The 40,462-nt window shown below is 72.8% G+C and carries 30 protein-coding genes and 1 pseudogene; 20 read left to right on the top strand and 11 right to left on the bottom strand.

What is annotated here, in order from left to right:
• Positions 1–95: 95 nt before the first annotated feature.
• From ABZU75_RS26500 to ABZU75_RS26490, 3 genes are all read right to left on the bottom strand, one after another.
• Positions 96–608, bottom strand: coding sequence for a hypothetical protein (locus tag ABZU75_RS26500; protein WP_355559465.1), 513 nt, complete (start codon positions 606–608; stop codon positions 96–98).
• A gap of 659 nt (positions 609–1,267) precedes the next feature.
• On the bottom strand, positions 1,268–1,411 hold the full coding sequence (locus ABZU75_RS26495) for a hypothetical protein (RefSeq protein ID WP_355559463.1): 144 nt from the start codon (positions 1,409–1,411) through the stop codon (positions 1,268–1,270).
• Positions 1,412–1,476: 65 nt separating this feature from the next.
• Entirely contained in the window at positions 1,477–2,745 is a 1,269-nt protein-coding gene (locus tag ABZU75_RS26490; protein WP_355559460.1) for a transposase, read from the bottom strand.
• 95 nt (positions 2,746–2,840) lie between these two features.
• Here ABZU75_RS26490 and tnpA point away from each other — a divergent pair.
• Positions 2,841–3,196, top strand: a pseudogene (gene tnpA, locus ABZU75_RS26485) (IS200/IS605 family transposase).
• A 589-nt stretch (positions 3,197–3,785) separates the two neighbouring features.
• Here tnpA and ABZU75_RS26480 read toward each other — a convergent pair.
• Together ABZU75_RS26480 and ABZU75_RS26475 are read right to left on the bottom strand one after the other, a co-directional pair.
• The gene (locus tag ABZU75_RS26480) at positions 3,786–4,394 is read right to left on the bottom strand and encodes a TetR/AcrR family transcriptional regulator (protein WP_355559457.1); all 609 of its coding nucleotides are present in this window, start codon (positions 4,392–4,394) and stop codon (positions 3,786–3,788) included.
• Positions 4,395–4,503: 109 nt separating this feature from the next.
• The gene (locus ABZU75_RS26475) at positions 4,504–5,319 is read right to left on the bottom strand and encodes an SAM-dependent methyltransferase (protein ID WP_355559454.1); all 816 of its coding nucleotides are present in this window, start codon (positions 5,317–5,319) and stop codon (positions 4,504–4,506) included.
• Positions 5,320–5,634: 315 nt separating this feature from the next.
• Here ABZU75_RS26475 and ABZU75_RS26470 point away from each other — a divergent pair, with 315 nt between their 5' ends.
• Positions 5,635–6,459, top strand: coding sequence for a helix-turn-helix transcriptional regulator (locus ABZU75_RS26470; RefSeq protein WP_355559452.1), 825 nt, complete (start codon positions 5,635–5,637; stop codon positions 6,457–6,459).
• Between the two features lie 20 nt (positions 6,460–6,479).
• Here the strand turns inward: ABZU75_RS26470 and ABZU75_RS26465 are convergent, their stop codons facing one another.
• Complete coding sequence (locus tag ABZU75_RS26465; RefSeq protein ID WP_355559449.1) at positions 6,480–7,487, bottom strand: zinc-dependent alcohol dehydrogenase family protein; 1,008 nt, start codon at positions 7,485–7,487, stop codon at positions 6,480–6,482.
• 11 nt (positions 7,488–7,498) lie between these two features.
• Positions 7,499–8,173, bottom strand: coding sequence for a pyridoxamine 5'-phosphate oxidase family protein (locus tag ABZU75_RS26460; protein ID WP_355559446.1), 675 nt, complete (start codon positions 8,171–8,173; stop codon positions 7,499–7,501).
• Between the two features lie 295 nt (positions 8,174–8,468).
• Here ABZU75_RS26460 and ABZU75_RS26455 point away from each other — a divergent pair, with 295 nt between their 5' ends.
• From ABZU75_RS26455 to ABZU75_RS26445, 3 genes are read left to right on the top strand one after another with little or no spacing between them, the layout of a single operon-like run.
• Positions 8,469–9,854, top strand: a complete 1,386-nt coding sequence (locus tag ABZU75_RS26455) for a cytochrome ubiquinol oxidase subunit I (protein WP_355559443.1) — start codon at positions 8,469–8,471, stop codon at positions 9,852–9,854.
• Between the two features lie 21 nt (positions 9,855–9,875).
• Positions 9,876–10,871, top strand: a complete 996-nt coding sequence (cydB, locus tag ABZU75_RS26450; protein ID WP_355559441.1) for a cytochrome d ubiquinol oxidase subunit II — start codon at positions 9,876–9,878, stop codon at positions 10,869–10,871.
• Between the two features lie 32 nt (positions 10,872–10,903).
• Entirely contained in the window at positions 10,904–11,671 is a 768-nt protein-coding gene (locus tag ABZU75_RS26445) for a sugar phosphate isomerase/epimerase family protein (protein ID WP_355559438.1), read from the top strand.
• 2 nt (positions 11,672–11,673) lie between these two features.
• Here ABZU75_RS26445 and ABZU75_RS26440 read toward each other — a convergent pair whose 3' ends face one another.
• The 3 genes from ABZU75_RS26440 to ABZU75_RS26430 all read right to left on the bottom strand — a co-directional run bounded on the left by ABZU75_RS26440 (position 11,674) and on the right by ABZU75_RS26430 (position 13,363).
• On the bottom strand, positions 11,674–12,252 hold the full coding sequence (locus ABZU75_RS26440; protein ID WP_355559436.1) for an HAD-IA family hydrolase: 579 nt from the start codon (positions 12,250–12,252) through the stop codon (positions 11,674–11,676).
• Positions 12,253–12,379: 127 nt separating this feature from the next.
• Complete coding sequence (locus ABZU75_RS26435; protein WP_355559433.1) at positions 12,380–12,934, bottom strand: hypothetical protein; 555 nt, start codon at positions 12,932–12,934, stop codon at positions 12,380–12,382.
• A 6-nt stretch (positions 12,935–12,940) separates the two neighbouring features.
• Positions 12,941–13,363: a hypothetical protein gene (locus ABZU75_RS26430; RefSeq protein WP_355559471.1), complete on the bottom strand. Its 423-nt coding sequence runs from the start codon at positions 13,361–13,363 to the stop codon at positions 12,941–12,943.
• A gap of 383 nt (positions 13,364–13,746) precedes the next feature.
• On the opposite strand from ABZU75_RS26430, the gene ABZU75_RS26425 reads away from it, so the two are divergent.
• From ABZU75_RS26425 to ABZU75_RS26365, 13 genes are all read left to right on the top strand, one after another.
• A complete protein-coding gene (locus ABZU75_RS26425; protein WP_355559430.1) occupies positions 13,747–14,361 on the top strand; it encodes an RICIN domain-containing protein in 615 nt (204 codons plus the stop codon).
• A gap of 154 nt (positions 14,362–14,515) precedes the next feature.
• Positions 14,516–15,136 carry a helix-turn-helix domain-containing protein gene (locus ABZU75_RS26420; RefSeq protein WP_350923805.1) on the top strand — a complete coding sequence of 207 codons (621 nt, stop codon included), beginning with the start codon at positions 14,516–14,518 and terminating at the stop codon, positions 15,134–15,136.
• Between the two features lie 45 nt (positions 15,137–15,181).
• Complete coding sequence (locus ABZU75_RS26415) at positions 15,182–15,892, top strand: SRPBCC domain-containing protein (protein ID WP_355559427.1); 711 nt, start codon at positions 15,182–15,184, stop codon at positions 15,890–15,892.
• A gap of 265 nt (positions 15,893–16,157) precedes the next feature.
• The gene (locus ABZU75_RS26410; protein ID WP_355559423.1) at positions 16,158–17,036 is read left to right on the top strand and encodes a DUF4132 domain-containing protein; all 879 of its coding nucleotides are present in this window, start codon (positions 16,158–16,160) and stop codon (positions 17,034–17,036) included.
• On the top strand, positions 17,033–22,024 hold the full coding sequence (locus ABZU75_RS26405) for a DNA-binding protein (protein WP_355559421.1): 4,992 nt from the start codon (positions 17,033–17,035) through the stop codon (positions 22,022–22,024). The genes ABZU75_RS26410 and ABZU75_RS26405 overlap by 4 nt, the downstream gene beginning before the upstream one ends.
• A gap of 139 nt (positions 22,025–22,163) precedes the next feature.
• Positions 22,164–23,351, top strand: a complete 1,188-nt coding sequence (locus ABZU75_RS26400; protein ID WP_355559419.1) for an AAA family ATPase — start codon at positions 22,164–22,166, stop codon at positions 23,349–23,351.
• Entirely contained in the window at positions 23,348–27,028 is a 3,681-nt protein-coding gene (locus tag ABZU75_RS26395; protein WP_355559415.1) for a DUF5682 family protein, read from the top strand. The genes ABZU75_RS26400 and ABZU75_RS26395 overlap by 4 nt, the downstream gene beginning before the upstream one ends.
• Positions 27,025–29,028: a hypothetical protein gene (locus tag ABZU75_RS26390; protein ID WP_355559412.1), complete on the top strand. Its 2,004-nt coding sequence runs from the start codon at positions 27,025–27,027 to the stop codon at positions 29,026–29,028. Before ABZU75_RS26395 ends, ABZU75_RS26390 begins: the two co-directional genes overlap by 4 nt.
• 122 nt (positions 29,029–29,150) lie before the next feature.
• A complete protein-coding gene (locus ABZU75_RS26385) occupies positions 29,151–29,579 on the top strand; it encodes a nitroreductase family deazaflavin-dependent oxidoreductase (protein ID WP_350923819.1) in 429 nt (142 codons plus the stop codon).
• A gap of 358 nt (positions 29,580–29,937) precedes the next feature.
• The gene (locus tag ABZU75_RS26380) at positions 29,938–31,329 is read left to right on the top strand and encodes a helix-turn-helix transcriptional regulator (RefSeq protein ID WP_355559409.1); all 1,392 of its coding nucleotides are present in this window, start codon (positions 29,938–29,940) and stop codon (positions 31,327–31,329) included.
• A 176-nt stretch (positions 31,330–31,505) separates the two neighbouring features.
• On the top strand, positions 31,506–32,525 hold the full coding sequence (locus tag ABZU75_RS26375; RefSeq protein WP_355559407.1) for an iron chelate uptake ABC transporter family permease subunit: 1,020 nt from the start codon (positions 31,506–31,508) through the stop codon (positions 32,523–32,525).
• 2 nt (positions 32,526–32,527) lie between these two features.
• Positions 32,528–33,550 carry an iron chelate uptake ABC transporter family permease subunit gene (locus tag ABZU75_RS26370; RefSeq protein WP_355559468.1) on the top strand — a complete coding sequence of 341 codons (1,023 nt, stop codon included), beginning with the start codon at positions 32,528–32,530 and terminating at the stop codon, positions 33,548–33,550.
• A gap of 86 nt (positions 33,551–33,636) precedes the next feature.
• Positions 33,637–37,038, top strand: coding sequence for an amino acid adenylation domain-containing protein (locus ABZU75_RS26365; RefSeq protein WP_355559404.1), 3,402 nt, complete (start codon positions 33,637–33,639; stop codon positions 37,036–37,038).
• A 26-nt stretch (positions 37,039–37,064) separates the two neighbouring features.
• On the opposite strand, the gene entS is transcribed toward ABZU75_RS26365, so the two are convergent.
• Positions 37,065–38,306 carry an enterobactin transporter EntS gene (entS, locus tag ABZU75_RS26360; protein ID WP_355559401.1) on the bottom strand — a complete coding sequence of 414 codons (1,242 nt, stop codon included), beginning with the start codon at positions 38,304–38,306 and terminating at the stop codon, positions 37,065–37,067.
• Between the two features lie 78 nt (positions 38,307–38,384).
• Between entS and panD the strand changes: the two genes are divergently transcribed.
• Entirely contained in the window at positions 38,385–38,792 is a 408-nt protein-coding gene (panD, locus tag ABZU75_RS26355; protein ID WP_355559398.1) for an aspartate 1-decarboxylase, read from the top strand.
• 3 nt (positions 38,793–38,795) lie between these two features.
• Positions 38,796–40,370, top strand: coding sequence for an AMP-binding protein (locus tag ABZU75_RS26350; RefSeq protein ID WP_355559395.1), 1,575 nt, complete (start codon positions 38,796–38,798; stop codon positions 40,368–40,370).
• Positions 40,371–40,462 lie beyond the last annotated feature (92 nt).

The raw sequence follows: 40,462 nt of genomic DNA, 5'->3' as shown, positions 1-40,462 counted from the left end.
GCCGGGCCGCCCGCTCGGCGGGAAGGCGGCCCGGTCGCCCTTCGGTGACGCTGCGGGCGTCGCGATGGCGGTCGGGCGGGCGGGACCTCGGGGGATCAGGCTGGGAAGTCGCCCGGAGAGACGCCGCGGGTACGGGCGTTGCCTCCCCTGGTGGGGGTGAGGGTGAGGGTCCAGATGGTCGAGCTGGTGGAGGTCGTGACGAACCTCAGCCGGTCGTCGAAGCGCTGGTAGGAGGGGTTGCGGGTGAACCTGCCGGTGGAGGTGCTGAACCTGTAGCCGGAGGTGTAGAAGATGGTGTAGGTGCCGTCCCTGACCACCCTGACGGTGGCGGTGGACCGGGCGCGGACGTAGACGCTGAGCGCCTTGGACCTGCCGCGGACCAGGGTGATGACGGCGTCCGTCCGGTTGCCGTTCTTGACCTTCAGGGTGCCCTCCCCGCGGCTGTAGCGGGAGTAGAGGATCTTTCCGTTACTCGGCCGTGCCGCAGCCTCCGTGACGGAGACCGTGACGGTCTCCGCGGTCGAGGCGGCCGCAGGGGTGGCGGCGGTGTAGCCGATCAGCAAAGCGGATGTGAGGATCGCTCCCGCGAGGGGGCGTAGATTGACCATTGCGCAAATATGACCAATCCTCGGTGGCAGGTCAAAGTCATTTGTGTCTGCCGCGACTTTTCAGCTGTTTTGCGAAGATATCGGAACCTTTGGCGAGCAAGAGAGCGCTTGAGGTGCCCGTACCGCATGCCCTGGCGGTGATCGCGGGGAGGTGAAATCCTGGATCGTTCCAGACGGGTGTCGTTTTTCGCGGGCTGCCAGGCGCCTCCTGCGCCGATCCCGTACTCGGGGCGGCCGATGGGAGAGAGGACGGCCAGGTCACCGGGCCGTGACGCGCACCCCGCGGCCGGTCACCTGGGCGTGTACCAGAGAGTGACCTTCTCCAGCTCCGTGGCGGGGCCACGTCCACGATCCCTGGACCGCTGTTCCTCCCCAGGCCCTCGTAGATCGTCAGCAGGATCCTCGTCCTGTTCCCGCCCCGGTGGGGGAGGGTCTTCAGTGACGTGTCGATGGTCCTGACCTGGTTGTCCTGGCCTCCCGCCGGATCCACGACCCGGACCAGATCGAATTCCCCGGCCAGGAACTTGTCGTCCGGGTTGGCGGCGGCGCGTGCCCCGCCCGGGGCGACCGCAGCGGTCGGGAACGTCCCCACCGCGCAGCGGGCCACGCTCGCCGATGACCGGGGCGAGGCTGGGGCCGTCGACGTACTCGCCGACGATCTACGGCCTGTCGCCGTCCACCCCGCTGTGCGGAACCTGCGCGGTGCAGAAGGCGGGCATCTTCCGCAGCGGCTCCATCGCCTCCCTGAACCGCTCGCGGTCCACGTCCGCGGGCAGTGGCCGCACGACCACCCGGTCTTCCAAGGGGGCCGTGGCAAGTTGAACTCCTCCCCGGCCTGGGGGCCGGAGGCTCTCCCGTCGCGTCGCGGTTAAGCGGCGCGCGGGGGTTGACGCTTCGCAGACCGGGTAACCCCGAGGTCTCCACGTCCTGACACCGGCGTTCCGACGGCGTTCTTGATATTGATCGCGGCGTTGGTGTCGGCGTGGCCGACCCACCCGCAATCAGGGTTGCGGCACGCGAACTTTGTTCCGTCGCGATTAGTGGCCTCGCGGTGGCCGCACCGGTGGCACGTCTGCGAGGTGCCCGCGGCGGGAACCTTGACGACCTGTCCGCCCCGGCCGGCGCTCTTGTATTCGAGCAGGGTGACGGTCCGGCCCCACGCCTCGCCGCTGATCGACCGGTTCAGCCCCGCCTTCTGGGCGACGTTCCTGCCCGGGGCTTCGATCGTGCCCTTGGCCGAGCGGACCATGTTCGCGATGGACAGGTTCTCCACCTTGATCACAGCGAAGGTGCCGGCGAGTTCGGTGGTGGTTCGGTGCTGCCAGTCGACGGCTCGGCGCTTGGCTTTCGCGCGCAGCCGGGCGATCTGGTCGTAGGTGCGCCGCTCCCGCCCCGAGGGGCGGGTCTTCTTCGGCCGGGCTGTGCGCCGGCGGGCCGACGTCTTCTCCAGCCGGCGCAGGTGTTCTTTCTCGCCGCCGGTGAGCCAGGGGCGGTGTTCGCGCATGGTGCCGTCCGACAGGGCCAAGGCGACGGTGATTCCCCGGTCGATCCCTACCGTGTGGCCTGGGTGCACGGCCGACCTCGGCGCGATGAGGGTTTGGGTGCGGAACACGATCTGCCAGCCGTGGGCATCCTTGACCAGGCGGGCTCCGGTGATCCGCCCGGCAGGTCCGCCCCTGGTGAGGCCGGGCAGGTCCTTGGTCCACCGAAACCGCACCCGCCCGACCTTGGGCAGATTGACCGCGCCCCAGCGCCGGTTGACCCGCTTGATCTGCAAATCGCGGGCCTGGGGGACGTCCACGGCCAACCGGGTCCGCAGGCGGCCCTTGAACGTGGGCCGTGTGGCGAGATGGTCGGGGTTGAGGAAATTCGCCCACGCCTGCCGATACGTTTTCAGCACCGCCTGCGCGGCCTGGGCGGGCAGTTGTCCCATCCAGTCGATCTCGCGGCGAGCCTGCCGGATCGCCGCGTCGCAGTCCTTCAACGTCGCGAACCGGCCCTGGCGGAAGGTGAAGTACTCATGCAGCAGGTTCCACGGCACGCGGGCGGTGTGCGCCTGACCATCCAGCACGGCCACCTGCTCTGCGCCGAGGTCGAGACGCGCCACGTGCGCCCGGGTCTGCTTCACTGACTCCACACCGTGATCGTATCGTTTGGTTTATGTCACCGTGATGGAATCCAAACCCCGATGTCCGGACAGGATGCCATGTCGTCTGCAACCTTCATGCGCATTTGGTGTTCGTCACCAAGTATCGGCGGGGGTGTTCACGAACGAGATGCCGGTCCGCTGCGAGGAGATCATGCGGGATGTTTGCGCCGGCTTCGAGGTTGAACTGCGTGAGTTCAACGGCGACCACGACCACGTCCACCTGCTGGTCCACTACCCGCCGAAGGTCGCCCCCTCCAAGCTCGTCAACTCACTGAAGGGTGTCTGGGCGCGGATGCTGCGCAAGGAATACAGCGCTCACGTCCGCCGGTACCCGTGGGGCGGGCATTTGTGGTCCTGCTCCTCCTTCGCCGCGAGCGTGGGCGGCGCACCGCTTGCGGTCCTCAAGCACTACATCGAACAGCAGAAGCGACCCGTGTGAGCTGACCTGCTCACGGGCACCGAAGGCCAGGGCACGCCCGCGCGGGCCTTCGCCCCCGGCGTGAACGACGCTGTTGCCCAATTGCCGCCGGTCGACGTCCGGCATCGTTATCCGGTACCGGACGCGCAGGTCGCGGAGATTGAAAACGAATTGGGCAACGGAGTCGTGAACGCCGGAGCACTGGCCCGCGGTTCGGTAGACGTTCTCCCTCAGTCGCCCCGTTATCCGGTACTCGTCCACACGTTCGGGATCCCCCACCTGGATGGGGCCGACGTCAGGCATGGTCTGGCTTCCTCTCCGGGGCATCTACGTTGAGATCACTAATTATGAGGATTCAACAGTACGAAGTGGAAAGCCGGTAATAAGAGATTGGATCTTCTTTGGATGCCGTTCCCGTGCGCCCGGTCACTCAGGCATATCCTGCCTGCATATCGCCTTTCTAGTGCTACTCATCGAAATATCCTCCCCTGGAGAGGATATTTATTGATGTAGGGCCTATTTGGGTATTATTCGCCCAGGCGTAGCCTTTTCGGACATATCCTGCCTTCGGTGGCTGCCGCCCCGGCGGGCGGGGCCGTAGGGGCCCGCCCTAGGGTGCCTGCCGCTCCCGTGCTTTCCCGGTGGCGCGCCAGGGGGCGAGAACCGCGTCGAGTTCGCGGCGGAGCCAGGTCTCCAGCGGCGCCTCGCGATGGATCGCCCAGGTGACCAGTGCGCCGTTGTAGGTCGACTGCACGGAGCGGGCCAGCTGTGCGAGGTCGGTGGGCAGGAGCTCGCCGGCCTCCGTGGCCCTGACGAGCAGGTCGTGGATCTCCTCACGCATGGCGCGGGCGTGCGCCCGCGCCTGGGCGTGGAACTCGGGGTCGCTGAGATCCTGGTGGAGGACGGCGAGGTGGTTGGAGAAGGCCACGGGGTCGGAGACCGGCCCGGCCAGGTCCGTCAGGTTGTCCAGCAGCGTCTCAAGGATCCCGTTCCGGGGGCCCGCCGCGCGCAGCCGCCGGCGGACGTACTCGGTGTCGCCCTGGTGAAGGCCCAGCAGCAGCGCGCGCTTGGAACCGAAGCGCTGCACCAGGGTGGCGGGCGAGAGCCCCGCCTCCTTGGCGACGGCCGCCAGGGTGAGCCTGGCGGGACCGACCCGGCTGACGACCCCCGCGACCGCGGCGAAGATCGCCTCGTCGCTGACGGTTCGCGGGCGTGGCATGGATCGATGCTAGCAACGGGGGTGGGCCGGCGATCACCTCCGCCCGAGCCGGACGCCGTTCCAGGCTCCGGGGGGGGCCGGGAGCGGCGCCTGGCCCACGGCATCCGGCCTACGGCTTGCGGCCGACGGCGCCGTACTGGGCGATCCGGGTGGGCTCGCCGCCGACGCCGGCCAGCTCGGGACGCCAGAGCGAGCACGAGACCAGGCCGGGTTCGAGCAGTTCCAGGCCGTCGAGGAAGGCGGCGATCTCCTGGCCGTTGCGGGCGACGATCGGGGGCTTGGCGTGCTCGTTCCAGAAACGCATCGCCTCGACGTTGCCCTCGCCGCCGAGTTCCAGGGTCGGGTGGGTGAGCACCAGATGGCTGCCGGAGGGCACGGCGTCCATGAGCCGGCGCACCACCGACCGGGCCTCCGCGGTGTCGAGGACGAAGTTCAGGATGCCCAGGAGCATGACCGCCACCGGACGGCCGAAATCCAGTGTCTTCGCCGCGGCCCGCAGTATCGTCTCGGGGTCGCGGGCGTCGGCGTCGACGTAGTCGGTGGCGCCCTCCGGCGTGCCGGACAGCAGCGCGCGGGCGTGCACGAGTACGAGGGGGTCGTTGTCGACGTACACGACGCGCGCCCGCGGGTTCACCCGCTGCGCCACCTGGTGGGTGTTGTCCACGGTGGGCAGCCCGGTGCCGATGTCGAGGAACTGCCGGATCCCCACCTCGCCGGTCAGATGGCGGACCACCCGCCCCAGGAACGCCCGGTCGGCGCGGGCCACATGGACGATGTTCGGGAACATCGCGAAAACACGGTCACCGACCTCACGGTCGGCGGAATAGTGGTCCTTGCCGCCCAGCCAGTAGTTCCAGACCCTGGCGTTGTGGGCGACATGCGGGTTGAGCTCGTTGGATCCGGAGGGGGGTCGCTCGCCGTCCACGCGTTCTCCTTGGAGTCGGATCGGGGCCGGGCCGGTTTCCGGGAGCCGTAAGGACCCGGCGTGCGCTCCGGCCGGCTGACTCGCCGGATCGCCGAGGCTGCCACGATCTTGCCATTACGTGTGGAGATGGTACGAATTTCTCGCGGAGAGTCTTCGTCCCACTGCGAAAAGCAACCTCGGCGTGAAAGTCTTGAAGAGTCACGGATCAAGCGGCTGCGATTCAGAGGAGCAGATTTGCGCATTGTTCGGGCGGTAAGTGCGCAAACCGATGGTCACAGCCCGGATCACCGGCAGGCCGGACCCACCGTGGTGCGCATGCTGGTGGGCGCGCAGCTGCGGCGGCTGCGCGAGGCCGGTCACATCACACGTGAGGAGGCCGGGGAGGCGATCCGCGGGTCGCACTCCAAGATCAGTCGCCTGGAGCTGGGGCGGACCGGTTTCAAGCAGCGCGACGTGGCCGATCTCCTCACCCTCTACGGGGTCGTCGTCGACGACGAACGCGCCCCGCTGCTCGCCCTGGCCGCGGAGGCCAACAGGCCCGGCTGGTGGCAGGCCTACGGTGACGTGGTTCCCGCCTGGTTCGACGCCTATCTCGGGCTGGAGCAGGCCGCGTCCCTCATCCGCGCCTACGACGTCCAGTCCGTCCCGGAGCTGTTGCAGACCGAGGACTACGCCCGTGCTCTCATCCGGTCCGCCTGCGCCGATGCCTCCACGTCCGAGATCGAGCGCCGCGTCGCCCTGCGCATGGAACGCCGGCGACTCCTGTGGCGTCCAGAGCCCCCCACGCTCTGGGCGATCGTCGACGAGGCGGTGCTGCGCCGCCCCGTCGGAGGCCCCGAGGTGCTGCGCGCCCAGCTCAGGCACCTCATGGAGATCGTCGAGCTCGGCCATGTCACGTTCCAGGTCATGCCTTTCAGCGTCGGAGCCGCCGCCGCGGTGACCGGCCCCGCCACCATCCTGCGCTTCCCCGAGGGGCAACTGCCCGATGTGGTCTACCTCGAACAGCTCACCGGCGCCCTCTACCTGGACAAGGCCGCCGACGTCGAGCGTTACTGGCACATCTTGAACCGCCTGGGCATCGAGGCCGAGCAGCCGGCCGCGACGACGGCCATCCTGCACCGCGTCCTCGGGGAGGTCTGAGCTCCTTTGGCCGGAACCGGTCAGGGGGAGGAGATCGTCAGGACGGCGGCGCCCTCGACCCGGTCGGCGGCCAGGTCGGCCAGGGCCCGGTCGGCCTCGGCCAGGGGGTAGGGCACCGTGGTCACCTGGGGCGGGTGGGCCATGGCGAGTTCCAGGTAGGCCCGGCCGTCGGCCCGGGTGTTGGCGGTGACGCTGCGCAGGGTGCGCTCCTGGAACAGGTGGCGCTGGTAGGTCAGAGGCGGGATGTCGCTGAGATGGATGCCCGCCACCGCGAGGGTGCCGCCCCGGTCCAGCGCGGCCAGCGCGACCGGTACCAGCTCGCCCACCGGGGCGAACAGGATCGCCGAGTCCAGCGGCTCGGGCGGGGCGTCCGCGGCGTCGCCCGCCGAGGCCGCGCCCAGCGTCATGGCCAGTTCCCTGGCTCTGGCCGAGCGGGTCAGCACGTGCACCGTCGCGCCCTGGGCGATGGCGATCTGCGCGGTCAGATGCGCCGAGGCGCCGAAGCCGTAGATGCCCAGGCGCCCGCCGGGAGGAAGGTCACTGCGGAGCAGCGCGCGGTAGCCGATGATCCCGGCGCACAGCAGCGGTGCCAGCTTCTCCGCCGGCGCCTCCGGCGGCAGCGGGTAGGCGAAGTCCTCGGGAACGGTCAGGTATTCGGCGTAGCCGCCGTCGGCGTCCCAGCCGGTGTAGGTCGAGCGGGGACAGAGGTTCTCCGAGCCCCGCAGGCAGTAGCGGCAGTGACCGCAGGCCGAGCGGAGCCAGGCCGCGCCCACCCGGGTGCCCGGCGACAGCCGCCCGGCGCCGGGACCGGCGGCCACCACCCGGCCCACGGCCTCGTGGCCGGGGGTGGTCCTCGGACGGCGTGGCCGTAGGTCGCCCTCGGCGAGATGCAGGTCGGTCCGGCAGACCGCGCAGACCTCGACGCGGACCAGCACCTCACCGGGCCCGGGGGAGGGGACCGGGACGCGGACCCGACGCAGGGGACGCGAGAGGATCGGCCCCGGGTGGGTGACGACCCAGGCGTCCATCTCCGCGGGGATCACAGGCCGCGCCGGATGCGCCGGCCGCTGACCTCGGCGGCGGTGATCTTCACGTACAGCTCCCGTTCGCCTCCCGCCCACGGCCGGACGCCCAGCGCCGCCAGGGTGGCCCGGTCCTCCTCGGAGGAGACGTGCTGGATCCCGCCGCGCACCAGCACGCTCCAGCCCTCGTGGCAGGCGTCGTCGATCCGGTCGACCTCGAAGGCGACCTTGCACTCGACCCCCTGGACCCCGGTGCGCAGGGGGCCGTCGAGCGGGCCGCCGAAGGCGGTGCGGAAGATCACCGAGTCACCGAGCAGGGCGTAGTCGACCGGAAGGATCACCGGCCCGTCGGCCTCCTCGAAGGCGATCCTGCCCACCCCTCCGGGGGTGATGAGCCGCAGGCACTCGTCCCGGTCGAGCTTCTCCAGCACGGGGTGACCTGCCGCCCGGCCGTGGCCGGGCGGCAGGTCGGTGTACTTGCCGAGCAGCTCCTCGGGCCTGGTGTCCAGGGCGGTGGCCACGCGGTTCACGGTCCCGGTGTTCGGTGAGGCCACGGACTCCTCCAGGTAGGCGAGATAACCGGGATCGATTCCGGCCCGCCTCGCCAACTCCTCCCGGCTGAGGCCGAGATCCTCGCGTCGTCTGGCGATCCGGCGGCCAAGGTCGCCCGGCGCCGATCTGCGTCCGGTCATGGGTTTCTCCCACTGCGAAGATCGATGTCGCTGCGAGTCCGGGGCTCCTCCGGCTCCGCGTCCCCCGATCGGCATCACCTGAGGCCTCCCCCGCAGCCACACACCCCTAACCCACCGCCTCACCTGCGGAAACCTCGCCGCCGTCCGTGATCTTCCACAGCGAGGGCCGTAAGTCCCGGATACCGGGGCGAGGGGGCGGGACCAAGGTCCTTCCGATCAGGGCCCGGCGGCCCTACGTGGCAAACACCCCTAATCGGAATCCTTGCGGAGATATCACTCGTGAGACGGAGCATTGATGGACGTCTTGGATCTGTCGCGCTGGCAGTTCGGGATTACGACGGTCTACCACTTCCTGTTCGTGCCGCTGACGATCGGTCTGTCGGTACTCGTCGCGGGATTCCAGACCGCCTGGCACCGTACGGGCAATCCCACCTATCTGCGGATGACGAAGTTCTGGGGCCGCCTGTTTCTGATCAACTTTGCGATGGGGGTGGTCACCGGCATCGTGCAGGAGTTCCAGTTCGGGATGAACTGGAGTGACTACTCCCGCTTCGTCGGTGACGTGTTCGGTGCGCCGCTGGCGATGGAGGGACTGATGGCCTTCTTCCTGGAGTCCACCTTCCTCGGACTGTGGATCTTCGGTTGGGAGAGACTGTCGCCCAGGGTCCACCTGGCCACGATCTGGATCGCCGCGATCGGCACCAACCTGTCGGCCTACTTCATCCTCGCCGCCAACTCCTGGATGCAGCACCCGGTCGGCTACCGCCTCAACCCGCAGACCGGCCGCGCGGAGCTCACCGACATCTGGGCGGTGCTCACCAACTCCACCACCCTGGTCACCTTCCCGCACGTGCTGTTCGGCGCGTTCATCGCCGCCGGGACGTTCGTCGCCGGGGTGAGCGCCTGGCAGTTGCTCAGAAAGAGGCATGTGGAGCTCTTCCGCACCTCGGCGCGGGTGGCCATGGCCGTCACCCTGGTCGCCTCGGTCGGGGGGGCCGCCTCCGGGCACTGGCAGGCGCAGATCATGACCGAGCAGCAGCCGATGAAGATGGCCGCCGCCGAGGCGCTGTGGGAGGACGAGACCTCCGCCGGCTTCTCGCTGTTCGCCGTCGGCGATGTCGAAAACGGTCGAAACCACATCAACCTGCAGATCCCCTACGGGCTCAGCCTGCTGTCCACCAACACGCTGGACGGCCGGGTGGAGGGCATCAACGACATCCAGGCCCGCTACGAGGCCATCTACGGCCCCGGTGACTACCGGCCGGTGGTCGGTCTCGCCTACTGGTCCTTCCGGCTGATGATCGGCTTCGGCGTGCTGGCCGCGCTGCTGGCCCTGGCCGGGCTCTGGCTCACCCGGCGCCGCAGACTCCCCGCCGGGCCGTGGTTCCACCGGATCGCCATCGCCGGCATCGCGCTGCCTTTCCTGGCCAACTCGCTGGGATGGATCTTCACCGAGATGGGCCGCCAGCCCTGGACCGTCTTCGGGCTGATGCGTACCGCGGCCGCCGTCTCACCGGGCGTCGACGTCACCGAGGTCGCGATCACCCTGGTCGGCTTCACCCTTCTCTACGCGGTGCTCGCGGCGATCGAAGTCCGGCTGCTCCTCAAGTTCATCCGCCTCGGCCCCGAGGACGAGACCGAGAAGCCGTCCGAAGACACCACCCCCGCGCTCTCCTACTGAGGCACCCACCGAGGAACCCCCATGGAACTCACCACCGTCTGGTTCGTGCTCATCGCCGTGCTGTGGACCGGCTACTTCGTCCTGGAGGGATTCGACTTCGGCGTCGGCATCCTGCTGCCGCTGCTGGGCAGGGACGAGGCCGACCGCAGGACCGTCCTGGCCACCATCGGGCCGGTCTGGGACGGCAACGAGGTCTGGCTGCTGGTCGCCGGAGGCGCCACGTTCGCCGCCTTTCCCGAGTGGTACGCGACCCTGTTCAGCGGGTTCTACCTGCCGCTGTTCCTCATCCTCGTCGCGCTCATCCTGCGCGGCGTGGCCATCGAGTACCGCAACAAGAGCGAAAGCTCCCGAGGCTGGGACCGCACGCTGTTCATCGGATCGCTGCTCCCCGCCTTCCTGTGGGGCGTGGCCTTCGCCAACATCGTCCGGGGCGTCCCGCTGGACGCCGACCACGAGTACACCGGGACGCTGCTCACCCTGCTCAACCCGTACGCGCTGCTGGGTGGCCTGGCCACGCTCTCGCTGTTCGTGCTGCACGGCGCGCTCTTCCTGACCCTGCGCACCGACGGCGACCTGCGCGCCCGCTCGGCCGTCATGGCGAAGAGGCTCGCCGTGGTCACGCTGGTCGTGGGCGGAGCCTTCCTGACCGCCACCCAGCTCATCGGGGGCAGGCCCGCCACCTGGGCGAGCGCCGCGCTGGCCGCCGCCGGGATCGCGGGCGCGCTGCTCGCCACCCTGCGCGGCCGCGACGGCTGGGCCTTCACCGCCAACGCGGTGGCCGTCATCGCCGTCACGGTCACCCTCTTCGGTAACCTCTGGCCCGACGTGATGCCCGCGCTGGACCCGGCCAACAGCCTGAACGTCGACAACGCCGCCTCCAGCCCGTACACGCTCACGGTGATGACGTGGGTCGCCGTCGTCTTCACCCCGCTGGTCCTCGCCTACCAGGGCTGGACCTACTGGGTCTTCCGCCGCCGTCTGACCCGCACCGACCACGGAGGCGCCCACGCGGCCTAGCGTCTACGATGAACGTTTTCCAAGGGGGCTCGATGCGGTTGGCGTTCAGCACGCTCGGCATGCCGGGGCAGGGCCTCGCGCGGGCCGTCGAGACGGCCGTGGCGTACGGGTGCGCCGGGCTCGAACTCCGCCTCCACCCCGATACCGGGGTCCACGCCGGGCTCTCCCCGGCGCGGCGGGCGGAGGTCCGCGCGGCCGTCGGGGCGGCCCGGCTGGAGATCTCCGCCCTCGCGGGATATGTCGGGATCGCCGTGACCGGCCCGGACGAGCCCGTGGTACGGGAACTTCGCGAGGACCTGGTCCTCGCCGCGGACCTGGGCGCTCCCGCCGTGCGGGTCTTTCCCGGCGGGCAGGACCTCGAGGCGGGGGCGCGGCGGCTGCGCGCGGTCGCGGACCTGTGCGCCGAGTCCGGGGTACGGGTGCTGGTGGAGACCCACGACGCCATGCCGACCGGTGCCGCGGTCGGGCGGCTGCTGGACGCCGCGGGCGTGCCCGAGACCGCGGGCGCGCTGTGGGACGTGCTGCACCCGTGGCGCCACGGCGAGGCGCCCGCCGACACCCTGGCGGCGCTGGGCGATCACCTCGCGTACGTGCAGATCAAGGACGCGGTCTCGGCGACCGACACCACTCCGGTGCCGATGTGGGCGGGCGGGGTTCCCCTCGACGGGTGCGGCGATCTGCTGCGCGGCTTCGGTGGCTGGGTCTGCCTGGAATGGGAACGCACCTGGTACCCGCAGGTGGCGCCGGTGGAGGAGATCCTTCCCGGCGCCCGCGAGTGGGTGGCGCGCTTTTTGGCCTGACCTCAGCCCCGGTGCCACGAGGACGGTCGCGCCGGATGGAGGACGGCGTTGATACCGAGCGCCGCCGCGGCGCGGACGTTGACCGCCCGGTCGTCGAGAAAGGTGACGTCACCGGGGGCGGCGTCGAGCCGGCGCAGGACCTGCTCGAAGACGGCGGCATCCGGCTTGGCCAGGGCCAGCCGGCAGCTGTAGAAGCGATGGGTGAACGCCGCGGACCACGGCGCGTCGTCGATGGCCACCGCCAGCGACTCGGGGGCGTTGGACAGCAGGGCGAGCCGGTGGCGCCCGGCGAACCCCTCGATCGCGCGCAGGGTCTCGGGGTTGAGGTGGGACCAGCTCGCGGTGTCGGCCGCGTCGAGCCTGGCCACGAGGGGATCGCCGTCGTCGAGCGTCCGGCCGAGGACCTCGCTCCAGTACGCGTGGGGGGCCTGGCCGAGGTCGTAGGCGTCGCGGTGGCGCCAGTAGCGGTCACCGAAGGTCGCGAGATCCTGGCCGGCGAGCTCCGCCATGACCGCTATCTCGCCGGCGGGCTGTGGCATGGAGATGACCTCGCCGTAGTCAAGCAGCATCCATGTGGTCACGGGCTCTCCTCGTTGTGGGCCGGCACCGGCGTGCCCGGCGCCTCTCCAGACTGCCCGGCGCGCCGGGGTGGAGAGGCACTTCCGGATCGGAAGTCTCAGATTTCCTGGGCGGTCGCGGTTCGGCGCCTCAGCCGGTGACGATCGTCAGGTCGGCGCGGGCACGGACGTCGTCGCGGATGTGGAAACTCTCCTCCTGGGCCGCCCAGCGCTCCCAGTGCGGGGCGTAGAGATCGCCGTCGCGCCCCAGCGCGCGGTCCTTGCGTACCTCGTCGGCCGCCTCCAGCCAGAGCAGGCCGCTCAGGTACGGCGCGGCGGCCAGCGCGCCGGAGCCGGTGCCGTCGACGACCAGGGTCCCGGCGGCCGGAACCTCGTGCCACTCGGCGTACGCGCCGTCCGCCCAGTCGTAGCGTCGCCATCGTGCGGGCCGGTCCAGGCTCAGCGGCAGCAGGATCCACTCGACCAGCGCGTCGACCCCGCTCAGCAGGCCGTCCCACCCCGGGTAGAGGTCGTCCATCCGTATGACGGGAGCGGCCGGCTCCGCGGCCACGGCGGTGGCGAGGGTGGACTTCCCCGACCCCGACCGCCCCTCGACGGCCAGGACACGGGTGCGCCCCGCCCTGGCGGGGCGGGCGCGCAGCCAGGCGGAGATCCGCGGCGCGTGGCCGTTCACGGCCGGCGTCATCGCGCGTCACCCCGGCCCGGCCGTCCGGCGGGCCGATGAAGCGAGCCAAGGAACTCCGCCAGCGCGGAGGTCGTCTCCACCGGCCGCTCCAGTGGCGGTAGGTGACCCGTCCGGGGCAGGTCCAGCCGGCGTGCCCCCGCGATGCCGTCGGCCAGCAGGCCGGACACGGCCTGGATCTGCGGCACGTCGGCGAGTCCGTTGACCACCAGCGTGGGCACCCCGATCTCGCCCAGCCGCCCCTTCGCCGGTGGATCGAGCTGCCGTTCGGCGGAGGGCTGCCCGCTCCACCCCGAGCGCGTCGAGCACCACCAGCAGGTCCTCGTGGTGCGCGAACCCACCGGCCGCGTCGCCGGACTCGCCGTACCCGCGCCAGTCGTAGCGGATCACCCGGTGGCGCGCCGACAGCGCCAGGAACTGGTGCTCCCACATCCGCCGGTCGGCTATTCCCGCGTGCGCGAACAGCACCGCGGGACCGGAGCCCGCCTCGTCGTACGCGAGTTCCACGCCGTCTCGTCGAATCGTCGCCACCCAGGCAACCTACCGAGCGGACGCCGCCCCCGGAGCGCGTGTTCGCCATCGACGAAGCGCCGCAGGGGCCCGCGCGACGGCCGAGCCATCCGCCGGGTTCGGGCGGGCAGGCTCGCCCGAGGCGGTGTCAACCGCGGGAAAGGCCCGTGGACGGCGTCCCGCGTGGCGGGTGGCTCCGGCCGGCGACGACCGCCTATGGTGGCGTTGCCCAGGTCAAATGATCATTCAGTGGTCAGGGGCGTTCTCCCCTCGCGGTCGAAAGGTTCGAGATCGAGGAGGGCCTCATGTCCCGCAGACATACCGTGACCAGGGTGTGCGCCTGGGCGATCACACTTCTCGCCTCCGCGGCGCTGCCCGCCGTCGGAGGCGGGCCCGGGGCGGCATCCGGCGCCCGCGCCGTGGCGAATGCCGAGAGGCCTCCGCTCCCGGTGAGCGCCGCGGCCGCCAACACCCTGATGCTGACGAACGTGCAGACGGGGAAGTGTCTGACCATCGCGGGCGGGGTGAGCACCGACAACAACGTGACGGCGTTGCAGTACGACTGCGACGCCCACCCCTCGCGCCGCTGGAGGTTGATCGATGTGACCGGTACGGGGCAGTACCAGGTCAGGAATGTGCAGACGGGGAAGTGTCTGACCATCGCCGGCGGGGTGAGCACCGACAACAACGTGACGGCGTTGCAGTACGACTGCGACGCCCACCCCTCGCGCCGCTGGAGGTTGGCCGATGTGACCGGTACGGGGCAGTACCAGGTCAGGAATGTGCAGACGGGGAAGTGTCTGACCATCGCGGGCGGGGTGAGCACCGACAACAACGTGACGGCGTTGCAGTACGACTGCGACGCCCACCCCTCGCGCCGCTGGACGCTGAGGCTGGCAGGTCCCGTACGGGAGGGCTGAACGTGCTCCCGTCCCGGCTCGGGTGACTCGTGTGAGAGGGCTCGCGGGAGTCGCCCCGGCCGCTCGCGGGCGAGTGCCCGGATGGTCCTTTCGCGGGGGCCGGTCGGCCGTGCCGAAATTGACAGTTTAATTTGTCTAATGGTTTCATCGGGGCATGTCCGCGACCGAGATGACGCTCATGGACGAGCCCGACCGCCTGCGCGTGGCGCTCACCCCGATCCGCCGCCGGCTCCTCGACCGCCTGCGCGAGCCCGCCTCGGCGGTCCAGCTCGCGGCCGAGTTCGACCTGCCGCGCCAGCGGGTCGGCTATCACATCAAGGTGCTGGAGGAAGCCGGGCTGGTCGAGCTGGTGGAGGAGCGTCCGCGGCGCGGCTTCGTCGAGCGCGTCATGCGCGTCACCGCCAACGCCTTCCTCGTCGACCCCGGCGTGCTCGCCCCGGCCACCGAGGTCGCCGAGACCGCCGAGTTCGACGAGGGGTTCCGCCGCGTCGCCGACAGGTACGCCGCCGAGCATCTCGTCGAGGTGGCCGCAGGCACCGTGCGCGAGGTCACCCGCATGGCGGCCGCCGCCGACCGGCAGGGCGTCCGGCTGCTGACGTTCACCGTCGAGGCGCGGGTGCGCTTCGCCGAGCCCGGCGACGTGCACGACTTCACCGACATGCTCGCCGAGGCCGTCTCCCAGGTCGCCGCCCGCTTCGACGCCCCCGGAGGGCGGCCCTACCGTCTCGTCGTCGGCGGGCACCCGGCCCCCGGCCCGAGAGGAACCGGCGGCTGATCCTCTCGCCGTGACCAAGGTTCGTTCCCCCGCTGGAGGTATTCGATGACAGAGAAGCCGTTCTTCGTCGAGGTCACCATCGCCGCTCCGGTCGAGGACGTTTGGGGCGCGCTGCGCGATCCCGAGCGGATCCGGCGCTGGCATGGCTGGCACTTCGACGGCCTCGACAAGGAGATCGAGGTCATCTACCACCAGGATGTCGTCGAGTCGGCGGCCGAGCACCGGCTGGAGGTCCAGGGCGGTGACCTGTTCGAGCTGACCGACCTCGGCGGCCGGACGCGCCTGCGGATCACCCGGGCCCCGCGCGGTGGCGACCCGGACTGGGACGCCTACTACGACGACGTCACCGAGGGCTGGATCACCTTCGCCCACCAGCTCGCCTTCGCCCTGGAGCGGCACCCGGGCGCCGACCGGCGCACCGTCTTCCTCTCCGGCGCGGCGGCCACGCCGGTGCTTGAGGCCGCCGGTCTCGCAGCCGTGGCCGAGCTGCCCCCCGCGAGCCCGTACGAGCTGTCGGGGCCCACCGGCGAGACGCTGCGCGGTGAGGTCCGGTTCCGCTCGGCCAACCAGGTCGGTCTCACCGTCGAGGGCTGGGGCGACGGCCTGCTGGTCGCGGCCCAGAGCCCGCCCTCGCACGTCAACCCGGGCGGCGCCGCGACGATGGTGCTCACCGCCTACGGCCTCGACGACGCGGCGTTCGCCGATCTGGAGTCTCGCTGGAACGCCTGGTGGGGGCGGAACTTCCGGCCGCTCTAGCGGGTGAATCCCCCGGTGGCGCACAGAGCGTGGTCGTGGCGCGGCCCCTCGCCTCCGGGGCGAATGAGCGGCACCCGGCCCGGACCCCGCCTGCCCGGCCGTCTTCGGCATGGGCCGTCCGGCGCCGGAGCCGTTCTGGCCCGGACCATGCCCGCCGGGTTACGGGTTTGTCGGTCAGGGGCGTTAGCGTTCCGCGCATCACGGTCGCGGGTGCGGAGATCCCCGCGAACGTCGGCAATCCGTGCGTGGTGAGAGGCGGGATCCCTTGGGCTGGCTGGCGGCGGGCGACGGGTATGAGGTCGCTCTTGTGGAGGGCCGGGTGGCGGCGAGGGCCACCTCCGGCCGTGCGGCGGGACGGCGGCTGAAGTCGCTGCCCAAACAGGTGCGCGAGCATCCCGAGGTCGAGCGGCTGCGCCGCCTGGCCGAGTGGCTCGACCGGCACGGGGCCGTCTGCGTGGCGCGGGTGGACGCCTGGATGGTGTCATCCCTGCCCGTTCCCACCGAGCTGGTGGTCCGGGTGTGGCCGGACGAGGCGTGGCGGTCGGTGCTGCGCGACCTGGTGGTGGTCGGCGACGACGAGGTGGGTTTCCTGCGGGACGTCACGGACTCCGGCGAGCTGCGGATCGTGAACCTGGACGGCGAGACCGTCCGGTTGTCCCCGGAGACGGTGACCCTGCCGCATCCGGTGCTGCTGCCGGACCTGGAGGAGCTGAGGGAGTTCGCCGCGGAGCTGGGCGTGACCCAGCGCGTCGAGCAGATCCACCGGGCGACCTGGGGCAGGCCGGTCGATCCCGCGGAGCCGGGAAAGCCCGGGGAGAAGGCCGCGGAGGTGAAGGAGTTCGCCGGGGGAAGGTTCGCCTCCCGGTTCGGCCTCGCCGCCCGCGCGACCTCGCTCGGCTACCGCGTTTCCGGTGGCTACGCCACCTGTGTGGTGCGCGACGCGGGGCGGAGCGCCGAGGCCGCCGTCTGGATCGGGGAGCCCTACTGGGACGGCGAGACCGAGACGGGCAACCTGACCTGGCACGACCGGGAGGGCAGACGGCTGCCGTCACGGGAGGTCGGCCCGGTGGCCTGGTCGGAGGGAATGCGCATGGCCGCGGCGCTGTACGCCGGCCGCGACGTCGAGAAGGGAACGAACGCGTGAGCCGTACCACGTCGTCGCCGGGCACCCCGGCGATTCAGCCGTCCGGGGAGCCGGAGCGGGCCGAAGTCACGGGCGCGGCCATGGCCCGGGAGTTGCTGGAGGCCGGGGCGGTCCTGCCGTCCGGCACGAGCGGGGGCGGCGAGCGGGCGGTGCCGCTGACCGCGCGCGCCTACCGGCACCCCGGGCTGGCGGACCGGGTGGTGGTGCGCCTGGTCGCCGAGGAACTGGGCGCCGCGGAGGATGCCGCGGCCCGCTTCCTCGGGCTGGAGCCGGACGGCGAGCCGGCCGTCGTCGGGGTGGGCCTGCGGCGCTCGCTCGGATTCCCCGAGTGGGTGCTCGTGCATCACCCACGGGACGGCCACCACGCGCTCGCCCTGGTGCCGGAGTTGGACCGCGCGGGCAGGCAGGCGAAGTCCAAGCCGAAGGCCGCCCTCGACGCCTACCAGCGGCTCGCCACACAGCTGGCCGGGGCCGTCCCGCACTTCCTGCCGACGTTCCTCGAACAGGCGGGCCGGGTGTTCCTCTCGGTGGAGAACACCGCCTATGCGGCGCAGTTGTTCACCCAGGCGCGCAGGGCCGAGACCGAGCACGGCCTGCCCGTCGACGAGGACCGCCTCGACGCGGTTTTCCTGGAGTTCGCGCTCGCGGGAGCCCTGCCGGTCAAGGCCCTGTCGGCGTACGCGAAGGAGCTGGCGGGCCGGGTGCCGGCCGACGAGGCCCTGCGCAGGGTCCACCGGCTGTGCGTGCGCCGCACGGCGGGCGGACTGTCGCCGTCCGCGCAGATGGCCACCGAGCTACGCCGCCTGGCCAGGGCCGCCGGGCGCGACGCGGACGCCGAGGAGCAGGCGTACCTGGCGGACCTGCTCGGCCTGTCCGCCACCTCCGGGGCGCCGACGGGCTGGTGGAAGACGCATCGCCCCGCCCTGGTGGCCCTCGCCCGGAGGGAGCCCGCGATCCGCGGGACGCTGCTGAACATGATGCCCGCCAACGGCGACGACGAGATGCCCGCCCTCTGGCTGGAGGTGCTGGAGGCGTCGGGCGCCGCCGAGGGTCTGGTGGGAGGCGAGGAGGTGCCCGAGCCCGAGCGTCCCGCCGACGGCACAGCGGGCTGGCTCGATCGTTTCCTGGGGGTCTGGAATCCCGGCTGGCGGTCCGGGGCGCGGCTGCCGGGCCTTTACGCGCTGGTCGAGCGCGTGGCGGTACGGTTGCGCGCCGAACTCGCCGCGACGGGCGGGGCCGTCCGGTTCAAACCCGACCCCGACCTGCTCGACCTGCTGCTGTCGCTGGAGGTCCCGGCCGCCGATCCCGGTGACGACGCGCTCCTGTCGCTGGAGTCCTGGGCCCCCGAGGAGGAGGGACGCGACCTGCTCGCGCTGGCCGCGGATCCCCGGTTCAGGCCCGCGTTCCACCGCGCGGCCGACAGGTTCCACGACGACACCGACGGGCAGCGGGCGGTGCGCCGCCTGACGGCATCGCCCGGCGGCCGGACGATGCTGGCCGACTGGGTGGGCGGGGTCGCCCGGCGCTCGGTCGCCGCCGGCCTGCCGCAGCTGCCCGAAGCGTTCAGGCGGCTGACCTGGCTGCCCGGTGAGACGCTGGCCCTCGCGGGGGAGGAGGTCGCCGAGGCGGCCCGCGCCGACCTCGCCGCCGAGCTCGCCAGGACGCTGCGCGGTGGGCTCCTCGACGAGCTGGGCTGGCCCGCCTGGGACGAGGCGGTCGCCGCCCTCGTCGATCCGAACAACCTGAACCGGATCGAGGTCGCCGACGCCTGGCCGAACCTGATCGTCTCGGGTCCCTCCCAGGCCAGGGTGATCGGCCCGGAGGGGACCGTGCTCACCCACGACCTGCGCCCCGCCCCGGACGGCACCTGGGGAGATCCCGGCTTCCACCACGTCGACGGCGAGTTCCTCGTCTACTGGCACACCTACGGCGCGGGCGACGAACTGCGCGGATACTGGCACTCCTCGGCGGGCACGATCCTGACGCTGGAGGGGACGGACAACAGGTGGATGCTGGGCACCGACACGGTCACCCTGCCGCTGCCCGGCGGCGGGAGGGCCACGGGCGCCGGTGTGCTGTACCCGGGTGACACCGCGGTGCCCCGCAGGCGCCGGCTGATCGGGGACGGGACCTCGTTCTGGACATGGGACGGCGACGTCGAGCACTGGCGCGAGCACGACCCGTCCGGCATGGCGGACGGCAGGCTGAGCATGCCCGGGTTCCTCGCCGACGCGCTGCGCTCGGCACCGGCGGGCAGCACCTTCCACGGAGGCTGGGTGCTGCCCTTCGAAGGAGAGGCGACCCCGGCCGGCGTCCCGGTGGGCGGCCTGCTCGGCTGGCGGATGGTCCGGCTGCCCGACGGGTCGCTACGCGGTGAGGACCTGGCCGGTCGCGCCGTCACCCTGCGCGGCGGCCAGGACGGCCCCGGGCAACCGTCGCGCGCGGTGACCTTCCCCGGCGACGACCGGCCGCGTGCCCTCGTCGAGGACTACCGCGAGATCAAGCTGGTCGACCCTGAGGGCGCCGTCGTCACGACGGCCTTCACGGAGAGGGAGCCCGGGCCCTTCGCGGAGGGCACCGTGCTGCTGCCGCCCCCGCGTTACTGGCACCTCATGCGGGCCCGTGACCCGGAGGGCTCACTGGCCCTGCGCGGGATCGACAGGGAGACGGCGGCGGCCCTGCTGAAGGCCGCGACTTCCCTCGACTCCGCGCGGCTCGCGGACCCCGCCCAGCCGGGGCAGGCGCCGCCGCCCGTGCGCTCCGCGCGGGAGGAACTGCGCGAGCTGGTCCGCACACTGCTGCCGCGGCTCACCCACGACGCACTGGTCTCCGGGGTCGCCGGAGTGGTGGCGTTCGCCGCCGCCCAGCAGGCGACCCTGGACGCGGCGTCGGCCAGGCTCGCCGGTGCCCTCGCGGGCGAGCAGGCGGAGCAGGAGCCGGACGGCCCCGATGACCAATCGCTCATCGAGGCGCTCAACGGCCTCGGTGTATCGGGCAGCTTCTGGTCGCGGCGCGTGCCGTCTCGCGGGGTCCTCCGGCAACTCCGGACGATCGGCCAGGAGAAGCAGAACCCCTCAGGCCCGATCGTCCGCCTCCATCTGGACGGCCCGGCGCTCGCGCAGTCCCTGCTGAGCTGGGAGCCGCTGCTCGACCGTTCGGCCGCGATCGCCTACCGGGCGGCGTCGGCGTTCGAACCCGAGCAGGCGGAGGCGCTGCGGAGGCTGCTCTTCGAGCTCGACGAGCTCGGACTGGCCTCCGCGGCCGAGCCCGCCTCGTGGCGCCGCCTCGTGGCGCACCTGGAGCACGGCTGGCTCGACGGTGCCCGGGACAAGTGGTCCGACAGCTACTGGCGCGGGGTGCTCCCGCTGGAGAAAGGCGCCTTCATCGCCTTCCTGGAGGCCGTCCCGGAGGACGACGGCTGCGGTTTCACGGCACTCTTCCACGACCCTGCCGGTCGCTTCGACGTCCCCCACCCCTACACCGTGCGCTCCCTGGGCCCGGTCGGCGAGGTCAGGCACGCGGGCTGGCTCGGGGAGTTCCTCGGGGAGCTCGCCGGACGCGGTCCCGTGCCCTGGCGGCCGGAGGGTGCCGAGGAGTTCGCACGGCTCACCGGGGTCACCGCGACGACGGCCCGGCTGGTCGTGGCAGGGCTGCCGTACGTGGACACCTACCAGCGCAACTTCCTGCCCTCCGGCGTGCGGACCGCGCTCGGCCTGAAGGCGGCTGAGGCCGCCGTCGCCAAGAACGAGCTGCATCGGCTGGACGACGACGTCCGGCGCGAGGTCGTCGCCGCGCTGCTGCCCGCGAACCCGGCCGCGCTGTGGACCGACGGCCCGGACGTGGCCGCCGCCGCACGGGTGTGGAACGGCAGGGTGGGACGGCGCGCCGCCGTCCCGGAGTGGCTCCTCGGGGAGGCGACCCGCGCGGTGCGCACCGGATGGGAGCCCGGCCGGGCACTGCCCGCCCTGCTCGAACCGGCCTTGGCAGCAGAGCTCAGCACGGACCTGCGCTGGCGGGTGAAGGGCGACCGTGTCTCCCCGGTCGACGGCGCCGGCACCGGGTTCACCGAGTCCACGCTGGTCTCCACGGTCGCGCTGGCCGCGTGGCTGGCCCACCGGCTGCCCTCGGGCGATGCCGTGCGGGCCGCACTGCCCGCGGTGCTGGCCGCGGTCTCCGACCGGCTGGCGAACCCCGAGCTCCTGCTCGACCTGGGCCGCTACGTCGACCTCCCCGGATTCAGGAAGGTCGCCGGAGCCCCCACCGAGGTCGCCGAGGGCTGGGAACGCTACGGCGCGGTGATCATGGCCACCCATGACGACCAGCCCGCACCAGGCCTGCGCATCGCCCTGCTCGACGCGTCGGGGAGCGATCCCTACCTGCCCGCCCTGCGGGCCCTGACCGGTGACCAGGGGCAGCCGTTCCCGGTCGAGACGGCACTGCGCACCGCCCGCGACCCGCGTTTCGAAGCGCTCCTCGCCGATCCCGGAGACCCCGGGGCGGGGGAGCGCGCGGCCGACGGCACCTGGTGGCCGCAGGATCCCTCCCGTTCGGTGCCCGCGCTGCTCTCCGAGGCCGCGGAGCGGTACGGGCTGGGCCAGGACGCCGCCACGCTCTACCTGGCGCTGCTCGCGATGCCGGACCCCACGGACAAGAACGTCACCCGGTGGACCGGATGGAAGCCCGCGCGGTTCAAGGCGGCCCGCGCCGAGCTGGCCGCCACCGACCTGGTGGTCGAGGCCGGCCGCGCCCGAGCCGGTCGCTCACTCTTCCTGCCGGGAGCCTGGACGGACCTCAAGGCTCCGAACCTCCCGCTCGAACAGTGGAAGCTCCCCATGTTCGACCTGCTCGGCGCGGAGGGCGCGCCGCTCGGCGTGGCCGTTCCCATCGAACCCGCCGCCGATCTCTACGCCAGGGCGTGGCAGCGGGTCCGCGACGGCGACATCCCCCGATTCGAGGAGCTCCGCGTGCGGCGCGGCAGGCGCCGCTGAGGAGGGGCGGGCTCCCCCCCCGCGACCCGCTCACCAGGAACCACCAGTTCTCAACGGCCCGGTCGGCCGGACCGCGCACGGACCCGCCCCGCGTGTTCCGGCCGGCCGGGCAGTACGACAGGCAGAAGGATCTCTCTCGATGACCATGACCGAACAGACGGTCCCCCCGGCGCCTTCCGGCCGGCAGACGCTGCCGGCCGAGGAACGGCACGCCGCCGAACTCGCCTTCCTCGCCGCCCACGACGACGGCCCCCGGCCCCCCGGCTGGTCGCTGACCCCGCGCGCGGTCGTCACGTTCGTCTGCGGCAGCGAAGGACAGACCCTCGAACTGCCCGGATCCCGGCAGGCGAGCATGGGCGAAGGCCCCGATTCGCCCACCCGGCTCGTCATCGCTCCCAAGTTCGTCGGCGAGCGCTCCCTGGTGGAACGCTGCGTGGTGACCCTCGCCGGTGAGCGCGGCCTGCTGCTGGTCGGCGAGCCCGGCACCGCCAAGTCGATGCTCTCCGAGCTTCTCGCGGCCGCCGTCTGCGGCACGAGCGCGCTCACCGTGCAGGGCACCGCGGGCACCACCGAGGACGCCTTCCGCTACGGCTGGAACTACGCCCTGCTCCTGGCCCAGGGGCCGAGCCGCCAGGCGCTGGTCGACTCCCCGGTGCTGTCCGCCATGCGATCCGGGCGGGTCGCCCGGATCGAGGAGATCACCCGCTGCCTGCCGGAGGTGCAGGACGCCCTGGTGTCGATCCTGTCCGACCGTCGCCTCAGCGTGCCCGAACTCGCCGGCACGCCCGACGCGCTGACGCCGGCGGCCCCGGGCTTCACCGTGATCGCCACGGCCAACCTGCGCGACCGGGGGGTCTCGGAGATGTCGGCGGCGCTCAAGCGCCGGTTCAACTTCGAGACGGTCGCCCCCATCGCCGACCCCGCCGCCGAGGCCGCCCTGGTGCGCGGACAGGCCACCGCCGTGGTGCGACGGGCCGGCGCGGCCTTCGGCGTCGACGACGCCGTGCTGGACGCCCTGGTCACCGTCTTCCGGGACCTGCGCTCCGGCCGCTCGGCCGAGGGCTGGGACGTGGAACGGCCGGGAACCGTGATGTCCACCGCCGAGGCGGTGCAGGTGGCGGCCTCCCTCGGGGTGGCGGCGGCCTACCTCCCCGGCGGGGACGTCCTCGACCTGGTGCCCGGCCACCTGCTCGGCGTGGTCCGCAAGGACGACCCGGCCGACCACGCGCGGCTGCTCGGCTACTGGGACGGCCCGGTGCGACGCCGCGCCGAGGACGGTTCCGCGATGTGGCGCCGTCTCTGGGACCTGCGGGAGAACCTGCGTTGACCGGCGATCGGCAGGCGAGCGCGCATGCCCGGGGAACGACAGGTCAGGGCTCCGAGGTCTCGGACCCGGCCCCACGGAAGGGCGGCACCGGGGGGCCGGCCGGTCCCCACCCCCGGGAGGCGGTCGACGCGCTGGCCGGGGCCGCGCGGCCCTACCTGCTCGGCGTGCGCCACCACAGCCCCGCGCTGGCGACGGCGGTTCCGGCGCTGCTCGACGCCGCCGGAGCGGAGGTGGTCTGCGTCGAGTTGCCCGCCGACTTCCAGCCGTGGCTGGTCCACCTGGCGGATCCGGCCACCCTCGCGCCGGTCGCCCTCGCCGGGACGGGCGGCGACGGGCGGCTCGGGTTCTACCCGTTCGCCGACTTCTCACCGGAGCTGGCCGCCATCCGCTGGGCGCGCGAACACGGGGCCGAGGTGCTCTGCTGCGACCTTCCGCTCTCCGACCCCGGCTGGTCGGAGAGCGACCGGGCTCGGCCGGACGCCCGGCAGGCCCCGGCGGAGGTGCCGCCGGTCAGGGCCTTCGCCGATGCCCTCACCGCCTCGGCCACGGGCAGGGAGGGGGACGACATGTGGGACCGCGCCGTCGAGGTGCTCGCCCCCGGGTGCCCGCCCGAGGCGGTACGCCGAGCGGCGCTGGGCGTCGGCTGGGCGCTGCGGCAGGACGCGGCGGCCTCGGGCGGAGTGCCGGCCGGTGACCTGGTCCGCGAGGCGCACATGCGCGGAGTGCTCGCGAGGGCAGTCGCCGGCGGCCGGCGGGTCGCCGCCGTGATCGGCGCTTTCCACGCCCCCGCCCTGGTCGCTCCCGATCAGGTGGTCCATGGGGGCGACATCGGCGCCCCCGGCACGCCGGCGGCCAAGGACCCCTCGCCCGCCACATCACTCGTCCCGTACGCCTTCGACCTGCTCGACTTCAGATCCGGCTACCCGGCGGGCATCCGTGACCCGCGCTGGCAGCAGGCGGTCCTCGCCGCGTGCGGCGATCCCGGGAAGATCAGGGACGCCGCCGCCCGTACGATCACCGAGCTCTGCCGCGAGCTGCGCGCCGCCGGGCACACGGCGGGCACCGGCGAGGCCGTGGAGACGCTCCGGCTGGCCTGCGACCTGGCCCGGTTGCGTGGCCTGCCCGCGCCGGGGCGCGGCGAGCTGCTGGAGGCGGTGACGACGGTGCTCGGCCAGGGCGAACCCCTCGGGCGCGGCCGGGCGCTCGCCCGCGCCCTCGAGACGGTCCTGGTCGGCACCGAGCGCGGCAGGATCGCGCCGGGCACGCCCCGGTCCGGGCTCGGCCCCGCGGTCGAGGCCGAACTGGCGGAGCTGCGGCTGCCCCATCCCGGTGATCCAGGTCCCCGCGAGGTCCGCCTCGACCCGCTCCGCTCCGACCTGGACCGCCGCCGTGAGATCCTGCTGCAACGCCTGCTGGTGTGCGGCACCGGATACGGCCGGCCGACCGAGGTGGCGGGCACGGGTGACGCGACGGCACTCACCACCCGCTGGTCGCTCTCCTGGACCCCCTCGGTCGCCGCGCTGCTGGACCTGGCGGGCATCCGGGGTGTCACCGCGGCTCTGGCCGCCGCGGGGACGCTGCGCGAGACCTTCCGCGCGGAGTCCGCCGAGGGCGGCCCCACCTGCGCGGCGATTCTCACCGGACTGCGGGCCGCGGCCGCCTGCGATCTGCGGGACCTGGTCGCGGACCGCATCGAGGACGCCGCCGCGGTGCTCCCCGCCACCGCGGGGCTGCCCGACCTGCTCGAGGCCCTCGACCTGCTGGAGGCGCTGCGCCGCGAGCACCTTCCAGGAACCACGCCGGAGAGCCGGGAGCGGGCCGCGGGGCTGTTCGGCACCCTGCTGGAGGCCGCCGTACGGTCCCTGCCAGGTCTGGCCGGCAGTGACCGGCCCGAGGACGCGATCGCCTTGACGGCGCTCGCCACCCGCTCCGCCGAGCACCGGCTCGGCCTGCGTCTCGACGACGCGCTGGGCACGCTCGCGCGCACCGGCTCACCGCTCGTCCAGGGGGCCGCGCTCGCCGCCCGGGTCCTGCTCGACCTGGACGCGCCCGGCACCCTCGGGGCCCGAATCGCGGGATGGGTCGACGGCGCCACGGGCCCGGAGGGGCGCCATCGCCTGTCCCGCGCGCTCGCCGGCCTGCTGGTCGCCGCGGGCCCGCTCCTGCAGTCGGCCGCCGAGGCCCTCGACCCGCTGCTCGACCGTGTCGACGGCCTCGGCGACCAGGGCTTCCTGGATCGCCTTCCCGCACTGCGCGGTGGTTTCGACACGCTCACCCCGGCGGCACGGGACCGGTTGCTGCGAGCCGTGACCGACCGTCTCGGCGACCGGCTCGACCTGGCACTGAGCGCCCCGCCCGAGATCCTGGCCCTTTGGACCGCAGCGGACGTCGCCGGGCTGGCCGCGCTGAACGCCCTGCGGCTCCGCGTGCCCGGTCTCTCCCCTCCGCCGGCCGAGGCGATCACGGTCGCCGGGGAGCCGGCCTCCCCGGCCGTGCTCGCGGGAAGGACGGAGCCGGTGCTCCCGGCCGTACCCGCGGCGGGCGGGGAGGCCGCCTCGCGGCGACTCGCTCCGGCCGACCGGTGGCGGCTGCTCCTCGGCAGGGAGACCGGGCGACTGCCCGCCGACGCCAGGCGTTACGCGGACGCCCTGGACGAGCTGTACGGGATGGGTAGGGGAGAGGGAGCGGCCGACTTCGGGCCCGGCGGCGACGGTGGCGGGCAGGGCGTGTCCTTCCCGTCCGCGCGCGAGTGGGCAGTGGAACTCGACGCCCTGTTCGGAACCGAGGTGCGGGAGGAGGTGCTGGCCCGTGCGGCCGACGGCGGGCGGACCGACGTACTGTCCGAGCTCGACCCCGACACGGTACGCCCGTCGATCGAGCTGCTGACCTCTGTCCTGTCCCTGGCGGGCGGGCTGCCCGAGCAGCGGCTGGCCCGGCTCCGTCCGCTGGTCCGTCGCCTGGTCGCCGAGCTGGCCAGGGAGCTGGCCACCCGGATGCGCCCGGCGCTCACCGGCCTGGCGACGCCACGTCCCACCCGCCGTCCCGGCGGCCGGCTCAACCTGCCCGCCACGCTCCGGGCCAACCTGGCGCACACCCGCAGGACCGGCGACGGCAGGGTTCTCGTCGTCCCGGAGCGGCCGGTCTTCAGCACGCGGGTACGCAACGAGGCCGACTGGCGGCTGGTCTTCGTGGTCGACGTCTCGGGTTCGATGGAGGCCTCGGTGGTCTGGTCCGCGCTGACCGCGGCCGTCCTGGGAGGCGTTCCCACCCTCTCCACCCATTTTCTGGCCTTCTCCACCCAGGTGATCGACCTGACCGACCGGGTCGCCGATCCGCTGTCCCTGCTGCTCGACGTGCGGGTCGGCGGCGGTACCCACATCGCCGCCGGGCTCGCCCACGCGCGCTCCCTGGTCACCGTGCCGAGTCGCACGCTCGTCGTGGTGGTCAGCGACTTCGAGGAGGGCTACCCGCTCGGAGGGCTTCTCGGCGAGGTCCGCTCCCTCGTCTCCTCCGGCGTGCATCTGCTGGGCTGCGCCGCCCTGGACGACACCGGGGCCCCGCGCTACTCGGTGCCCGTCGCGCGTCAGCTTGTCGCGGCCGGGATGCCCGTCGCCGCACTCAGCCCGCTCGCCCTCGCCCGCTGGGTGGGCGACCGCCTTCGAGGAGAGACCCGTTGAACCTGCCAGCCTCCGCCTCCCCGGCCGGGCAACTGCCACCGGTGGAGCCGCATGTGGTCGCCTCGGCGGTAGAGGACCTCACGCCCAGGCTGCGGAAGAAGCTCGACGCGGCGATCGAGCGCTGCGCCGGGCTCGCCGCCACCGCCTCAGGGCAGGTCGTCTCCATCAGCTGGGGCGAGGACGCGGTGGTCACCCTCACTCCGGGCCCTTCGGGGACGATCGCCGACCCCGGCGCGGCCCGGTGCGGCTGCCTGCTCGCGCCCCGCTGCCTGCACCGCGCCGCCGTACTGAGCGCCTGCCCGGTCGCGGAGGCCGGCCTGCCCGAGACCTCCGAGCCGGCCGCCGACGCATCACCCGGTTCGGACGCGGACCCGGGCGCGACCCCCGCCCCGGCTACCGGCCGGAAAACGACCCAGGAAGCTGCACAGAACACGACCGGGAGAGCCACCACGGAGGCCGGTCCCGGGTCCAGGCAGGTGGCCGCCGCGGCCGGGTTGTGGGACGCCGCCGCCGCGGTGCTCGTAGGCGGGGTGCCCGGTGCCGGGGCGGTACCCCAGGCGGAGCTGCTCCGCGCCGCCCACACCGCCAGGCTGGCGGGCCTGCACAGGGCCGAGGCCGCTGCCCTGCGCGTCGTGCGCGGCCTACGTGCCGCTCGCGCACGCCATGACGGCCACCGCCTGGCCGACCTGGTCTCCGCGCTCAGGGAACTCCTGCTGACCGCGGGCAGGCTCGCCGCGGCCGACCCCGATCCAGCCCTGGTGGGAACCGCGCGCCGCGCCTACCGGCAGGGCGAGGCACTGAAGGTGTACGGGGTCTGCCGGGAACCGGTGATCAGCGTCACCGGCTACGGAGGGGTGGTCACCCACCTCGTCGCCGAGGACGGCCGCTGGTTCTCCGTCGCCGACGTCAGGCCCGGAGGATCGGCGCGTGCCCGCGGTGCCGCCACCGCCACGGTCGCGCTCGGCGCCGCGGCTCTCGACCACGCACGGCTGGCCAGAGGGGGACTGCTGATCTCCGGCGCGACGATCTCACCCGAGGGCCGTCTCGGCGCGGGTCGCGGCGTGCGGGCCAACCCCGTCGCGGGTCTGTCCTGGTCGGCCTCGCCGCTGGCGGCCCTGTTCGCCAGGCCGCTCGCCGAGACCGCCGGCGTGACATTCTCCGGGGACCCCTGGGGCGATCCGCAGGACGGCGGGGGAGCGGGGCAGCCGGTCGGATGTGACCTGGTGATCGTCGGCGCCGAGGGAGACCGGGTGCTCGCCCGCGAGCTGCCGCCCTGCGCGGAGCCGGGGGACGGAGCGGATGCGTTCCCCGTGTCCGCCGGACGTTCCGGCGCCGACGGCTCCCTCCGGGGACCGCTGGTCCGGCTCGCGCCGGCTGACTCCCATCCCGATCTGGCCCATGTCGCCAACCTGCGGCAGCTCGCGTCCAGGCCGGGGCTGAGGGTACGGGTGATCGGCAGGTTGGACCCCGACAGGGCCGCCACCCTGCGCCCGCTCGCGATCGGGCCGGTTCCCGGAGCCGGTCCGACGTTGCGCCTGCCCGCCGAGTGGATGGACCGCGCCGATCTCGGATACGACCGCCTGCGAGGTTCCCACCTCCCGTCTCGCGAGGACTGCCGGCTCCGGGAGGAGGCGGCCGAGGCCGGTACGGACCCGGTGGCGGCCGCACCCCTGTGGCGGGCGCGCCGCCTGGTGGAGCTGGCCGTCTCCGGCGGGCGGCGGGCGGTCGCGGAGTCCGCGCGGGGTGATTCCCTCGCCCAGCGGGCCGCGCTCCGCCGCGCGGGCTTCGAGACCGCCGCCGACCTCGTCGACGCGCTCACCGCGGAGGCCGACCGCCGCACCCGCGACGTGTTCGGCCGCCTGGCCGACTCCGGCGGCGACCGGTACGCCTGGACGTGGCTCGCCGCCGCCGTCCATCTCACGGCCACGGAACGGGCACTGGTCCGGGCGTCCTGGCACGACGGCCGCGCCCGATGTGCTCCCGGAGAGCGGGCCGGATGACACCCGTATCGGGATCCGTGGCGCTTCCCGGTGTTCGGCCGCCTCCGGGCGACCGCCCTCGCGGGTGCGGGCAGGAAGGACCGGATCAAGAAATGTCGCCGGTGGCCGATAGCGTGCGCGGCATGAGCGATGAGATCACCGACTCCCCCACCGGTTGGGTCGCCAAGCACGCCCGCAGGTACGTCGAGTCGAACGGTGCGGAGGGCCACCTCTATCACGGCCGGCCGACACTGCTGCTGACGACGGTCGGCCGCAGGTCCGGGGTGCGCCGGCGCACCCCGCTGATCTACGGCCGTGACGGTGACGCCTACGTGGTCGTCGCCTCCAACGGAGGGGCCACCGGTCACCCGCTGTGGTACCACAACCTGCTGGTCCTGCCTCAGGTCGAGGTGCAGGTGGAAGCCGAGACGTTCACGGCACTCGCGCGGACCGCGACCGCCGAGGAGAAGCCCGCGCTGTGGCGGCAGATGGTCGGCATCCACGCCGAGTACGCCGGCTACCAGCGCAAGACCGACCGCGACATCCCGGTGGTGATCCTCACACCTGCCTGAGGTCCCAGGCCAGTCACCCGGTCATGACCGTGACACCGGGGCGGACCGGGAGTTCCCGTCGTCCCGGCTGGCCGCCCTCACCGAGGTGGCACCGGAAAGCGGACGGGAACGGTCATGACCGCTCACCTGTACCGGGGATCTCGCGACGGGGTCAGAGACGGGCCGCGACCGCCGTGGTCGCGCGCACGGCTGCGATCTCATGGCGGGGCCGGGCGAGGTCGTGAGTTGTTCGTGATCTCATTTGGACCGCGACAATGCTGGCCACAAAGGGCAGTACGATCTACTGTAATTGACAATAAACCGTGCGTAAGGAGTGGGGCGTGGATCTCATCGTGCCGCCGGCGGAACGGGTGTGCTGATGGCCAGTCAAGCAAGCATCGGTGACCGCATCCGCAGATTGCGGTTGAGCAAGCACATGTCCCAGGCGCAGCTGGCCGGGCCAGACCTGTCTGACAGTTATGTTTCGCTCATCGAGTCAGGGAAGCGGAATCCCACTCCGAACGTCACGCGCCTGCTCGCCGAGCGGCTCGGCTGCGGCATCGAGTTCCTGCTCCACGGGATCGAGCCGCACCAGCGCGTCGACACCGGGCTCGCCCTGCGCCACGCCGAGCTGGAGTTGTGTCACGGGGATCCGGCCGTGGCGGCCGATCGTTTCGCGGAAACGGTCAGGGCCGCGGGCGACGACAACGCCGCTCTCGCCGCGCAGGCGAGGTTCGGCCAGGCTCGTGCGCTGGAGGCCCAGGGGTACACGGCGCAGGCGGTCGAGGCCTACGAGCGGCTTCGCCGCGAGGCCGCGGCGCATCCCGAGCGCCTTGCCGACCTGCCGGTCGTCGTGGCGCTCTGCCGCTGCTACCACCGAGCCGGTGACGCGCTACGCGCCCGGGATCTCGGGCTGAACGCTCTGGCACAGGCCGTTCGGCTCGGGCTCGACCAGGGCGCCCTGGCTCTCGACCTCGCCGTGGTGCTCGCCGAGACGGAGATCGACCTGGCATATGCCGAGCGCGTGCTGTCGGCGTCCGGCATGCCCGAGGCCGTCGACCGCGGTCCGGAGGTTCTCGGCCTGTGGCAGGCCAGCGCGGCCGCGGCGGAGAAGGACTCCGCGCTGGCCCTGCGGCTCGCGGAGGACGCCATCGCCGCCGGCCGGTCCACCCAGATGGCCTTCGACTACGCCCGGAGCGCGATGTGCTGGGCGTGGATCACCGCCGCGAGCCCCGAGGACGCCGGCCTTGACCGGGCGGGCGAGTTCGCCGCCTCCGCGGCCGAGGTCCTCACGCGCCTGTCACCCGGGGCGGTCGAACACGCCCGGAGCCTGATCGTGCTCTCCCGCGTGCGGCTGCGCGCCGGCGACGTGGACGCCGCCGCCGACCTGTCGGACCGGGCTCTCGGCCTGCTCGCCGGCGTGCGCGGGGCGGTGCCGGCCATGGCGTACATGGTCCTGGCCGAGCTCGCCTTGGCACGCTCCAAAGACGGCGGCCCGGCGCTGGCGGAGGCGCAGGAGGCACTCGCCGATCCGGCCACCACGTCGGCCTCCCTCACCGACAGGCAGTCGGCCAGGCTCTGGCGCGAGATCGGCGACCTCTGGGGGCGGGCCGGATCACCGGAGAGGCAGACGAACGCCTATCGCCGGGCGCTCGAAACCGTGGGGGTCTGCTTGCGGATGGAGACGCCACCCGGCTCGACGTGGCGTGAGGTGGTGACTCCCGCGATTCCGGCGCACCTCGGCGCTTCGCGCGGGGCGGCGGCCGGGTAGCTCGCCCGCGGGGCCGGTTCTCGCCCCGCTCGGCGCGACGAGCGGGGCGGAGCCGGTCGTGATGGCCGGTGCCTGCCCTGCCGCGCGACGCCGAGGCCTGGCGCCGATTGTCCACCGGTGCGTGTTGTCGGGGCCGTACGTCGCCATTATTGTTAGGTTAGGCTAACTTAATCTCTGTGGCTCCCCCCGCGAAGAGCGCGTATATCCGGAGACGGCTGACCGGCCTGTGTCTGCTCGGTGGCCTGTTGCTGCTCACCGTGCTGGCAGGCATCGCGATCGGCGCCAAGCAGATCCCGCTGGACCAGGTCCTCTCGGGCGTGTTCGCTCCCGACGGCTCGGAGAACGCGCTGATCATCCAGGAGCTGCGGCTGCCGCGCACGCTGCTGGGGGTGGCCGTGGGGGCGGCGCTCGGCCTGGCGGGCGCGCTGATGCAGGCGCTGACCCGTAACCCCCTGGCCGAACCCGGCCTGCTCGGCGTCAACGGCGGCGCGGCGATGGCGGTCGTGACGGTGGTCGGCCTGTTCCGGGTGGACGAGGTCCTCGTCTACGTGTGGGCGGCGTTCCTCGGGGCCGCCGGGGCCGCGCTGCTGGTCTACGTGATCGGGTCGCGCGGCCGTTCCGGCGCCACCCCCGCGCGGCTGGTCCTGGCGGGAGCCGGGATCAACGCGGTGTTCAGCTCGCTGACGGCGGGAGTGATGCTGCTCAGCCCGCGTGGTTTCAACGGCTTCCGGTTCTGGCAGGTGGGCTCGCTGTCCGGACGCGACCTCGGTGTCTTCGCGCAGATCGGCCCGTTCCTGCTGGCGGGGACGGTGCTGGCGCTCTGCCTGGCGCGCCCGCTCAACGCGCTGGCGCTGGGGGAGGACACGGGACAGGCACTGGGCGTACGCGCGGGCCGGACCCGCGCGCTGGGGGCGCTGGCGGTCGTGGTGCTGTGCGGCGCCGCCACGGCGGCGGTGGGGCCGATCGCCTTCGTCGGGCTGGCGGTGCCCTTCGTGGCCCGGGCGCTGGTCGGCCCGGACCAGCGCTGGGTACTGCCGTACTCGCTGCTGCTGGCGCCGGTGCTGCTGCTCGGCGCGGACATCGTCGGTCGCGTGGTCGCGGCGCCCGGCGAGCTGGAGACGGGCATCGTCACCGCGTTCCTGGGCGCGCCCCTGCTGGCACTGATGGTCCGTCGCGGAAGGGTTCCCCAGCTGTGAGCATGAATCGTGTCCTGCGCGTCGGGAGCATGTCCGTGCGGTGGCGGCCGCGGGCCGTCGCCGTGTGTGCCGTGCTGGCGGGCGTCGCGCTGGGGGCGGCGGTGCTCGTGGTCGGCAGTGGAGACTTCCCCGTCTCCGTCACCGAGGTGGTGGAGGCGCTGGCCGGGCGGGGAGAGCGCGCGACGGAGTTCATCGTGCTCACGTTGCGCCTGCCCAGGGCCGTCACCGGCCTGCTCGCCGGGGCGGCCCTGGGCCTGAGCGGTGCGATCTTCCAGAGCATCACGCGCAACCCGCTGGGCAGTCCCGACCTCATCGGGTTCACCACGGGTTCGGCCACCGGCGCGCTGCTGCAGATCCTGGTCGTCGGCGGCGGCACCGCCGCCATCGCGGCCAGCTCCGTCCTCGGTGCGGTGCTGACCGCGCTCGCCGTCTACCTGGTCGCCTACCGCGGCGGGGTGCACGGCTACCGGCTGGTACTGGTCGGGGTCGCCGCGGCCGCGATGCTGGAGTCGTTCAACGCCTACCTCGTCACCCGGGCCGAACTGCGCGAGGCGTACGAGGCGGCGTTCTGGCTCACCGGCAGCCTGACCGGCAGGGGCTGGCCGCACGCGTGGCCGCTGGCCCTGGCCATGGCCGTGCTCGTTCCGGTCACGATGGCGTTCGGGCACCGGCTGCGGATGGGGGAGCTTGGAGACGACGCGGCCCAGGCGCTCGGTGTGCCGGTCCAGCGGACGCGGGCCGCGCTGGTGGTGACGGGCGTGGGGCTGGTGGCGGTGGCGACCGCGGCGGTGGGACCGGTCCCGTTCGTCGCGCTGGCCGCACCGCAGCTGGTGCGGAGGCTCACCCGCCGGCCCGGCACGCAGCTCGTGCCGGCCGCGCTGATGGGCGCGGCGCTGCTCGTCCTCAGTGATCTGGCGACGCTGCACCTGCCGGTCACGCCGCCGGTCGGTGTGGTCACCGGTGTGCTGGGCGGCGTCTACCTGATCTGGCTGCTGTCGACCGAGGGGATGCGGGGGCGGGCGTGAGCGGGTCGCACGGTTGGCGGGAGGCGAGCGTTGACGCCCGAACATCCTTAAATTAGGTTAGCCTTACCTAACTTAGGGAGAGCTCTGTGCTGACCAGGGAAGAACTGCACGATTCGCTGACAGAACTGCTCGGAGAGCCGGTGGAGGCGGACGACAATCTCATCGAACTGGGCATGGATTCGATCCAGCTGATGGGATTGACCGGCCGCCTGCGCCGCCTCGGCGTCGAGATCGGTTTCGCCGAACTCGCGCGGCGGCCCACGCTGGCCGAGTGGTGGGAGCTACTCGCCGAACGCGGTGCCCTCACCCCGGTTCCGAGTTCAGGCCAGGACCGCGTTCCCGATCCCGAGCGGGAGGCCACGGAGCCGGGCGAGCCGTTCCCTCTCGCGCTCATGCAGCACGCCTACTGGATCGGCCGCGACTCAGGCCAGTCACTCGGCTCCGTCGCCGCACACCTCTACGTGGAGCTCGACGGCCGCGAGATCGACCCCGGCCGCCTTGAGAGGGCGGTCCTGGCACTCGTCGAGCGGCATCCGATGCTGCGGGTCGCCGTCTGCGATGACGGCACCCAGCGCGTCCTGCCGGAGCGGCCGGGACCCGCGGTCACGGTGCACGACCTGCGCGCCGCGCCGGATCCCGAACAGGAGCTGGAACGGCTGCGCGCCCAGATGTCCACCCAACGGCTTCCCATCGAGACGGGCCGGGTCTTCGACGCGCGGCTGAGCCTGCTGCCCTCCGGGGCCGCGCGGCTGCACCTGGACGTCGACATGGTCGCCGCCGACGCGATGAGCTACCGTACGCTGCTGGCCGACCTCGCCGCGCTGTACGAGGGCGAGAACCTGCCGCCGATCGACTACAGCTACGCGCGCTATCTCGCCGCCGACCCCCGCGCGAAGGCCCGCGACCGGGACCGCAGGTGGTGGGGCGAGCGGCTCGGCGAGCTGTCCGGGCCGCCAGAGCTGCCGGTCGTGCCGCGCCCGGGGGAGAAGGTCGTGCGCAAACACCACTGGTTGCCCCCCGAGGGCCGGCAGCGGCTGATCGCCCGCGCGCACCGCGAGGGGGTCACGCCGGCGATGGCGCTCGCCGCGGTCTTCGCCGAGGTGATGGGGGCCTGGTCGGCGACCCCGCACTTCCTGCTGAACCTGCCGCTCTTCCACCGTGAGCCCATCCACCCCGACGTGGACGCCCTGGTCGGCGACTTCACCGGCTCCATCCTGCTGGAGGCGGACCTGTCGCGGGAACTGCCGTTCGTCGAGCGCGCCCGCGAGCTGCAGGCGCTGCTGCACACGGCCGGTGAGCACAGCGACTACTCCGGGGTGGAGGTGCTGAGAGACCTGTCGCGGGCGCGGGGTGAGCAGGTGCTGGCCCCGATCGTCTACACCAGCGCTCTCAACCTCGGCGAGCTGTTCGGGGAGCGGGCGCGGCGCAGCTTCGGCGAGCCGGAATGGATCATCTCCCAGGGGCCGCAGGTGCTGCTGGACGCCCAGGTCACCGAGGTCTCCGATGGCCTGCTGCTGAACTGGGACGTACGCGATCCGGCTTTCCCCGACGGCGTCGCCGACGCGATGTTCGCCGCCTACACGGGCGCGATCACCCGCCTGGGCGCGCCGGGCGCCGACTGGAGCGATCCGCTGGGGATCGGTGCCCCGCCGGACCAGCTGCGCCGGCGGCACGAGCTCAACGCCCAGCCGCCGCCACCCGCGCGGACGCTGCACGAGGGGTTCTTCGCGCGGGCCCGGCGTACTCCGGACCTGGCGGCGCTGCACTGGGGCACCGACGGCACGCTCACCTACGGCGAGCTGGCCGACCGCGCCCTGCGCGTCGCCGCCCACCTCGCCGAGCAGGGGGTGCGGCCCGGCGACCGCGTCTCGGTCGAACTGCCCAAGGGACCCGACCAGGCCGTCGCGGTGCTCGGCACGCTGGCCGCCGGTGCCGCGTACGTACCCGTCGGGTCCGGACAGCCCGCCGCCCGCCGGGAGAGGATCCTGAAGGCGGCGGGGGTCGTGGTCTCGCTCACCTCGGCCGTGACGCACCCCGCGCCGCTGGAAGGACCGGTTCCCGTTCCTCCCGGGCAGGTCGGCTACGTGCTGTTCACCTCGGGCTCCACCGGGGAGCCCAAGGGGGTGGAGGTCTCGCACCTGGCCGCGATGAACACGATCGGGGACCTGGTCGAGCGGTTCTCGCTCGGTGAGGCGGACGTCTCGCTCGCGGTGTCGGCCCTCGACTTCGACCTGTCGGTGTTCGACCTGTTCGCGCCCTGGTCCAGCGGTGGCGCAGTGGTGATCCCGGAAGAGGACGAGCGGCGCGACGCCACCCGCTGGGCCGAGCTGGTCGAGCGGTGGTCGGTGACCGTGCTGAACTGCGTGCCCTCGGTGCTGGAGATGCTGCTGCGGATCGGCCCCGTACCGAGCCTGCGGCTGGTCCTGCTCGGCGGCGACTGGGTCGGCACCCACCTGCCCGCGCTGCTGCGTGACCGTTCGCCGAGGTGCCGGTTCGTCGCGCTCGGCGGTACGACGGAGACGGCCATCCACTCGACGGTGCTGGAGGTCGGCGGCGAGGTGCCCGCAGACTGGACGGCGGTCCCCTACGGCGTGCCGCTGCGGGGAGTGGCCTGCCGGGTCGTGGACGAGATCGGGCGCGACCGTCCCGACTGGGTGCGGGGCGAGCTGTGGATCGGCGGCGCCGGTGTCGCGGACGGCTACACCGGCGACGCCGAGCGCACCGCCGACCGTTTCGTCGTGCACGAGGGCACCCGCTGGTACCGGACCGGGGACATGGCCAGATACCGGCCGGACGGCACGCTGGAGTTCCTCGGGCGGCGCGACCACCAGGTGAAGGTGCGCGGGTTCCGGATCGAGCTCGGCGAGGTCGAGACCGCGCTGGAGAGCCACCCCCGGGTACGCAGGGCCGTCGGCCTGCTCGCCGGCTCACGGCTGGCCGCCGCGGTCGTGCTCGCGGAGGAGCCCGAAATGGAGACCGGAACGCCGGAGCTGCTCGCCCACGTACGGGAGCTGCTGCCCTCGCACATGGTCCCGGACCTGCTGGTGCCCCTGGCCGCGCTGCCGCTCACGGCCAACAACAAGGTGGACCGCAAGGCGCTCGCCGCCCTGGTCGCCGCCGCGGCGGGGGAGACGGGCACGCCGTACACCGCCCCGGCCACGGCGCTGGAGCGGGTGCTCGCCCGGGTGGTCGGCCAGGTGCTCGGCGTGCCGCGGGTCGGCGCGCACGACGACATCTTCGCGCTCGGTGGCGACTCGGTGCTGGCCACCACCATCATCGCGCGGCTGCGCGAGGCGCTCGACGCCTCGTCCCTGCCGCTGAGGGCGCTGTTCACCGAGCGGACCGTCTCGCGTGTCGCCCGCCGGTTCGCCGAGGTGGAGGAGACCTCCGGCAGGCTGGAGGCGGTCGCGGAGATCTGGCTCATGGTGGAGGGCATGTCCGAGGACGAGCTCGCCGAGCGCCTGGGCACGGGCGGCGGAGGCGACTGACCGGTCGTCACCGCGGGGTGGCGCGGCTAGGCGTCCTGAGGTTCGCTCTCCAGGGTCGCACCGCGCAGGCCGGTGAGCGTGAGGGCCAGGGCCAGCGCCAGAGCGGCGCTGGCCGCTCCGTACACGACGATCGCGGTACCGGGGGCCAGGTAACGGCCGAGCGCGCCCGCGCCGAGCGCGCCGACGGCCTCGCCGCCGGTCTCCTGGGCGGCCCACAGGGCGTTCACCCGGCCGAGGTAGCCGTCGGGGGTGTGCGCCTGGATGAGGCCGTAGCGGATGATCTCCTCGATGGACGCGACGAAGCCGTACCCGAAGAGGATCGCGACGGCGAGCGCGGGATGCCCGGCCAGTCCGAGGCAGGCCAGGAGCACGAAGCCGCAGACCGAGGCGGCGAGCAGCGCCCTGCCCGGTGCGCGCGAGTGCACGACCCACCCGCTGGTGAGCGAGCCGAGCACCGCGCCGCAGGCCGGCGCGGTGTAGAGCAGGCCGATCGTGGCCGGGCCACCGCCCAGCTGCAGGGTCGCGAACGCGGGCATGAGCACCGGGATGCCGCCCGCCACCATGAACAGCAGGCCGAGCAGCATGAGCGAGCCGACGACGCGGTGGGTGGCCACGAACCGCAGTCCGGAGCCGATCGCCCTCAACGGGTTCTCGGTGACCACGACGGCCGGTCTCAGGGCGGGGAGCCTCGTCAGCAGGCCGAGGGTGACCAGGGTGCCGAAGGCCGCGGCCGCGTAGTTCCAGCCGACGCCGAACGCCGAGATGGTCAGGCCGCCGAGCGCGGGAGAGATCATCGAGCCGAGCCGTACGGTCAGCGCGTTGAGCGCGCCCGCCGCGACGAGTTTGTCCGGGGTGACCAGGGCGGGGGTCGCGGCCAGCAGCGCGGTGACGCTGACACCGGTCGCCAGCCCGTCCCAGGCCGCAAGCAGGTAGATCGCGGCCAGCGAGGGGGAGGGCAGGAAGGCGTTCAGTGCCAGCAGTGCGAAGCCCAGACCGGCCGCGCCGCGCGCCAGGAGCATCAACCGGCGCCGGTCCTGCCGGTCGGCCAGCACCCCGCCCCACAGGAACCCGGCGAGTAGGGCGAACCCCTCGGCGGAGGAGACGGCGCCGACGTGTACCGTCGATCCGGTCATCGCATAGACCTGTACGGGCACCGCGACCAGGAGCATGCCGATGCCGAAGACCGACACGGTGCGTGCGATGAACACGTCGCGGAAGGCCCTGCTGGTTCTCAGCGGGCTGATGTCCATGGCCAGACGACGCAACATCTTCGGGGTTCTCCTCGACAGGCAGAATCAGTAAGGTGAGGCTAACCTTAGTTGACCTTAAGGAAAGAGGACAGAGCAGTGCAGCGGGTCCTGATGAATGGAAAAATCCACCGCGCCACCGTGACCCAGGCGGACCTGCACTACGTGGGTTCCCTGACGATCGACGCCGAGCTGATGGCCGCCGCCGACATCGTCGAGGGTGAGCAGGTCCACGTCGTCGACATCGACAACGGCGCCCGTCTCGTCACCTACGCGATCACCGGTGAGGCCGGCACCGGGGTCATCGGCGTCAACGGCGCGGCCGCCCACCTGGTCCACCCGGGGCACCTGGTCATCATCATCTCGTACGGCAACTTCGACGCCGCGGAGGCGAAGGCGCACCGGCCCAGTGTCGTCCACGTGGACGGCGCCAACCGTGTCGTCGCGCTCGGCTCCGATCCGGCCGAGCCGGTCGCCGGCGCGGCGGCCCAGATCGCGGGGCGGTGACCGGTGGAGGGGTTCACCCCGTGGCCCGAGGAGTTCGCGGCGCGTTACCAGGCCGAGGGCTACTGGGGCGACCGGCTGCTCGGCGACGTGCTGAGCGGGGGCGAGAAGGAGCGGACCGCGCTCGTGGCCGGGGAGGAGCGGCTGACCTACGCGGAGCTGGATCGCCGCGCCGAACGCACCGCCGCCGGCTTCGCGCGGCTGGGCATCCGGCAGGGTGACCGCGTCGTGGTGCAGCTGCCCAACACCGCCTCCTTCGTCGTCGTCTTCCTCGCCCTGGTCAGGATCGGCGCCGCCCCGGTGCTGGCTCTGCCCGCGCACCGGGGGAGCGAGATCGGCTACCTGTGCGAGCTGAGCGAGGCCAGGGCGTACGTCATCCCCGACACTCACGGCGGGTTCGACTACCGCGACCTGGCCCGCTCGCTGGCGGTGGAACATGTCGTGGTGGACGGGGACGCCCAGGAGTTCCGCGCGCTGGCCGACCTCGGCACCGGCGCGGGGGCGGACGTGTCCTACGAGCGGCCCGACCCCGCAGACGTGGGGGTGTTCCTGCTCTCCGGTGGCACCACCGGGCTTCCGAAGCTCATCCCGCGCACTCACCGCGACTACGTCTACAACCTGGAGGCCAGCGCCGAGGTCTGCGGCTTCACCTCCGAGACCGTCTACCTCGTGGTGCTCCCGGTCGCGCACAACTTCGCGCTCGCCTGCCCGGGCATCCTCGGGGTGTTCGCCAAGGGCGGCACGGTCGTGCTGGCGCCCTCCGGGGCGCCCGACGAGGCGTTCCCCCTCATCGAGCGCGAGAGGGCGACGGTGTGCGCGGTGGTGCCGCCCATCGCGCTGCTCTGGCTGGAGGCGGCGTCCTGGTCGAAGGAGGACCTGTCGTCGCTGGAGCTGCTGCAGGTGGGCGGCGCCAAGTTCGCGGCCGAGCGGGCCGCGCAGGTCCCCGGCGTGCTGGGCTGTGCGGTGCAGCAGGTGCTGGGGATGGCCGAGGGACTGCTCAACTTCACCCGCCTGGACGATCCCCGGGAGCTGGTCGACACCACGCAGGGCAGGCCGCTGTCGCCGGCCGACGAGATCCTGGTGGTCGACTCCGACGACGTGGAGGTCGCCCCCGGCGAGGTCGGCGAGCTGCTCACCCGCGGTCCCTACACCCTGCGCGGCTACTACCGCGCGCCCGAGCACAACGCGCGCTCCTTCACCCCCGACGGTTTCTACCGGAGCGGAGACCTGGTGCGGATGCTCCCCTCCGGCCATCTCGTCGTGGAGGGCAGGGTCAAGGACCAGATCAACCGGGGCGGTGACAAGATCTCGGCCGAGGAACTGGAGAACCACCTGCTGGCCCATCCCGCGGTGCACGACGCCGCCGTGGTCGGTGCGCCGGATCCGGTGATGGGGGAGCGCACCTGCGCCTTCCTGATCGTGCGGGACCAGGCGCCGACGCTGCGGGAGATCAAGCGGTTCCTGAAGGAACGCGGCGTGGCGGGATACAAGTGGCCCGATCGTGTCGAGCTGGTCGACGCCTTCCCCCGCACCCCGGTCGGCAAGGTCAGCAAGAAGGAGCTCGCCGCCGGCCTGCGCTGAGCTGACGAGCGTGTGCGCGTTCAGATGTTCCAGAGCGTGCCGGCCGGCCGTGTACACGAGGGTTCCGGAAAGGCCCTGGTTTCGATGTGCCG

The organism is Streptosporangium sp. NPDC005286, from assembly GCF_040607515.1.
Lineage (GTDB): Bacteria > Actinomycetota > Actinomycetes > Streptosporangiales > Streptosporangiaceae > Streptosporangium.
This window is presented reverse-complemented; position numbering and strand designations above follow the sequence as displayed.

Bases quoted from the DNA above. Each gene is read 5' to 3' on its own strand.
- cydB (WP_355559441.1), top strand. From the start codon at position 9,876: ATGGAACTCACCACCGTCTGGTTCGTGCTCATCGCCGTGCTGTGGACC.
- ABZU75_RS26370 (WP_355559468.1), top strand. From the start codon at position 32,528: ATGAATCGTGTCCTGCGCGTCGGGAGCATGTCCGTGCGGTGGCGGCCG.
- ABZU75_RS26480 (WP_355559457.1), bottom strand. From the start codon at position 4,394: ATGCCACGCCCGCGAACCGTCAGCGACGAGGCGATCTTCGCCGCGGTC.
- ABZU75_RS26435 (WP_355559433.1), bottom strand. From the start codon at position 12,934: ATGACGCCGGCCGTGAACGGCCACGCGCCGCGGATCTCCGCCTGGCTG.
- ABZU75_RS26445 (WP_355559438.1), top strand. From the start codon at position 10,904: ATGCGGTTGGCGTTCAGCACGCTCGGCATGCCGGGGCAGGGCCTCGCG.
- ABZU75_RS26380 (WP_355559409.1), top strand. From the start codon at position 29,938: ATGGCCAGTCAAGCAAGCATCGGTGACCGCATCCGCAGATTGCGGTTG.
- ABZU75_RS26420 (WP_350923805.1), top strand. From the start codon at position 14,516: ATGTCCGCGACCGAGATGACGCTCATGGACGAGCCCGACCGCCTGCGC.
- entS (WP_355559401.1), bottom strand. From the start codon at position 38,306: ATGTTGCGTCGTCTGGCCATGGACATCAGCCCGCTGAGAACCAGCAGG.
- ABZU75_RS26455 (WP_355559443.1), top strand. From the start codon at position 8,469: ATGGACGTCTTGGATCTGTCGCGCTGGCAGTTCGGGATTACGACGGTC.
- ABZU75_RS26470 (WP_355559452.1), top strand. From the start codon at position 5,635: ATGCTGGTGGGCGCGCAGCTGCGGCGGCTGCGCGAGGCCGGTCACATC.
- ABZU75_RS26460 (WP_355559446.1), bottom strand. From the start codon at position 8,173: ATGACCGGACGCAGATCGGCGCCGGGCGACCTTGGCCGCCGGATCGCC.
- ABZU75_RS26425 (WP_355559430.1), top strand. From the start codon at position 13,747: ATGTCCCGCAGACATACCGTGACCAGGGTGTGCGCCTGGGCGATCACA.
- ABZU75_RS26465 (WP_355559449.1), bottom strand. From the start codon at position 7,487: ATGGACGCCTGGGTCGTCACCCACCCGGGGCCGATCCTCTCGCGTCCC.
- ABZU75_RS26415 (WP_355559427.1), top strand. From the start codon at position 15,182: ATGACAGAGAAGCCGTTCTTCGTCGAGGTCACCATCGCCGCTCCGGTC.
- ABZU75_RS26500 (WP_355559465.1), bottom strand. From the start codon at position 608: ATGGTCAATCTACGCCCCCTCGCGGGAGCGATCCTCACATCCGCTTTG.
- ABZU75_RS26400 (WP_355559419.1), top strand. From the start codon at position 22,164: ATGACCATGACCGAACAGACGGTCCCCCCGGCGCCTTCCGGCCGGCAG.
- ABZU75_RS26430 (WP_355559471.1), bottom strand. From the start codon at position 13,363: ATGTGGGAGCACCAGTTCCTGGCGCTGTCGGCGCGCCACCGGGTGATC.
- ABZU75_RS26385 (WP_350923819.1), top strand. From the start codon at position 29,151: ATGAGCGATGAGATCACCGACTCCCCCACCGGTTGGGTCGCCAAGCAC.